At 53.4% G+C, this 55687-nt stretch carries 63 protein-coding genes (2 of these 63 running past the window's edge); 42 read left to right on the top strand and 21 right to left on the bottom strand.

Annotated features, from left to right (window positions below):
* Positions 1 to 497, bottom strand: partial view of a sigma-70 family RNA polymerase sigma factor gene (locus tag C772_RS08520; RefSeq protein ID WP_235046396.1) — the 5' portion only. It extends 46 nt beyond the left edge of the window; the window shows 497 of its 543 coding nt (coding positions 1-497); the start codon lies at positions 495 to 497; its stop codon lies beyond the left edge, outside the window.
* Between the two features lie 168 nt (positions 498 to 665).
* Between C772_RS08520 and C772_RS08515 the strand changes: the two genes are divergently transcribed.
* The 9 genes from C772_RS08515 (at position 666) to glsA (ending at position 8196) form a co-directional block, all read left to right on the top strand.
* The gene (locus C772_RS08515) at positions 666 to 1400 is read left to right on the top strand and encodes a sulfite exporter TauE/SafE family protein (protein WP_008299124.1); all 735 of its coding nucleotides are present in this window, start codon (positions 666 to 668) and stop codon (positions 1398 to 1400) included.
* Between the two features lie 234 nt (positions 1401 to 1634).
* Positions 1635 to 2435, top strand: coding sequence for a hypothetical protein (locus C772_RS08510; RefSeq protein ID WP_008299121.1), 801 nt, complete (start codon positions 1635 to 1637; stop codon positions 2433 to 2435).
* Entirely contained in the window at positions 2436 to 2798 is a 363-nt protein-coding gene (locus tag C772_RS08505) for a GntR family transcriptional regulator (RefSeq protein WP_008299118.1), read from the top strand. It abuts the gene before it with no gap.
* Positions 2795 to 3517 carry an ATP-binding cassette domain-containing protein gene (locus C772_RS08500; RefSeq protein ID WP_008299116.1) on the top strand — a complete coding sequence of 241 codons (723 nt, stop codon included), beginning with the start codon at positions 2795 to 2797 and terminating at the stop codon, positions 3515 to 3517. Before C772_RS08505 ends, C772_RS08500 begins: the two co-directional genes overlap by 4 nt.
* Positions 3501 to 4430: an ABC transporter ATP-binding protein gene (locus C772_RS08495; protein ID WP_008299114.1), complete on the top strand. Its 930-nt coding sequence runs from the start codon at positions 3501 to 3503 to the stop codon at positions 4428 to 4430. The genes C772_RS08500 and C772_RS08495 overlap by 17 nt, the downstream gene beginning before the upstream one ends.
* Positions 4408 to 5385, top strand: coding sequence for an ABC transporter permease (locus tag C772_RS08490; RefSeq protein WP_008299112.1), 978 nt, complete (start codon positions 4408 to 4410; stop codon positions 5383 to 5385). Before C772_RS08495 ends, C772_RS08490 begins: the two co-directional genes overlap by 23 nt.
* A gap of 139 nt (positions 5386 to 5524) precedes the next feature.
* On the top strand, positions 5525 to 6319 hold the full coding sequence (gene murI / locus C772_RS08485) for a glutamate racemase (protein ID WP_008299110.1): 795 nt from the start codon (positions 5525 to 5527) through the stop codon (positions 6317 to 6319).
* 91 nt (positions 6320 to 6410) lie between these two features.
* A complete protein-coding gene (locus tag C772_RS08480; RefSeq protein WP_008299109.1) occupies positions 6411 to 6965 on the top strand; it encodes a M15 family metallopeptidase in 555 nt (184 codons plus the stop codon).
* Positions 6966 to 7266: 301 nt separating this feature from the next.
* Positions 7267 to 8196 (top strand): glutaminase A, encoded by a 930-nt coding sequence (glsA, locus tag C772_RS08475; protein WP_008299105.1) that lies wholly within the window; start codon positions 7267 to 7269, stop codon positions 8194 to 8196.
* 151 nt (positions 8197 to 8347) lie between these two features.
* Here the strand turns inward: glsA and C772_RS08470 are convergent, their stop codons facing one another.
* On the bottom strand, positions 8348 to 9229 hold the full coding sequence (locus tag C772_RS08470) for a helix-turn-helix domain-containing protein (RefSeq protein ID WP_035001849.1): 882 nt from the start codon (positions 9227 to 9229) through the stop codon (positions 8348 to 8350).
* Between the two features lie 139 nt (positions 9230 to 9368).
* On the opposite strand from C772_RS08470, the gene C772_RS08465 reads away from it, so the two are divergent.
* Both C772_RS08465 and C772_RS08460 read left to right on the top strand, forming a co-directional pair.
* The gene (locus C772_RS08465; protein WP_008299101.1) at positions 9369 to 11675 is read left to right on the top strand and encodes a hypothetical protein; all 2307 of its coding nucleotides are present in this window, start codon (positions 9369 to 9371) and stop codon (positions 11673 to 11675) included.
* Positions 11676 to 11688: 13 nt separating this feature from the next.
* A complete protein-coding gene (locus tag C772_RS08460; protein WP_008299099.1) occupies positions 11689 to 12564 on the top strand; it encodes a lantibiotic dehydratase C-terminal domain-containing protein in 876 nt (291 codons plus the stop codon).
* Between the two features lie 249 nt (positions 12565 to 12813).
* Here C772_RS08460 and mscL read toward each other — a convergent pair whose 3' ends face one another.
* The gene (mscL, locus tag C772_RS08455) at positions 12814 to 13203 is read right to left on the bottom strand and encodes a large conductance mechanosensitive channel protein MscL (protein WP_008299097.1); all 390 of its coding nucleotides are present in this window, start codon (positions 13201 to 13203) and stop codon (positions 12814 to 12816) included.
* A 212-nt stretch (positions 13204 to 13415) separates the two neighbouring features.
* Here mscL and C772_RS08450 point away from each other — a divergent pair, with 212 nt between their 5' ends.
* The 4 genes from C772_RS08450 to C772_RS08435 all read left to right on the top strand — a co-directional run bounded on the left by C772_RS08450 (position 13416) and on the right by C772_RS08435 (position 16384).
* The gene (locus C772_RS08450; RefSeq protein ID WP_008299095.1) at positions 13416 to 13637 is read left to right on the top strand and encodes a WYL domain-containing protein; all 222 of its coding nucleotides are present in this window, start codon (positions 13416 to 13418) and stop codon (positions 13635 to 13637) included.
* Between the two features lie 165 nt (positions 13638 to 13802).
* The gene (locus tag C772_RS08445) at positions 13803 to 15149 is read left to right on the top strand and encodes a M20/M25/M40 family metallo-hydrolase (protein WP_008299094.1); all 1347 of its coding nucleotides are present in this window, start codon (positions 13803 to 13805) and stop codon (positions 15147 to 15149) included.
* A gap of 151 nt (positions 15150 to 15300) precedes the next feature.
* A complete protein-coding gene (locus C772_RS08440) occupies positions 15301 to 15648 on the top strand; it encodes a PadR family transcriptional regulator (protein ID WP_008299092.1) in 348 nt (115 codons plus the stop codon).
* Positions 15626 to 16384 carry a DUF1129 family protein gene (locus tag C772_RS08435; RefSeq protein WP_008299090.1) on the top strand — a complete coding sequence of 253 codons (759 nt, stop codon included), beginning with the start codon at positions 15626 to 15628 and terminating at the stop codon, positions 16382 to 16384. The genes C772_RS08440 and C772_RS08435 overlap by 23 nt, the downstream gene beginning before the upstream one ends.
* A 123-nt stretch (positions 16385 to 16507) precedes the next feature.
* Here C772_RS08435 and C772_RS08430 read toward each other — a convergent pair whose 3' ends face one another.
* From C772_RS08430 to C772_RS08415, 4 genes are all read right to left on the bottom strand, one after another.
* Complete coding sequence (locus C772_RS08430; RefSeq protein ID WP_008299088.1) at positions 16508 to 17413, bottom strand: acetamidase/formamidase family protein; 906 nt, start codon at positions 17411 to 17413, stop codon at positions 16508 to 16510.
* A 148-nt stretch (positions 17414 to 17561) separates the two neighbouring features.
* On the bottom strand, positions 17562 to 17897 hold the full coding sequence (locus C772_RS08425; RefSeq protein WP_008299087.1) for an MGMT family protein: 336 nt from the start codon (positions 17895 to 17897) through the stop codon (positions 17562 to 17564).
* Positions 17870 to 19420 carry a PH domain-containing protein gene (locus tag C772_RS08420; protein ID WP_008299085.1) on the bottom strand — a complete coding sequence of 517 codons (1551 nt, stop codon included), beginning with the start codon at positions 19418 to 19420 and terminating at the stop codon, positions 17870 to 17872. The genes C772_RS08425 and C772_RS08420 overlap by 28 nt, the downstream gene beginning before the upstream one ends.
* Positions 19420 to 19917, bottom strand: coding sequence for a PH domain-containing protein (locus C772_RS08415; protein ID WP_008299082.1), 498 nt, complete (start codon positions 19915 to 19917; stop codon positions 19420 to 19422). The genes C772_RS08420 and C772_RS08415 overlap by 1 nt, the downstream gene beginning before the upstream one ends.
* A 124-nt stretch (positions 19918 to 20041) precedes the next feature.
* Between C772_RS08415 and C772_RS08410 the strand changes: the two genes are divergently transcribed.
* Together C772_RS08410 and C772_RS08405 are read left to right on the top strand one after the other, a co-directional pair.
* Positions 20042 to 21691 carry a DUF2207 domain-containing protein gene (locus C772_RS08410; protein WP_008299081.1) on the top strand — a complete coding sequence of 550 codons (1650 nt, stop codon included), beginning with the start codon at positions 20042 to 20044 and terminating at the stop codon, positions 21689 to 21691.
* A 15-nt stretch (positions 21692 to 21706) separates the two neighbouring features.
* Positions 21707 to 21976 (top strand): hypothetical protein, encoded by a 270-nt coding sequence (locus C772_RS08405; RefSeq protein ID WP_008299080.1) that lies wholly within the window; start codon positions 21707 to 21709, stop codon positions 21974 to 21976.
* Between the two features lie 68 nt (positions 21977 to 22044).
* Here C772_RS08405 and C772_RS08400 read toward each other — a convergent pair whose 3' ends face one another.
* Together C772_RS08400 and C772_RS08395 are read right to left on the bottom strand one after the other, a co-directional pair.
* Positions 22045 to 22380: a 2Fe-2S iron-sulfur cluster-binding protein gene (locus C772_RS08400; RefSeq protein WP_008299079.1), complete on the bottom strand. Its 336-nt coding sequence runs from the start codon at positions 22378 to 22380 to the stop codon at positions 22045 to 22047.
* A 126-nt stretch (positions 22381 to 22506) separates the two neighbouring features.
* Complete coding sequence (locus tag C772_RS08395; protein ID WP_008299078.1) at positions 22507 to 23142, bottom strand: spore coat protein; 636 nt, start codon at positions 23140 to 23142, stop codon at positions 22507 to 22509.
* A gap of 106 nt (positions 23143 to 23248) precedes the next feature.
* Here C772_RS08395 and C772_RS08390 point away from each other — a divergent pair, with 106 nt between their 5' ends.
* From C772_RS08390 to C772_RS08365, 6 genes are all read left to right on the top strand, one after another.
* Positions 23249 to 23818 carry a GNAT family N-acetyltransferase gene (locus C772_RS08390; RefSeq protein WP_008299077.1) on the top strand — a complete coding sequence of 190 codons (570 nt, stop codon included), beginning with the start codon at positions 23249 to 23251 and terminating at the stop codon, positions 23816 to 23818.
* A gap of 160 nt (positions 23819 to 23978) precedes the next feature.
* A complete protein-coding gene (locus C772_RS08385) occupies positions 23979 to 25298 on the top strand; it encodes an ABC transporter substrate-binding protein (protein ID WP_008299076.1) in 1320 nt (439 codons plus the stop codon).
* Between the two features lie 80 nt (positions 25299 to 25378).
* Positions 25379 to 26290 carry a carbohydrate ABC transporter permease gene (locus tag C772_RS08380; RefSeq protein ID WP_008299075.1) on the top strand — a complete coding sequence of 304 codons (912 nt, stop codon included), beginning with the start codon at positions 25379 to 25381 and terminating at the stop codon, positions 26288 to 26290.
* Complete coding sequence (locus C772_RS08375; protein ID WP_008299074.1) at positions 26290 to 27186, top strand: carbohydrate ABC transporter permease; 897 nt, start codon at positions 26290 to 26292, stop codon at positions 27184 to 27186. The genes C772_RS08380 and C772_RS08375 overlap by 1 nt, the downstream gene beginning before the upstream one ends.
* A 71-nt stretch (positions 27187 to 27257) precedes the next feature.
* The gene (locus C772_RS08370; RefSeq protein WP_008299072.1) at positions 27258 to 27491 is read left to right on the top strand and encodes a hypothetical protein; all 234 of its coding nucleotides are present in this window, start codon (positions 27258 to 27260) and stop codon (positions 27489 to 27491) included.
* Positions 27451 to 28578: an ABC transporter ATP-binding protein gene (locus C772_RS08365; RefSeq protein ID WP_008299070.1), complete on the top strand. Its 1128-nt coding sequence runs from the start codon at positions 27451 to 27453 to the stop codon at positions 28576 to 28578. The genes C772_RS08370 and C772_RS08365 overlap by 41 nt, the downstream gene beginning before the upstream one ends.
* 65 nt (positions 28579 to 28643) lie before the next feature.
* Here the strand turns inward: C772_RS08365 and C772_RS16665 are convergent, their stop codons facing one another.
* Entirely contained in the window at positions 28644 to 28802 is a 159-nt protein-coding gene (locus C772_RS16665) for a hypothetical protein (RefSeq protein WP_008299069.1), read from the bottom strand.
* Positions 28803 to 28931: 129 nt separating this feature from the next.
* Here C772_RS16665 and C772_RS08360 point away from each other — a divergent pair, with 129 nt between their 5' ends.
* From C772_RS08360 to C772_RS08350, 3 genes are all read left to right on the top strand, one after another.
* On the top strand, positions 28932 to 29786 hold the full coding sequence (locus tag C772_RS08360) for a dimethylarginine dimethylaminohydrolase family protein (RefSeq protein WP_008299067.1): 855 nt from the start codon (positions 28932 to 28934) through the stop codon (positions 29784 to 29786).
* 84 nt (positions 29787 to 29870) lie between these two features.
* Entirely contained in the window at positions 29871 to 30257 is a 387-nt protein-coding gene (locus C772_RS08355) for a DUF302 domain-containing protein (RefSeq protein ID WP_008299065.1), read from the top strand.
* Positions 30258 to 30364: 107 nt separating this feature from the next.
* On the top strand, positions 30365 to 31354 hold the full coding sequence (locus C772_RS08350) for a M23 family metallopeptidase (protein ID WP_008299064.1): 990 nt from the start codon (positions 30365 to 30367) through the stop codon (positions 31352 to 31354).
* A 31-nt stretch (positions 31355 to 31385) separates the two neighbouring features.
* Here C772_RS08350 and C772_RS08345 read toward each other — a convergent pair whose 3' ends face one another.
* The 3 genes from C772_RS08345 to C772_RS08335 all read right to left on the bottom strand — a co-directional run bounded on the left by C772_RS08345 (position 31386) and on the right by C772_RS08335 (position 35075).
* Positions 31386 to 32795 carry a sensor histidine kinase gene (locus C772_RS08345; RefSeq protein WP_008299063.1) on the bottom strand — a complete coding sequence of 470 codons (1410 nt, stop codon included), beginning with the start codon at positions 32793 to 32795 and terminating at the stop codon, positions 31386 to 31388.
* A complete protein-coding gene (locus C772_RS08340) occupies positions 32792 to 33502 on the bottom strand; it encodes a response regulator transcription factor (RefSeq protein WP_008299060.1) in 711 nt (236 codons plus the stop codon). The genes C772_RS08345 and C772_RS08340 overlap by 4 nt, the downstream gene beginning before the upstream one ends.
* 115 nt (positions 33503 to 33617) lie before the next feature.
* Positions 33618 to 35075 (bottom strand): S1C family serine protease, encoded by a 1458-nt coding sequence (locus C772_RS08335; protein WP_008299058.1) that lies wholly within the window; start codon positions 35073 to 35075, stop codon positions 33618 to 33620.
* 148 nt (positions 35076 to 35223) lie between these two features.
* Between C772_RS08335 and C772_RS08330 the strand changes: the two genes are divergently transcribed.
* Together C772_RS08330 and C772_RS08325 are read left to right on the top strand one after the other, a co-directional pair.
* Complete coding sequence (locus C772_RS08330; RefSeq protein WP_008299057.1) at positions 35224 to 35508, top strand: DUF6509 family protein; 285 nt, start codon at positions 35224 to 35226, stop codon at positions 35506 to 35508.
* Positions 35509 to 35707: 199 nt separating this feature from the next.
* Positions 35708 to 35896: a hypothetical protein gene (locus C772_RS08325; protein WP_008299056.1), complete on the top strand. Its 189-nt coding sequence runs from the start codon at positions 35708 to 35710 to the stop codon at positions 35894 to 35896.
* A gap of 58 nt (positions 35897 to 35954) precedes the next feature.
* Here C772_RS08325 and C772_RS08320 read toward each other — a convergent pair whose 3' ends face one another.
* The 4 genes from C772_RS08320 to C772_RS08310 form a co-directional block, all read right to left on the bottom strand.
* On the bottom strand, positions 35955 to 36338 hold the full coding sequence (locus C772_RS08320) for a VOC family protein (protein WP_035001878.1): 384 nt from the start codon (positions 36336 to 36338) through the stop codon (positions 35955 to 35957).
* A 100-nt stretch (positions 36339 to 36438) separates the two neighbouring features.
* Positions 36439 to 36582, bottom strand: coding sequence for an LptM family lipoprotein (locus C772_RS16730; protein ID WP_407637188.1), 144 nt, complete (start codon positions 36580 to 36582; stop codon positions 36439 to 36441).
* Positions 36583 to 36738: 156 nt separating this feature from the next.
* Positions 36739 to 37911 (bottom strand): DNA cytosine methyltransferase, encoded by a 1173-nt coding sequence (locus tag C772_RS08315; protein WP_008299053.1) that lies wholly within the window; start codon positions 37909 to 37911, stop codon positions 36739 to 36741.
* Positions 37912 to 38031: 120 nt separating this feature from the next.
* The gene (locus C772_RS08310) at positions 38032 to 38478 is read right to left on the bottom strand and encodes a very short patch repair endonuclease (RefSeq protein WP_008299052.1); all 447 of its coding nucleotides are present in this window, start codon (positions 38476 to 38478) and stop codon (positions 38032 to 38034) included.
* Positions 38479 to 38575: 97 nt separating this feature from the next.
* Here C772_RS08310 and C772_RS08305 point away from each other — a divergent pair, with 97 nt between their 5' ends.
* From C772_RS08305 to C772_RS16725, 13 genes are all read left to right on the top strand, one after another.
* The gene (locus C772_RS08305; RefSeq protein ID WP_008299051.1) at positions 38576 to 41311 is read left to right on the top strand and encodes a Z1 domain-containing protein; all 2736 of its coding nucleotides are present in this window, start codon (positions 38576 to 38578) and stop codon (positions 41309 to 41311) included.
* Between the two features lie 2 nt (positions 41312 to 41313).
* Positions 41314 to 43344 (top strand): hypothetical protein, encoded by a 2031-nt coding sequence (locus C772_RS08300; protein WP_008299050.1) that lies wholly within the window; start codon positions 41314 to 41316, stop codon positions 43342 to 43344.
* 2 nt (positions 43345 to 43346) lie between these two features.
* A complete protein-coding gene (locus tag C772_RS16105; protein WP_008299049.1) occupies positions 43347 to 44294 on the top strand; it encodes a hypothetical protein in 948 nt (315 codons plus the stop codon).
* 6 nt (positions 44295 to 44300) lie between these two features.
* Entirely contained in the window at positions 44301 to 45014 is a 714-nt protein-coding gene (locus tag C772_RS08290; RefSeq protein ID WP_008299047.1) for a hypothetical protein, read from the top strand.
* Positions 44992 to 46338 carry a DNA cytosine methyltransferase gene (locus tag C772_RS08285; RefSeq protein ID WP_035001843.1) on the top strand — a complete coding sequence of 449 codons (1347 nt, stop codon included), beginning with the start codon at positions 44992 to 44994 and terminating at the stop codon, positions 46336 to 46338. The genes C772_RS08290 and C772_RS08285 overlap by 23 nt, the downstream gene beginning before the upstream one ends.
* Positions 46335 to 47246 (top strand): PD-(D/E)XK motif protein, encoded by a 912-nt coding sequence (locus C772_RS08280; RefSeq protein ID WP_008299044.1) that lies wholly within the window; start codon positions 46335 to 46337, stop codon positions 47244 to 47246. Before C772_RS08285 ends, C772_RS08280 begins: the two co-directional genes overlap by 4 nt.
* Before the next feature lie 87 nt (positions 47247 to 47333).
* Complete coding sequence (locus C772_RS08275; RefSeq protein WP_008299042.1) at positions 47334 to 47786, top strand: hypothetical protein; 453 nt, start codon at positions 47334 to 47336, stop codon at positions 47784 to 47786.
* 31 nt (positions 47787 to 47817) lie between these two features.
* Positions 47818 to 48570: a phosphotransferase family protein gene (locus C772_RS08270; protein ID WP_160162842.1), complete on the top strand. Its 753-nt coding sequence runs from the start codon at positions 47818 to 47820 to the stop codon at positions 48568 to 48570.
* A gap of 12 nt (positions 48571 to 48582) precedes the next feature.
* Complete coding sequence (locus C772_RS08265; protein ID WP_008299038.1) at positions 48583 to 48828, top strand: hypothetical protein; 246 nt, start codon at positions 48583 to 48585, stop codon at positions 48826 to 48828.
* Positions 48800 to 49249 carry an aminoglycoside 6'-N-acetyltransferase gene (gene aac(6') / locus C772_RS08260; RefSeq protein ID WP_008299036.1) on the top strand — a complete coding sequence of 150 codons (450 nt, stop codon included), beginning with the start codon at positions 48800 to 48802 and terminating at the stop codon, positions 49247 to 49249. The genes C772_RS08265 and aac(6') overlap by 29 nt, the downstream gene beginning before the upstream one ends.
* Positions 49249 to 49788: a histidine phosphatase family protein gene (locus C772_RS08255; protein ID WP_008299033.1), complete on the top strand. Its 540-nt coding sequence runs from the start codon at positions 49249 to 49251 to the stop codon at positions 49786 to 49788. Before aac(6') ends, C772_RS08255 begins: the two co-directional genes overlap by 1 nt.
* Positions 49789 to 49886: 98 nt before the next feature.
* Positions 49887 to 51077: a DHH family phosphoesterase gene (locus C772_RS08250; protein ID WP_008299032.1), complete on the top strand. Its 1191-nt coding sequence runs from the start codon at positions 49887 to 49889 to the stop codon at positions 51075 to 51077.
* A gap of 90 nt (positions 51078 to 51167) precedes the next feature.
* On the top strand, positions 51168 to 51329 hold the full coding sequence (locus C772_RS16725) for a hypothetical protein (protein ID WP_008299030.1): 162 nt from the start codon (positions 51168 to 51170) through the stop codon (positions 51327 to 51329).
* Between the two features lie 93 nt (positions 51330 to 51422).
* Here the strand turns inward: C772_RS16725 and C772_RS08245 are convergent, their stop codons facing one another.
* On the bottom strand, positions 51423 to 51974 hold the full coding sequence (locus C772_RS08245) for a GNAT family N-acetyltransferase (protein ID WP_008299028.1): 552 nt from the start codon (positions 51972 to 51974) through the stop codon (positions 51423 to 51425).
* Between the two features lie 101 nt (positions 51975 to 52075).
* On the opposite strand from C772_RS08245, the gene C772_RS08240 reads away from it, so the two are divergent.
* Positions 52076 to 52273, top strand: a complete 198-nt coding sequence (locus C772_RS08240) for a PspC domain-containing protein (protein ID WP_035001839.1) — start codon at positions 52076 to 52078, stop codon at positions 52271 to 52273.
* A 27-nt stretch (positions 52274 to 52300) separates the two neighbouring features.
* Here the strand turns inward: C772_RS08240 and C772_RS08235 are convergent, their stop codons facing one another.
* The 3 genes from C772_RS08235 to ligD all read right to left on the bottom strand — a co-directional run.
* Positions 52301 to 52675: a hypothetical protein gene (locus C772_RS08235; protein ID WP_035001837.1), complete on the bottom strand. Its 375-nt coding sequence runs from the start codon at positions 52673 to 52675 to the stop codon at positions 52301 to 52303.
* Positions 52656 to 53825 (bottom strand): ParM/StbA family protein, encoded by a 1170-nt coding sequence (locus tag C772_RS08230; RefSeq protein ID WP_035001835.1) that lies wholly within the window; start codon positions 53823 to 53825, stop codon positions 52656 to 52658. The genes C772_RS08235 and C772_RS08230 overlap by 20 nt, the downstream gene beginning before the upstream one ends.
* A gap of 600 nt (positions 53826 to 54425) precedes the next feature.
* Positions 54426 to 55687, bottom strand: the 3' portion of a protein-coding gene (ligD, locus tag C772_RS08225) for a DNA ligase D (RefSeq protein ID WP_235046395.1). It continues 580 nt past the right edge of the window; 1262 of the gene's 1842 nt are visible here — the last part of the coding sequence; the start codon falls outside the window, past its right edge; the stop codon is at positions 54426 to 54428.

Genomic DNA, 55687 nt, shown 5'->3' with positions numbered 1-55687 from the left:
GACTCCCGGCCCCGCTGCAGCCGGGTCTTGACGGTGCTGACGTTCAGTTCCAGAACCTCGGCAATCTCTGATACGTCCATGTCCTGATAGTAGTACAGGATGAGGATCTCCTTGTATTTCGCGGGGAGCGCGGAGATCCGGCCAATCATCTCCTGGGAATGGTGCCGGCCCATCAGCTTTTCTTCGGCGGAAGGGCCGGTTTTGAACAGGCCGATGACCGGCTTGTAGACCAGGTTGCGGAAACTCCATTTCCGGTGATGGTCTTTGCACTTGTTGATGGTGATCCGGATCAGCCAGGTTTTATATTCGGACTCTTGCCGGAAGTTCCCCAGGTTCTTGTAGCAGCTGATAAACACTTCCTGGACAATGTCCTCGCACTCTGCACGGTCGTGGACATAGATGTAAGCAATCCGTTTTAGCTCGTCCGCATGCTGACGGACGAGGCTGTCGAACAGTTCACGGTGCCCCGCGCCGGTTTCAGCCTGACTGTGTGCCATGATGTCCAAGCGCTCACCTCCTTTTCAATGATTAGACGGATGCCAAAAGGTGCCGGACTCAAATCATTTGATAAGAGTTACTTATGTTAATGAATAAAAACAATCTAATTTTCTTATGGATAATTTAGTCGTATACTAATATTACCAACTAAAGAGGGAGGTGCGGTGATGGAATACATCGGGCTGTTTTTTATCGGGCTCGTGGCGGTGACGATCGGGACGCTTGCCGGAGGCGGCGGTCTGATCACGCTGCCGGCGATGCTCCTTCTCGGCATACCGGTCCACGCCGCGGTCGGGGCGAGCAAGATATCCAATACGGTCAGTTCGCTTTCGACGTTTTTGACGGTCCTCCTGAAGAAGAAGATCTCCTTTAGGGAATTATATTGGATCATGCCGGTATCTTTATCGGGCGGGCTTGCCGGCGGTTTTATCGCAAACGGGCTGAGCGAGGGGACGATGCTGACGGTCGCGTCGGTGCTGCTGATCGTGGCATTCATCTTCTCTTTCCTCTCAAAAGGGGACTTCAGCGGGGATGCAAAGCTGAAGCCAAGCAGGACCGCTGTTCCGAGCCTGTTCGGGGTAGGTATTTATGATGGCCTGTTCGGGCCGGGCCAGGCGACGATTCTCCTGCAGCTGTTTGGCCACCTGAACATTTCCTATATCCGGGCGATTGGGTTCGTCCGTGTCGCCACGTTCTCCAGTGCATTCGGAGCGGCAATCGGCTACATCACATCGGGCCACATCATCTGGCCGGTTGCCATCGCACTGATGCTCGGCTCGCTGACCGGGGCACGGGTCGGCGTCCATATCGCCGAGAAGATCAACCCGAAGTTCGTGAAGCCGATCCTCCGACTGGTCACGCTCCTGCTCATTGTCGAGATCGCAGCGGAGAACTTTCTATAATGCACATATCAAAAACGCCGGGTCCCCTGAGGGCCTGGCGTTTTTGATGTGGGCTGAATGTTACGCAACACCCTTTGAATGTTAAGCAAGTCCCCCGGAAGCGGAAGGCGTTTTTATTATGGGTAACCAATTTTTCCAAATAAATTCCGCGAATGACTTGCAAATGATTTGAATACCAGTGTACTATGTAACTAATACACCGGTACACAATCCGAGTCAAAGGAGTGGAGTTTTATGAGCCGATGGAAAGGGCTCTTGTGGAAAGAGTGGATTCAGGCGCGTCTGGGAATGGCGTTTCTTGTCCTCGCAGCTGTGCTCAGCATTGGGGTGGTGCCGTTTCTGCTGCAGCGCTATGCCTTCCACGAAGTTCCGGTGATGAATATTGCGTTCATCATCATGGGCTTCTGGGTGCTGGCGCTCAGCTATATGCCGGTGGTCAGCCTGCTTGTCAGCCTGCAGGCGGATATGAAACGGCCGGATATCTGGCTGCATTCCCCCGCACCGTCCTATGTTCTCGTCGGTGTCAAAGCGGTCTTTGCCGTACTGATGACCGTGGCATCCATGCTGTTTCTATTCACGGTCCTGGCCCTGGCCAATGGGCTGATTCACTTGTTCAGCGGAGGATCAGGCCTTCCGGAGGGTGTGCCGATCGGATGGTTCATGGGCTTCTTTGCGGAGGTCGGTACTGTCTCGCTGTTTCTCGGCATCATGCAGATGGTGCTCGGCTTCCTGTTCTGGACCATTTACCAGTGGCTGAAGAAGTTCACTAAAATCGGCGCGGTTATCCTGACAGGCGTGCTGGTCGGGGCAACGTTTTATGCGTTTCAGAAAGTGGCTCGATGGGGCCCTTATGAAAAGCTCGCGGGTTATGGTGAGATCCCGCTGACCTACACCGAACGCCTGAACCGGGTCAATGACTGGTCGCTGGATTTCACGGGGACAATTGCCGCCAGCGGAGTCGGGCTTGCCGTGATCGAGGCAATTCTCCTCGCGATGCTCGCCATCTATATCTTCAACCGGAAGGTGGCGCGATGAATGAGTTTTGATTTCCTGCCGGATAAGCCGATCTACCAGCAGCTGATTGACAGGATCACAGGTGACCTGATCCGGGGCGCCCTGCAGCCGGGCGAGAAGCTGCCTTCGGTAAGAGAATACGCGGTTGAGGCCGGCGTCAATGCCAATACGATGCAACGAGTGTATAAGGAGCTGGAGGGGATGGGCATTACCGAAACCAAGCGGGGCCAGGGTACGTTCGTCACGGAGAACGCCGAACGGCTCGGACAGCTGAGAGAGGAGAAGAAGGCGCAGCTCATCGATGATTTTATCCGGAACATCGAGGCGCTCGGCTTCACGGAAGAAGAAATTGCAGAGTCCATGACGAGGAGGAGACAGCCATGATCGAGATCAGGCAGGTCAGCCGGTCATTTGGCCGGCTCCGGGCGCTGGACGGCGCGACCGCGACCTTCGGGCTGGGGAAGATCATCGGCCTGGCGGGCGAAAACGGAAGCGGAAAATCGACACTGCTCAAAATTATGGCGGGCGTCATGGGGGCGGACTCGGGGGAGGTCCTTCTGAACGGCCATCCGGTCACGCGGACATCCGCCGGCAGCCGAATTGCCTACATGGCGGATGCCGACCTGTATTATCCGTACTTTACGACTGATGAGCTGCTCCGCTTCCAGGAGTCGCAGTATCCGGACTTTTCGATGGAAAAAGCGCTTGAGGCAGCAGAATTTCTGAACGTCGACCGGAAAACCAAGCTGAAAAATCTGTCAAAAGGAAACCGGGGACGGGCCAAGATCGTAGCAACATTAGGAAGGGAAGCGGATGCCTATCTGCTCGACGAACCGTTTTCGGGACTTGACCCGATGGTCCGGGAGTCGATTGTAAAAGGCCTGATCCGGTTCACGGATCCGGAACGGCAGACCGTCATCATGTCGACGCACGAGCTGCACGATGTCGCCCCCCTCCTCGATGAAATCGCCGTACTGAAAAACGGGCGGATCGCCGCCCACGATGCTGTGGAAGACATCCGGATGGCGCAGCCGGGCGGCCTGACCGCATACTTGCGCACACTCTACGAAAAGGGACGTGAACCGGTTGGCAAACCAAGCTGAGCCGATAGTGGAACTAAAGCACCTTTCGAAGACGATCCGCGGCAAGAAGATCCTTGACGACCTGAATCTGCAGCTTTATCCGGGACAGGTCACCGGGTTCCTCGGGCCGAACGGCGCGGGGAAGACGACGACCATCCGCATGATGGCAGGACTGATGAAGCCGACATCCGGAGAGGTGTTCGTCGCAGGCAAGTCCGTCCAAAACGATTTCGAGGCGGCCATGTCCAACATCGGCGTCATCGTCGAGAACCCGGAAATGTACAAATACATGACCGGCTATAAGAACCTCGTCCACTTTGCCCGCATGCACAAGGGCGTCACAAAGGACCGCATCATGGAAGTGGTCCGCCAGGTGGGGCTCGAGAACCGGATCCATGAGAAAGTCGGCACGTATTCACTTGGCATGCGCCAGCGCCTCGGCCTGGCGCAGGCGCTGCTGCACAATCCGAAGTTCCTGATTCTTGATGAACCGACAAACGGCCTCGATCCGGCCGGTATCCGGGAGTTCCGGTCGTATCTCCGGAGCCTTGCGGAAAAAGCGGGCGTATCCATTTTCGTCTCAAGCCACCTGCTGTCAGAGATCGAGCTCATGTGCGACCGGATCGCCGTCATCCAGAACGGCAAGCTGATCGACATCCGGGAGATGAAGGAAGATACCCGGCCGCACCATTACATCGAGGCCCTGCCGGCAAAACAGCTCAGGGCGATCCTTGAGTCAAAAGGCTACGAGCCTGCCGAATCCGGAGCCGGGTTCATTATCGAAGAGGGAGTGCAGCGGATACCGGAACTCGTGAAAAGCGTGATTGCCGGAGGCCTCGACCTTTATGCCGTCCGACCGCACCGGAAGACGCTTGAAGACGAATTCATCGAAATGACGGGAGGCGGACAGATTGCTGAAGCTGTTGCAAAATGAATGGATGAAGCTGTGGAACAAAAAAGCGACATGGGTCATGGCCATCCTTCTCGTCGCCGGCGTGGCCGGCATGATGGGCCTGACCAAATGGATCTCCACAACGGAAGGAAACCGGGCGGAAAGCGGAGGCGTGTCTGTCGAGGGCCAGGCGGATGCGCAGGACTGGCGGATGATGGCGGAAGCGGAGCGTGAGGGAATTGCCGCTCAGCTCGCCGACCCGGATCTCTCTTCCTCCCGTGAGGCGGAGCTGAAAGAAGAGCTCCAGATCGTGGAGTACCGGCTTGCGGAAGATGTCGAGCCGCACGGCAGCTACAGCCGGCAGCAGATGATCAAAGATTCGTCGGGCATCGCCACGTTTGCCATGCTGTTCGCCATCATCGTCGCCGCTGGAATCGTCGCCACGGAATTTTCGGACGGGACGATCAAGATGCTCCTCGCCCGCCCGGTCAGGCGGTGGAAGGTGCTGACCTCGAAGTTCGCGGCGACAGCATTGTTCGGAGCCTTGCTCACAACAGTCGGCTTTGTGGTTTCGATTGTCATGGCGTACATCCTGTTTTCACCTGACGGCGGGACGGAGCTTGCGGTGACAGGCGGGGAAGTGACCGAAATCTCAGCATGGGTTCCGGCAATTTACCACCTGCTTCTCGCGTTCGTGAATATCATCGTCTATACGACGTTTGCCTTCATGATCGGCAGCGTGTTCCGCTCGGGAGCGCTCGCGATCGGGCTGTCGCTGTTCATCTTCTTTACCGGAAGCACGGTGTCGGCACTCTTGAGCCGCTATGAAATTGCCAAGTACCTGTTCTTCTCCCACGATCTCGTGGCAGTGGCACAGGGCATGACGTTCCTCGAGGATGTGACGCTGCCGTTTGCCGCCGCAGTGCTTGGCGCGTATGCCGTCGTATTCCTGATCGTAAGCTATCTCGTCTTCTCGAAGCGGGATGTCACTGCATAACAAATTGCCCTCTCCATGATTAGGAGAGGGCATTTTTGATCTTCGGGGAACCACAATGGCGCCGGATGCGTTACAATGGAAGGATCATTTTATTTTGCTTCCTGTAAGCAGGAAAGCGTCAGTGAGAAGGTTAAATGTTATGAAAAGAATAGCAATTATCGACTCCGGGAGCGGGGGACTGACCGTCGCCAATGTGCTGTTCGGCCAGCTGCCCGATGAGCGGATCATCTATGTGGGCGACCACGGAAACTGCCCTTACGGCAACAAAAGCCCCGAAGAGATAAAAGATTTGGTGTTCGGCGTCATCCGGTATCTGGAGCAGTTTGAGCTCAAGATGCTCATTGTCGCCTGCAACACGGCATCGGCGCTGATGCTGGACGAACTGAAAGAACGGATGGACGTGCCGGTCATCGGGGTCATCGAGCCGGGCGCGAGAACTGCAGCGGCCACGACCCGCAACCGCCGGATCGGCGTCATCGCCACCCAGCGTACGGTGGAGTCCCATATGTACCGGAAAATCATCCGGGAAAACCGGGCCGGACTCGAAGTCCATGAACAGGCCTGCCCGAAACTGGTCTCCTATCTGGAGAACGAGGAAACCCCGGAGGAAGCACTCAGGGAAGTCCTGGAAGAATACCTGGGGCCGCTCCAAAAAGAACAGGTGGACACGCTTGTGATGGGCTGTACCCACTACCCGCTTGCCGAGCAGCAGATCCGCCGTGTATGGGGCGGCGATGTGAACCTGGTCGACCCGGCAAGGGCAACGGTCGCAAAGGCGGCCGAAGTGCTCATGGAAAGCGGTGAGACAGCAGATGCGCCGGAAGGGGAGCACCTATTCTGCACGACGGGTGACGTCCTTGATTTTGAGGAAAAAGTGAAGAAGTGGACACCTGTCAGCCAGCCGGTAGTCCGTTATGTCGAGACCCGGGCATGAGGCCCTGAGGCCATAAAGAAGGGAGGCTTCCGGAATCGGAAAAAAGAACAGGAAAAAACATCCCGCCGCTATCGCCGGCAAGGTAGCCGGCATGGTAATTGCCGGGCTGGTGGCGGCCGGGGTGTGGCTGTTTGTCCAGCGCGAGCTTGATTTCCGCGAAGAACTGGAGACGCGCCCGCTTCCGGAAGGCCTCCATCCGATTGTCGGGCAAAAGGCACAGGAGCTTGCCGGCCTTGCCGCCGAGCGGGGCATCCGCATCGAGATCACGGACGGCTTCCGTTCCCATGAGGAGCAGGACCAGCTATACGAACAGGGGCGCACCGCATACGGCCCCGTTGTCACCCATGCAAAAGGCGGCCAGTCCTATCACAACTTCGGGCTCGCAATCGACTACGCCATCCGGACGACGGACGGCCGTCTGGTCTGGGACACCGGCTACGACGGCAATGGAAACGGGAAGAGCGACTGGTTTGAAGTCGCAGACATCGCCAAGGAACTCGGATTTGAATGGGGCGGCGACTGGAGCGGCTTTAAGGATTACCCGCATCTGCAGATGACGTTCGGCCTCTCGACTGCGGATCTGGACGCCGGCTGGCGGCCGGAGGACACCGACAAGTATGAGGCCCTGGCCGGCGAAACCGAATAGAAAAGGGACTGTTCCGCAAACCGGCGTATGCCGATGCGCGGAACAGTCCCTTTTTAAAGTCAGGATCAGTCGTTGTTGCTGCCCGTGAAAGTCAGGACGAGGCCTGCAATCGTACCGATCGCGATGAATCCGAATAAAATAGCCAGGATGATAACGAACCACATATCAGTCTCCACTCCTTTGCAGGCAATTCAGCTTCATTATACCATCGGTCCGCGGCTCCGGCAACGAGCGGCTGGCTTGTCGGGAGCAGGAATGGGTAAACTGTCGGCAGGATGTCATTTTTAAAGGAGTGAACCATATGGACTGCCGTTCCGACGAAGAGCTGTATCAGCTCGTTCAGGAGTCGAGAGTGCATACAATTGAAGGGATGGTCCCCGACTATATCCCTGCACTGGCCAAAGCGGACCTGAGCTCGCTTTCCGTTGCGATGGCGTTTCCGGACGGAAGCTGCTATTCCGCCGGGGATATCGAAACGAAATCGACCCTCCAGAGTATCTCGAAAGTCCTTGCGCTCGCGCTGGCACTTCTTGATAACGGAGAGGAATACGTCTTTCAGCGCGTCGGCATGGAACCGACGGGGGACCCGTTCAACTCGATCATCAAACTTGAGACAATCGCACCGCACAAGCCGCTCAACCCGATGATCAACGCCGGCGCACTGGCCGTTTCGTCAATGATCAAGGGCGATAGCGTCGAAGAGCGGCTCGGGCGGCTGATTCAGCTGACAGAACTCATCATCGGCGAGGAAGGCATCGGCTACAACGAAGAAGTGGCCCAGTCAGAGCTCGAGACAGCCGACCTGAACCGCTCGATGGCCTATTACCTGAAGCAGCACTGCGTGATCGAGGAGGAAGTGGACGCTGTAATCGAGCTCTACACAAAACAGTGCGCAATCGAGATGAACTGTGTCGACCTGGCCAAAGTCGGGCTGCTTCTTGCGATGGACGGCAAGCATCCGGCCACCGGCGAAATGATCCTGCCGCCGCGGGTCGCCAGCATCTGCAAAACCTTCATGGTCACCTGCGGCATGTATAACGCCTCCGGAGAATTTGCCATCCGCGTCGGCGTCCCGGCCAAGTCCGGGGTCTCCGGCGGCATCATGGCCTCCGTCCCGCAACGCTGCGGCATCGGCATCTTCGGACCTGCGCTCGACGACCGCGGCAACAGCGTCGCCGGCTGGGACCTGATGGAGAAAATGTCCAAAAAATACGACCTCAGCATGTTCTGAGAAACCCAAAAACGGCTGCTCCCGCCCCAAAACAAAGGCGGAAAGCAGCCGTTTTTCCTCGTTTCCGAAAGAAAAACCAAAAAAATCGTCGATATGCGTAAGTGCATATTTCTGTTGCTAAAAACTGTGTAGAGTAGTAGGTAGGAAAGATTCAGACACTCCCGGCCGCCAAGTACTGCATCTTGTACTCCTGCAAGATCTTCTTGTAGTAATCGAGACCCAGAAGGTCAAAGAAGAACAGCGCCTTTTGGTAGTTCTCCGAGATTTCAGAGGCGGAGTGGCCAAGTTTCTCAAGGATCGAACCTTTTTGGTAGTAGAGCTGGCCTAGAGCAGACATTTCACGCTGAGTTATAGAGAGGCGAATACCTTCTTCGGTAATTTCAAAAGCCTTCTCGTATTTTTCTTGTGAATATAGTAATTTTCCGACATTGTACAAAATAGTAATTTTCATTATTTCATATTCATCAGCAGCAACTTGCTCCTGAAGAATTTCTTCAAAGATTTTCATGCTCTCATCAAATTTTTTGTTTTCCGCAAGGATTACGGCAATTGCATTCTTTATGCGTGTCTTAAGCAGTATGTCCATTCCGGTTACATTGACATCAGTGAGTCTATATAACTCTGTAACACAATAACGATAATCCTGCTTTTTAAGATAGTAAAGACTCACATAAAAGTACGATTCTAAGTAAGTTTTTAATTCAGGGTGAAGAAATTTTCCGCTATTTAAAAGGGTCTGCGTGTAATCATATAGACCTTCGTAGTCTTTCTTTGAAGAATAATTCTTCACATCGTTCAACATCTGTTGTTTTTCTTCAAAGTCGTCATGAATAAGTACTTCGAAGAAGTATGAAAGCGGAAGCTTTAATTTCATAGAAATGGCTTGCAGTGTATCAATACTCGGATACGAGTCGCCTTTTTCCAAGCGGCTGATCTCCGATTGATTGCAGATGCCGTCTGCCAGTTGTTTTTGGGTCATCTTGCGGATTTTGCGCCATTTCCGGATTTCCATTCCGAGGCGAACCTGATTCATATTCCATCACCCTTTTGGCAAATGGTCCAGTCGGATACCGGCTGTCCTATCTCTATAGTAACGGAAAATTTCCGCAGTTTGTCAACATTGTACGAAAATATGTTTGCTGTCCAAGCCACGAAGAAAGGATTGAGGAAGCATGAACCTGAAACTGAACCAAACCAAAACTTCCGTCCGCTTATCAGAAGTTGCCATTGCGCAGGTGCATGATCTGCCGGCTTCAGTTATCGATTCCCTCGTCCTGTCCTCTTCGATGAATCTGGTTCAGCGGCTTTCAAGCTATAGGTCCGCAGTTTCAGAAGCGTGGAATTCCGCTGAAGAGGTCCTTCGCCGAGCCGGAATGCAGACTGTTGAAGAACTGGAGCGGAAAATTCCCGAACTGAGCGACAGTGATTGGGAGACAATCCAACTTTGGGTCAAGAGGAAAACGGAAATGGATGATGCCCTGGAGCGGTTCAAGCTGATCTACCGGATGGGCAAGGAACAGGCAGATGCCAAGTTATTCGGCATGACAAGAATTCCCGCTCTTCAACGGAAAGTTGCTTTGAAGTACCCACAGTTGCTTAACACCGATACGGGAATGCGGGAAGAAACTTCAGAAGCTCTCCTGGGGCATCTGCTCCAGTCCACCGTGGAAAACGGAGAGTCGGGTACGACAGAGGTCCGCTTCCGCCTGGGGGAACAGTCCGAAACTGAAGAACTAGCAGAGGTTCTTCCCCAGGTACGCATCCGGCAGTCGCTTGTTTCCCGTTGGACAGATGCAATGGCATACGATGACCGGCTAAACGAAGGCTTTACATTCAAAGTGAACGACGGGCTGGTCATTCAGAATGGAAAAGACGGATTGCTGGTCGCCGATGGCATTGAAGTCGGCGGTACACCAACTGTTCATGAGTATATTTATCCCATTGACGACGGTCAGGCCGCAGGCCATTTGAAAAAAGGCGTCGCCAGAAAAAAGAAAGACTGGATTCGATCACTGCAGGGTGCCGGCGGGAAGGCTAAGTTTCAGGAATTGCTGTCAAAAGAGATCCTGGTACCGGTTTTGCCGGAAAAACAGGCTGAACTATGCCCGCTCCAAGGACTCGCGTCGCTGGTTGCAAGAATCGATTCTCCTAGAGCGAGAAGGCTGCGCAAAAGTTTACTATTCCTCGAAGTGCTGCTTGATCAGATGGAAAGCTGCATCCCCGCTGCTTTGCCGGCACTTCGCGAAAGGGCTGCCCGCTCCGTTGAAAGGATTCACCGGGTCTTGCCGGTACGACTTACAGGACGGTTGGCGGAGGGTGATTGGTTCTCAGAGCATCAGTTCTGCAATGAAAAAACGATCGGTCTACCTGAATCTGTCCGCGAAGACCTGGAGGCCTATGTACAGAAACCCGGCATCACCATTGTCCGGTCTAGCATAGCGGATACGGTAGCCGGGTGGTTTATTGAACTGTATGGCCGCGGAGCCGAGTGCAACGATGTCCTTGGATTCCTCACTCATTGTGCGTCACGGCTGGATGCGGCAGAGGAAGTGAAAATCGTAGAGGCTGACGCCAAACTGGCTGTTTCCGGTGCAGGAATGCGGAAACCGACCGGCCTATCCGAGATGGTTCCGCACGGCACGCTTTCCTTCCGGGTGGCTGCCCGTTCCGAGCAGGCGATGAAGCGGGGCGACTACCAAATCCTTGCCGAGTGCAGACAGGGCGGAGACGTGCCTGAAGAAGAACAGTGGATCCGGGAGTTGCTGCCGGACGCAGAACCCCTCTGGTTTTCTTACGGGTCCGATTGGACTGGTAAGACCAAGAACTTTAGTGGCCGGCAGCTCCTATGGCCGACCGACCGTCAGTTCGCAGGAAGAGGCGGTAAGTTCCTGACGGTGTCTGATCTTAAAATTGCACATGATCCGGAATCGGATACTTTAGTCATCCTCGGTCCTGAGGGGATCCCGGTTGCACCTGTTTATACCGGTAAAATTCCGGTTCACCAACTGCCGGATCGCATCCGGCTTTTCCTGAAGCTGGTCCATCCTTGGGTGTATCTTAAGGACGGCCGGAGCGGCAGGATGAGGCCCGGGTATTCGCCACGGCAGACAGAAGGACGTGTGGTTACCTCACCTGCGGAATGGCGTATTTCAACCGGCGACGTGCCGCTGCAGGAAGTCGGGGAGCCTGAATCAGACTATTATCTCCGTCTCCATGACTGGCGGGTACGAAAAGGGATACCGCAAGAAGCCATGTTTGCAGTTGTCGATTCGAAATTCCCGACGGCTGCCTGCAGCGGCAATGAAGAACGGTATATTCACTTTGGCAGTCCGCGGCTGATCGGGAGGTTTGCCGGGTCCCTTGCAGAGGGCGATATGCTGATTTTGACCGAGGTGTTTCCGGAGCGCGGTGCACATGCCATCGGGCGCTCGGGCCAGCCTTGCGTCACAGAGTTCAAGGTAGCTGTAAAGTGGGTTTGAATGGAGGATGAACATGCAGCGAGAAAAAGAATGGCACACATACAGGTTCTATCCTAAATACGAATATCAGCTGGACGAAGTCGTCCATCAGATTGTGATGCCGCTGGCTTCCGATTTGACGGGCGAGGTCCATTACTACTATTATCTTCGCCGAGAAGATCATCATGGACATCACATCATGGCAGGATTCCGTCTGGCCGATGAGGAGGCGGAGCGCCTGCGGTTCCGGATCCGGCATGACTGCAATCAGCTGCTCCACGCGATGGAGGATGAAAGGCCGAGACTCAGGAGAAGGCAGCTGCCGTCCGAAAATCCGGCCGAGCAGCAGCCTGCAGTCCGGCCATATAAGCGGGAGCCGGTCTTCGGTGAAAATCCGGCCGCAGGCATTGTTTGGCCGGATCTGCTTTTAAAGCGGTCGACTGACCTTGCATTCTTTATCATCGAAAATGAACTCCTGGGAGGAACAGACCGCGCCGCGGCGGTTACGCTCATGATGCATCAGGCGATCCGTTCGGGACTTTGCAGTACCGATGCAGCAGTCCGGTTCCTGGAGAAGTATGCGGCTCATTGCATCCAGACTTCTCTTGATCCCGACCTTTCGGAAAGCCTGGATCGTGCTGTGGCTATGAACGAGCGGGAATTCCGCAGCCAGTGGACGCGGTCGCTTAATAACGTTCACCTTCTCCGGACGATCCGTCCGTTCATTGAAGAACTGGCGTCTGTCCGTCATCAGGTAGAGGACCAGCTGATTCCGTCACCCCCTTTTGAGGAGTTTCTGTTCCACTATCTCCATGACACGAACAATCGGCTTGGCATAAGCCATGAGGAAGAGGCATACATCGCGAAACTGCTACATAAGTCACTTGAGAAAAATTCAAAATATGCATAATTGCATATTTACAATGAATCTTTCATGCTATACTGAACTAAATCACACGGAAGGATGGATGGAAAAATGAAGAAAAAACTCTTCATGACATTTGTGATGGGTGCATGTGCATTTGGCCTGTTCATGGGTGGCGCAATGCCATTAACTGAATTACCATACGAGATAGTAACTAGATAACTTTTAAATGTAAATAAATAACCCGCTCCCCACGGAAACAATCCGTAAAGGGAGCGGGTTTCTTTTGTTTGTTCAGTTCGACTTTTGTTCCTTCAGCAGGTCGCGGATCTCGCGCAGCAGTTCTTCCTGTACGTTGAGTTCTTCTTCCGGTTCTTCCACCACTTCTTCTTCCTTCTCACGTTTCAGCTTCGTGAGGAGGCGCAGGACCATGAAGATGGCGAAGGCGATGATCAGGAAGTCGAAGACGTGCTGCAGGAAGATGCCGTAGGTGACTTCCGCTTTGCCGACGGTCAACTTCAATCCTGTAAAGTCAATGCCGCCGACGAGAATGCCGATCAGCGGGGTGATGATATTCTCAACGAGGGAGGAGACGATCTTGCCGAAGGCGGCGCCGATGACGACGGCGACTGCCAGGTCGAGAACATTGCCCTTGAACGCGAATTCCTTAAAATCTTTCCACATGTTTTTCATTCCTTACGGGTTAAAATACCGGCGTGTAGGCGGCTCGCGCCCCAGTGTAGCCCAACTGGATAAGGAATGGAAGGGGCTAACCGCACAAAAATCCCCAATTTTCGACACGGTAGAAAATACCTGTACACCCAAAGACAATATGGTTGTGCTGCGCGGACTGTTCGCATATAATGGGAACAAACGTTCTTATTGGAGGGGACAGGATGCACGGACTGTTGATGAAATGCATGAAACGGCACCAGCTGGCCGACATGATTTATATTGGATCAGATGGGAGCATTACGAAACGGCGTGTACGCCTGCTGCGCCTCCGCCAGGACAGCGTGACGGCGTATTGTTTCCTCAGGCAGGAGCGGCGCACGTTTAAAATTGACAGGATTTTGTCAGTTCGCCCGGTGTATGGCCAGGAGAAGCAGCCGGGATAATAATAAGCAATAGGACCTTTGGCGCCGGTGTTTTTGGGGCTTCGGACTCCTGCCGGCGAAATTCGCATGTGATTTTGTAACCGTTTTCATTTCGGTTGAAGGAAGTCCGGTCGTCGGGGACGAAACCCTCCGGTGGAACAAGAACCGAAGAGGGGGAATGGATGGATGAAGAAAAGCAGATTTGCGGGGCTGACGCTGTCGGCGGCACTAATGCTCTCGGGTGTGGTGATGATGCCGGCCGACTTCGGAGGGCAGGTCACCGCAGAGGCGGCGAAGCCTGGAAATCCCGCAGCATTTGACCAAAAGGTAATTTCGAGGATCGATGCGGATCGCATATATGCGGACGTGCATCATTTGAGTGAAACAATCGGGCCGCGGGTTGCAGGAACCGCGGAGGAGCGGGAAGCCGCTGCTCTGATCCGCGAGCGGCTTGAGTCGTACGGATATGAGGTCGAGGTCCAGGAATTCAGCATCCCGGACACGATGACCGGTCACCTGGCTACGTCAAACGGGGACGAAGTGGAGGCTTCCTTCCCTTCCGGCTCCGCAGAGACACCGGAGGAAGGGCTGACAGCGCCGCTTTATGATGCCGGCCTTGGCTCGCCTGCCGAATTCACAGCTGAGGCGGAAGGGAAGATCGCACTGATCAGCCGTGGCGGATTCGCGTTCCGTGAGAAGATCGACAATGCCGCAGCGGCTGGTGCTGTCGGAGTCATCATCTATGACAACAGCGAAGCGTCCGGTCCGCCGAACATGAGCATCGGTGAGGATGCGCCGCTTCCGGTTGCCGGCATCAAGAAGGTGTCCGGAGAAGCGCTTCTTGAAGACGTTGTGTCAACGGGCGGAACGGTCACCCTGAAAGTGGATGCCATTACCGGGCAGACTTCACAGAATATTATTGCCACACGTGCGCCGAAGCATGTCAGCAATCCGGACATCGTCCACGTGTCGGCTCACTTCGACAGCGTGCCGCTGGCGCCGGGTGCGAGTGACAATGCGACCGGAACGGCGACCGCGCTTGAAATTGCACGGGTGCTGAAAAGCTACCCGATCGACAAGGAAGTGCGCTTCGCCTTTGTCGGGGCGGAAGAGATCGGCCTGGTCGGTTCCGCCCATTACGTTTCGACGCTGACCGAAGATGAAGTGTCCCGCAGTATCGGAAACTTCAACATGGACATGGTCGGAACTGCATGGGAAAATGCGACAGCCATCTTCATGAACACGCTGGACGGACAGCCGAACGCCGTCACCGAGGCGGCACTTGCCGCCCAGGACAGGATCGGCACGCCGTCCGAGCTGATCCTTTATCAGCGCGGCGCTTCGGACCATGTGAATTTCCATGAGGCGGGCATCCCGGCGGTGAACTTTATCCGCCGCGAACCGGGTACGGCGGCACTTGAGCCGTATTACCACACACCGCAAGACACGATCGAGCATGTCAGCAAGGAACGCCTCAAGGAAGCGGGCGACCTTGTCGGGTCCGCGCTTTACTCGGTCATCCGCAAAAACTGAACAGCTGAATCAGCCGTCCGGCCATTTGCCGGGCGGTTTTTCTTGCTCCGGTATTTTGTTTTACAAGATAGTTGACGTGGAGGTTCCCGGCCGCTACCATGATAAACAAGATAGTGGTAGTTGGTTTAGCAAGATACTGGAGGAGATCGGAATGACGACAAGCCAGATGCTGAAGGGGGTGCTGGAAGGGTGCCTTATGGCCATCATTGGCAGGGGTGAGACGTACGGTTATGAGATGGTCGAGAAATTGGGGGAATACGGGCTGACGATGGTGAGCGAGGGAAGCATTTATCCGGTGCTTCTCCGGATGCAGAAGGAAGGGCTGGTCATGACGGTGATGAGACCGTCGCCAAACGGGCCGAAGCGCAAGTATTACAAGCTGACCCAGGCCGGCGAAGGAGAGCTGGAAGCTTTCAGAGAACGCTGGAATGTGATGGCGGGGGCCGTCGGGAATCTGCTGGAGGGGAGCGGAAAAGATGAAGCTGTCGAAGAGAAGTGAAGAGTTTATCGCGAACGTCCGGATGTACCTGATGACGTCGGGCAAGAACGAACGGGAGATCGATGAAGTAGCCGAGGAGCTGGAGGACCATCTGGCAGAGCTTGAGCGCCGCGGGGAAAGTGTGGACCGGATCACAGGAGGATCGCCGAAGGAATACCTTGAATCGCTGGAACAGGAGATGGACAACGATTATGCCGGGTGGCTTAAATACGTGCCTGCATTTCTGCTGTCCTTTGCGGCTTTTGCCGCCATGGGCCCGGCCATCCGGGGAATGTTTTCGCTGAATCTGCTGCAGCTGGTCGGCTATCCGGTTGTCGCAGCTGTCGTCATCGTGCTTTATCGTGCCATGTTCCGCAAGATGGCCGCCGGACAATGGAGCAACAAAAAGTTGTTTTTCGCGGGTGGCGGACTGTCGATGCTGTCCGTTCTCCTGTTTATAGGTGTTCTTCTGGTAAGCTCCTTCATTCTGGATCCGTTCTACACGGCCGGCCGTACCGGAAACCTGGCGGTGATCCTGCTGTCGGCTGCGGCGTTTGCAGCGGCTGCAGTGATGATGGGCTCATGGTTCCTCATTACGATTCCGGTTGCACTTTTCCTGCCGGAGTGGCTGATTCTTTCCATGCCGCTCCAGGAGGAAGCCAAGATGGTGGCATCGGCCTTCATCCCGTACATCGCCGTCGCCTTGGTCATCGCAGCACACCTGTTTTACGAAAAGCGCAAAGTCGATCATGCATAAAAAACCCGGCAGTCCCTCCGCTCATGCGGCCAGGCTGCCGGGTTTTTGGAATGAAGGACTGAGGAACATGCTCTTTTCAATAAGCAAAAGCCGGCTTCCCATCGGAAACCGGCTTGTCCCATTTTATTCGAACAGGGTGACGCTGTATGCATCCAGCACATATTTCGGTATAAAGAAGCGTGCGGTCATGAGCGGGTCGACAATCTGGCTGATCTGCGACTGTCCGGCCGCGCTCATCATCATGGCCAGGTCTGAGAGATCCAGTTCCGTCCTCGGAAGGAGGAAGTCCGCCATCTCTTCCACGGCCGCTTTTGCCGCCTCATCGAGTGTCGGTTTCGAGACGAGGAACGCGATGCCGTCTTTGTTCTCGAGGAGCGGGTGACGGAGGGCGCCTTCCTTCACGACTTCAAGCGTGACCGTGGCTTTGCCCGGCACCTCAATGCCGGAGACACCGATTTCCCCGTCGCCCATCGCCGCATGGAAATCCCCGAGTGCAAACAGTGCGCCTTCCGCGAATACCGGGAAGTAGAGCGTGGCGCCCTCTGTGATCAGTGTCGTGTCCATGTTGCCGCCGTGCGCACCGGGCGTCCCGCACGGCACGGGTTCGCCTTCAGGAGCGACGCCGATGACACCGATCATCTTGTTGAGCGGAATCTTCAGCTTGTCGTCAAAGACGGCATAATCGCCCTCGATGGGGATGATCTTGGACGCCATTTCTTCCTGGCGGTGGCCCAGCACGCCAAGGTCAGGGCCTGTCGCCATGACGCCCTGGCTACCGATCTCGAGCTTCTCGATCCGCACTTTCAGCACATCGCCCGGCTGTGCGCCTTCCACAAAGATCGGTCCGGTCGCGGGATTGATCCGGTTCCAGTCGATGCCGCCGATCTTCGTCTCGGCCGACTGGACCTGGTTTTCAAAGCAGTCATAGGTTTCAATTTCAATCGTCGTCCCGGATGCCACCCGTTTTACAGGTTCATGGGTTTTATCGAACGCATAAATTACATCATTGCACGCCAACGTTTCTGCCATCACCGATGCCCCCTTGTACACTTGTGTTGCCAATAGTCTATCAATTGGGGCGCTTAAAAACCAGCAGAAGCGCATGCGCCCTGCGGGCAAACTGAGGTGGTGACTCCCGGGGTATGAGGTAGTAACTCAGTAGGTTTGGGGTGGTAGCTCAGTAGGGGGGAGGTGGTAACTCATCGTTTCCAGGCTCCCATCTGTAATGCCCCATGTCCACACGCTTACCCCCGATCACGGGCACCCCTTCTTCGCGCAGGCGCTCTTCCTGTTCAAAGGCGGCCTCCCCGTCCCTGATGACGATCTCGCCCTTTGCATTCACGATGCGGTGCCAAGGGATTCCATGTTTCCGGCTCATGGAGTGGAGGATGCGGGCCACCTGGCGGGCGGCCCTCGGGTTGCCGGCAAGCCGTGCGATCTGGCCATAAGACGCGACCGTTCCCGCCGGCACTTCCTTCAGGAGCTTCACGACTCGCTCTGTAAAGTCTTCCATGGCTCCGCCTCCTTGCCGGCCGGGATGAGTTCCGGGTTCCGTTCCGTGTACCATCGGTCAAACTGTTCTGCGGCTGCTCCCGGCAAGTCTTTCAGTTCTTCGACGTGTACCGGCTTCGCGCGGTTGGTCGTGCCGATTGTGGCGACACCGAACCGCTTCTGCAGCCAAGACTGGGATGCAGAAGCCTCGATGACCTTTTCCCGTCTCGTGAGGAATGTCTCCCTCCACAGGCCGCCTTTCCTGAACTGGACGAGCGGGCCGCGGATGGCGTAGCGGGTGTTGCGGTAGTCAAAGTACCTCAGGAGATAAGTGAAGGAGAAAAGTGCCGCTGCCAGGAACGGCCAGTCCGGGACATACGGAAATTCCGGTCGCCAGAAGTAAAGCGCAATGGTGCCGATCACGGCAATCCACGGGAAGCGGAGCATCCTGACGGTCAGCGCCGCCTTTGGAAGACGCTCCATGCCGTCCAGTAAGCGGACATCCGGAAGCAGTTCGCCGACCAGCTCCACCGCGCGCTGTTTGGGCAGAAACGGATAAAGGGAGCTGATGTCTTCCAGGTTGTCCTCGAAGCTGCCGACGGTCACGAGTTTTGCTTCCGCGAGCCCGAGCAGCCGCTTTATTGGGGTTTCCGTAATCTGGATTGCCTGAACATTCTTTTTCCTGACGGAGAGCGACTGCTCGGTCAGCACGCCCCGCCTGATGTAGATCCGCTCATCATCCGACGAAATAATGTAACGGCCGTACTTCAGGTAGGTCCGGATGATGCCGAACGCGATTGCCGCCAAGGCAAACAGGGCGATCGTGATGCTCATCACGAACCCGGAGCCCGCCAAAAACGACAGAAAGCCTTCAGCACGGCTTTCAATGTCAATAAAGTCATCAATGTTCGAGTATACCGTCGCGAGCACGGGAATGAGCGCGATAAAACTGAACGACAGGAAGGAGGCCTTCAGCACGTCCTTGAGCTGCGCCGTGAAGTGAACAGTACGGGCCTTTTCCGGAAGCGGTTCCTGAATCTCTGAAGCTTCTCCCTCCACACTTTCCGTCCCTGGCACTGCCCGGGCAGCCTCCATCCGCTCCCTGCGGTAGCCGTCCAGCGCCTCTTCGATCCGGGCGGCTTCCGCTTTTGTCACAGCAGGGAATTTCACGCTTGCATCCTCGCCGTCCGCACCGGTCTCAAGCGTGAGTGAGGTGAGGCCGAACAGCCGGAGGACGGCGGGCACCTGCCGGTTGACGTTCTGCACGCGGCGGAACGGAACATTGCGGTGCTTCCGGGAAAAGACGCCGCTGTCGATCTGCACCGAATCCGCCTCCAGCCGGTAGGTCGTGCGCCACCATGACAGGATGATGTTCAGGATGGAAATCGAAATCGCCGCGATGAAGATCCAGCGGCCCGCGACCACCCATCCGGCATCGGAACCTCTCCTGAGGACAAACAGGAAGATAAAAACAATGGCGCTGTTTTTGATGAGTTCATAAAGGGCGAGGATGATCCTCCCCGGATGCATGCGCCGGTTTTCCATCATTCATCCTCCTCCCGGATCTTCGCGAGGCGGGCGATCCTGTTACGGAATTCCTTCGCTTCCTGTTCCGGCAAAGCCGGGATGGAGTGGTTCGAGCCCATCGTGCCGACCGTCAGCGTGTACAGGCCGAATTTGCGCAGGAGCGGGCCCTGTTCGAGTCCGACATATTGGACCTTCGTCATCGGGACCGTCTGGTGCTGGACGGTGATCACGCCGTGCCGCAGCTTTACGAATTCCTCGTCCGCACCGTAGCGCCACGTCCGCTGAAGGATGACCGGCTCGATAAAGACCGAATACACCGCCGACAGTGCCGTCAGCCCGCCGAAAACCCATAGCACCGTCATCGCCCAGTCCCACCATCCGAACCGGCTGCCGGCGATAATCAGGCCCGCGAAAACGAGCAGTGTGATTCCGTGGCCGATCGTGTTCGACAGGCGCCATACCGTCACCGCCTTTTTTGATATTCTTCCTTCCGGTTCCCTGATGTCGAGTTCCATTGTCCAGCACCTCCGAATGATCTTATTTCCTTTACGGAACGATGCGCGAGAAGGTTTCACAGAACCGGCCCAACCGTTCTTCCGTATACGGTATCATGAGAACAGAAAGACGGGAGGTGTCCGGATGAAGCAATGGGTGATGGCGGGGCTGACGGCCCTGATGGTGCTGGCCGGTGCCGTCCCGGCAGCTGCAGCGGAAGTGAAAGTGAGCAGTTCCCAGGTGCGCCTCTGGATTGGGCCGGAGGGTGCGGTAAGGGTCAATGAAATCCATACATATGAGATCCCTGAAGGGACAGGAGAAGTGTTGAGGGACTTTACTTACGGCAACCATGAGAACGTGATCGGCTTCCGTGCCGGAGAGGTGGACGGAGCGGCGCGGGTCGGAGAAGTGGAAGATGATGAGGTACGGCCCGTCGCGGTGCAGGAAAACGGAACCGGCTGGGAACTGCTGCTGGACGGAAGGGGCGGAAAGCGGACGTTTCTTCTCTCGTATCTGCTGGAAGATGCGCTGAAGGTGTACGACGGGTACAGCGATCTCGAGGTGGGCCTGTTTTCCAGCACCAGCTACGAATTTGAGGGGCTCCGGAATCTCGAAGTTTCCGTGATCCTTCCGGGCAATGCCGGCGCCGCTTCAATCCGGCCATATACGAGGAACATGAACGGCTCCGAGGTCGAGCTGAAGGACAATGGCGTCATTTTCCGGGATCCGATCGTCGAGGAACCGCTGGATGCGTCGTACCGCGTATTCTTTCCGTCCGGGGACATGACGGAGGCGGTGAAAAGTGCCGCTCCGGTGCCGCTGGAAGAAGCCGTGAAGGCGGAGGAGGAGCGGTTCACCCATGCCGCCGCCGTGCGGGGGCACCGGGAAACGTTTGAGAAAGCCGGGTTTCCTCTGGCCCTTGCATTTATCCTGGCCGGCCTTGTGAGCCTGGCCGTGCCCCAGCGGCTGCCCATTACGAGAAGAGATGAGGCACTGATCCTTTCCCTGGATCTCGTTTATCTGCACTTTGTCCGATGGGCGGGTCGCTTCACGCCGCGTGCGGCGGACGCCATGCTGTACGGGCTGCTCGAGAAGGGGGCAGTGTCCGTCACCGGCGGGCCGGATGCAAAGGTCTGGGAGGTGAAGGGCAGTACGGACCGGCTTGAACCGCATGAGCAGCTGTTCATCAGGAAGCTGTTCCGGGATACGGTCGGCCGGAGCACCCTCGGACCGCGGGAACTCGAATCGGACAGGGCAGAAAAAGCACTGAGGGAGTGGCACGGGGCTGTCCTTCACATGCTGGAAGAAGCCGGGACGATGAACCTCAGGATTCCGAAGCGCGTGCTGCTGATTTCAGCGCTCGTCCCGACGGCCGCCGCCATCATCGGCGCGGTCGTCGCCGCGATGCCGGCGGGATGGCTTGCGGCATTTTTGGCAGGCATAATCGTCTTCTTGTATGTACATATGAAGAAAATGCACTGGCGCTGGCTTGCCGTTGTATACGGGGTTTACCTGACCTTCGGCGTGGCTGCGGTTGACGTGCCGGGCACCGGGGCGGTGATCCTGCTGTTCGTCATCGGCTATCTTCTCGTGTGGCTCTTTTTCCCGCGTACGCTTCTCGTATCCCGGTTTGCCTACCGGGTGAAGTATGCGATCAACCGGCTGATCTACACCGACGACCGCTTCCGATTGCCGGACGGGACGCCGGAAGAACGCCGGCTGCGCGAGCACCGGGTACACATGCTGGCCCCGAAATTCAGAGGGCTGGCGCGGTTATATAGGGACTGGGTGTAGGAAGGGGTGAATCGGATGGGTGACCTGATTGTTCTGCTGCTCGGATTCCTGGAAACGCGATGGCCGACAAAGAAAAACCGCCTGATCAGCCGGCGGATGAGGCGATTGAAGAAAAGCGGAATCTGGAACGGTCTGAACGTCCGTTACGGCCCCGTCGTGCTGGGCAGCACGGAATTCCGGGAATTTATTCGGGAACAGGAAGTGGAGACGATCCTTGACGACCCCGGGCGTACGGATGAATTTTTGCAGGAGCTTGACGGGTATGTAAAAGAGCGGGGATTGTAGGGGATTGCCATAGTACGAAAATGCTGATCTAAAATCCCGATTCCCATTTTTCGGGGCCCAATCCCGTATTAGTCCGCCGGCCTTGGGCCAACTGGCTTGCCGGTATTCTCCGCCGTCATGATTGGCCGAACCGTAATATCCCCATTAATGATAATCTGGCAAGATAAACGCAAACAATCTTCGAACAGCTGATCGTCGATTCCTATATTCGTGAAGGCGTTCTTTTCCCTGGTGGTGACCTCCAGGTAATCACCTGCCAGAACTTCTACTCTGCAAGTCGTGCATTTGGCATTTCCTCCGCAGCGATGAAGGATATTTACGCCGTTATCTTCAAGTGCCAGCACTAATTTTTTGCCGTTCTGCGCTTCAAAAGTATCTCCGCCAACTACAGTTACATATGGCATCGTCTGATCACCCTCTTAAAATGATTCTACAGTTATTCTCTTCCTTCACCATTTTTAGTACGAACACAATAAAAAGCATGCGGACCGCCAATGGGTCCGCATGCTTTTTCTCCGTTCATGCAGCGGTTACTGCATGCCTCCCTGATTGCCGGCCGGTGAATAGGCGTTCAGGATGGCCTGCATGTCCTGTTCTGCCAGCTGAGGCACCTGGTAGTAATGGTGCTTGTTCTGGTAGATCGACAGCTCGTAGGCCATTTCGATGCAGTTCGGCACCGAGTCGGCGAGCACGCGGCGGACGACCGGGTTTGTCGTCTCCAGTGCTGCGGCCGTGCAGGCTGTCGCGCCGGCTTTGTGGCCCGACAGAAGGAAGCCGGAGATGGCTGCGTCGTTCAGCTCCTGCGGAGATTGCATCGGCTTTTTCGGCTGGGACTGCTTCATGCCGTACACCCAGTCGTTGCCGCCCGCCATCTTGTAGCTCTGCGTCGGCATCTGCGGGTCGGTTCCCGTCTTAAAGCAGTCGACCAGCGTGTTGTAGGACTGCTGCATGAACCGGTACTGGCGGTCGATGATATCGATGAGCTCCGGATCCTGTGCATGCGGGCGCATCAGCGTCGACATGTCCATCGCGCCGATCATCGTCGACAGCACTTCGTGGACATCGAACACTTCGTGTCCGCCGTGGTTCATCTGCTGGCCCACCTGTCCGGTATGCATGTTCGGGTGCGTCATGTTCTGCTGATCCTGGCCGAAGTTTTGCGTCATCTGCATATTCCCTCCATTTTTCATGATGGCCGAACACGGATAGTATCCACTTTCCTTCACCTGTTATGCATCCGCTATAATGGACGGTAACTGGAGGGACAGAACGATGAAAAAATTGGAATTTGAAACGGAGCGGCTCATTCTCCGGCCATACCGGGACGCGGACTATGCCGCATGGCTCGCGGGACTTGAGGGCAGGGGAATATCCAGCGGCCCTTACGACGAAGGCAGGCCCCGAGACCTGTCCGGCGCCACGGAAGAGTGGTTCAGGGAATGGATCCGCGGATTCCATGAGGCGGCGGAAGCGGATGACATGGTCATCCTCGGAATCTTCCGGAAGTCCGACGGGGCGAATATCGGCAAGGTCGAACTGATTACGATTCTCCGGTTCGACTACGACTGGGCCATGATGGGCTACCATATCAACAACCAGTACTTCCGCCAAGGGTACGGCAGGGAAGCCGTATCGGCCGCTGCAAGATTCTTTATGCGCAAGCTCGGGTTCCACCGGATCGAGCTCCATATCCGCCCCGACAATCTTGCTTCCCGGCGGCTGGCGGAAAGCGCAGGGTTCAGGTACGAAGGCACGCGGAAGCAGTTCGCGAAGGAAGGCGGACTCTGGCGTGACTATGACATTTTCACTATGATTAAGCAGGAAAAGGCAGGCTGTCATTAATCGACAAGTCCTGCCTTTTTTCGACAGAAAGACTTTGGAACTATTTGAATTGCGCGTCTAATCTTGTAAGATAGTGAAGAAGGTTTACTTCGCGTGTCGAAGTGGAAAGAGAAGAAAGGTCTGCCCATACATAACTTAAAAAAGAATAGGGGGAAGCGTCATGAAACGATTTAAGTGGGTGCCGGTTCTGCTCATCCTGATGCTTGTTTTGTCCGGATGCAACGGATTTACCAAAGGCGGATCCGGCGCTGAGGAAGTCGAAGCGGAAGGCGACAAGGTCACACTCGATTTCTGGACGTTCTGGGGATCTGAGATCCGCCGTCCGATCATCGAACAGATCATCGAGGACTTCAATAATTCCCAGGACGAGATTGAAGTCAAGCATACTTTTATTCCTTGGGGAGACATCTGGACAAAGGAACTTGCGGCGATCGCGGCGGGCGACCCGCCTGATGTGGTCATCAACGACATCAACGCGACCGCACTCCGCGGAAAGAACCAGCAGGCAGAGAACCTCTCGAAATACCTGGAGGAAGACGACATCTCCGGCGACTTCTATGAGGAACTTTGGAATGCGACCCTCTATGAAGGCGATTCCTATGGCATTCCGTTCAACACGGACACCCGTGTCCTCTTCTACAACAAGGACGCTTTCGAAGAAGCGGGACTCGATCCCGAGCAGCCGCCGAAAACATGGGACGAGCTGCGTGAGTATGCGGACAAGCTTGACGTGAAAAACGGCGACAAGTACGAGCGCATCGGTTTCTATCCGCTGTTCGGTGTCGGGACGGACGTCTGGATGATGAATGCGGACAATGTCAACTTCATCGACGAAAACAGCGAAGTCCAGGTTAATACGCCGGCGAAGCTCCAGACGCTGGAGTGGCTGAAATCATGGCACGACAAGTACGGCGAGAACAACATCAACTCCTGGAAGGCACAGATGGAGAGCCAGCAGGCCAACCCGTTCTTCTCGGGTGATCTCGCGATGCTCGTCCAGCAGCCGACCTTCTATACACAGATCCGTGACTACGCACCTGACCTGAACTTTGGTGTCGCACTTCTTCCTGAGAAGGAGCCGGGCAACGGCCATACGAGCTGGGGCGGCGGCTTTGTCGCCGAAATCCCTTACGGCGCGGAAAATCCGGATGCGTCATGGGAGTTCATCAAGTACCTGACGGGCAAGGAAGCGCAGGAATACTGGGCGGTCAAGAACTTTGATAACGTCGCAAACGTAGAGGCGTCAGAGAGCGCGGCTTCGAGCGATGAGTTCGATGACAACGGCAAGATGGTGTATGAGCTGGCCGTCGAGGCGATGCCACAGACGATGCTGACACCGGTTCCGCTTGCAGCCCCGGACTTCACGACATTGGTCAATCCGGAATTCGACAATGTCTACCTCGGCAAGAAAACGCCGGAGCAGGCGATGAAGGATGCGCAGGCGGCAGTGGAAAAGCTGATTGAGCAAAATGCGAACTAAGCGGTCATAAACAGGGAAGGGGGGCGGAGCCGCCCTCCTTCTTTTCATTACATAAAGTCACGACAAGGAGGCTAGACGGGATGGCCGGAAAGCGCAGATTCAACTACAAGACGAAAGAAGGACTTCAGGGGTATCTCTTTATCCTCCCGTGGATCATCGGATTCATCGTATTCACGGCGGGCCCGCTGCTGTTCTCCTTTGCAGCAAGCTTCACGAACTATAACGTCACCTCACAGATGGACTTTATCGGGCTGAGCAACTATGAAAAGCTGTTCTCGGGTGACCAGCTGTTCTGGACATCGCTTTACAACACCCTTTATTATGTCCTGTTTTCGGTGCCCCTTACGACGGCCGGAGCCATTCTTTTGTCGGCGCTCCTGAACCGGGATATCCCGGGCATGCGGCTGTTCCGTACCATCTACTACCTGCCTGCCGTTCTGTCCGGGGTCGGTGTCTACCTGCTCTGGATGCAGCTGCTTGAGCCGGGGACCGGCATGGTGAACACGGTCCTTGCCTGGTTCGGCATCCAGGGGCCGAACTGGCTGTTTGACCCTGAATGGACCAAGCCGGCACTGATTTTCATGAAGCTGTGGAGCGTCGGGGGCGGGATGCTGCTTTATCTGGCTAGCATGCAGGGCATCTCAAAGAGCCTGTACGAGGCGGCCGAGATCGATGGCGCCAATGCCTGGCAGCAATTTACCCGCATAACGATACCGATGATCACGCCCGTCATCTTCTTTGATATCGTGACGAGCCTCATCGGCGGCTTCCAGATTTTCCAGGAGGCCTATGTCATGTCGAACGGTGAGGGCGGTCCGGTCAACTCGATGCTTTTCTATAACCTTTATATGTGGCAAAAGGCGTTCGAGGCGTTCGACATGGGCTATGCGATGGCGATGTCGTGGATCCTGTTCGTCATAGTTTTTGCACTGACGATCGTCAACCTGAAGCTTGCACCGAAATGGGTGCATTATGAAGGGGGCGGGAAGTAATGGTCAAACAGACAGCCGCCGCACGCCCGAAGCTTTCCAAACCGAAAGTCTCGCATTTTGAAACCATCCAGGGACGCAGGCAGGCACTCAACGTCATCAACTGGGTCCTGCTCGCGGCCGGCAGCATCCTCATGCTGTCCCCGCTCTGGTGGATGCTCGTCACGTCCGTCAAGACAATGCAGGAAGTGATGACCTACCCGCCCACGTTCTGGCCGGAAAGCTGGAACTGGAGCAACTACATGAAAACGTGGGAAGCGGCCCCATTTGACCTGTATACGGTCAACACGCTGACGATCACGATCCTTGTCGTGATCGGAAATGTGTTCGTGAACTCGTTTATCGCCTACGGATTCGCGAAGGTCCCGTTCAAGGGGCGCAATGCGCTGTTCGCGATTGTCCTGTCAACGATGATGATCCCGGGATTCGTCACGCTCATCCCCCAGTATGTGCTGTTTGCGAAGTTGCAATGGCTGAACACGTATTATCCGCTGGTGATCCCGGCGTTTTTCGGGAGCGCGTTCAACATCTTCCTGCTCCGGCAGTTTTACATGACGATTCCGGATGAGCTGATCGAAGCGGCCAAGATGGAAGGGGCGAGCCACTTCTGGATCTGGTGGAAAATCGGCCTCCCGCTCACGAAGCCGGCGCTCGCAACTGTCGCCATCTTCTCGTTTAACGGGGCGTGGAACGATTTCCTCGGACCGCTCCTTTACGTGAATGACGAAAACCTGTACACACTTCAGCTCGGTCTCCAGGTGTTCAAGGGCCAGATGAGCACACAGTGGAACTACCTGATGGCCGGATCGCTTCTTGTCCTGCTGCCGGTGATTATCCTGTTCTTCTTTTTCCAGAAGTACTTTATCCAGGGCATCAACCTGCAGTCCGGAGGGAAGTGACGCCGTGCGGCTGATGAATCCGCCGGCTGCCGCATAAAGTGGGAAGCATGCGGACGAAAGGGGAAATGGACATGCTGAAAATCGAAGTAAAACGCACGGTCAGGGACACGGAAAAGGCGGAGCCGGTCCGGGAATTCAGTTTCCAGGCAAGCACGCTTGTCCTGCTGCTTGCCTTCCTGCCGGTCGCCATCCTGCTTCTCATGCCAAGACCGTTCAACCAGACATTCAACTTCAATCAGGCGATAGGGGAAAAGGAGAAATCACATGGTCAAGATCGAACTCAAGAACATCTCCAAAACGTATGACAAAGACGTCACGGCGGTAAAGGACTTTAACCTCGAGATTGAAGACGGGGACTTTATCGTCCTCGTCGGGCCGTCCGGCTGCGGGAAGTCGACGATGCTCCGCATGATCGCCGGACTTGAAGAAATCACGGACGGCGAGTTCGTGATGGACGGCCGGCTCATGAACGACGTTCCTCCGAAAAACCGGGATATTGCGATGGTGTTCCAGAACTACGCGCTTTACCCGCATATGACCGTCTACGACAATATGGCGTTCGCATTGAAGATGCGGAAATTCAAGAAAGAAGAGATCAAAAAGCGTGTCACCGAAGCCGCGAAGATCCTCGGCCTCGAGGACTATCTGAAGCGGAAGCCCCGTGCCCTCTCGGGAGGGCAGCGCCAGCGCGTCGCACTCGGCCGGGCGATTGTGCGGGATGCCAAGCTGTTCCTAATGGACGAGCCGCTCTCGAACCTGGACGCGAAGCTCCGTTTCCAGATGCGCGCGGAGATCTCCAAGCTCCACAACCGGCTGAAGACAACGACCGTCTATGTCACCCACGACCAGACCGAGGCGATGACGATGGCCACCCGGATCGTCATCATGAAAGACGGCGTCATCCAGCAGGTCGGCGCGCCGAAGGACGTCTACGACTATCCGGAAAACACATTCGTCGGCGGATTCATCGGATCGCCCGCGATGAACTTTTTCAGCGGGGAAGTGCGGGACGGCGAATTCATCACGGCCGACGGCATCCGGCTTCCGCTTCCCGAGACGAAAGCACAGGCGATGAAGGCTGCCGGCTACGGCGAAGGCCCGGTTACGATGGGCATCCGGCCGGAGCATGTCACGCTGGAGCCGCCTGCCGCTGCAGGCCAGTCCCTTGCTGCCGTGGACTCGGAGGTCATCGTTTCCGAGCTGACCGGAGCGGAGACCCTTCTTTATTCGAAACTCGGCAGCCAGGAGCTGATTGCCCGAATCGACTCGGGACTGGACCTCCGAACAGGAGAGACCGTCCGGCTTGCCTATGATATGGAACTCGCCCACTTTTTCGATGCCCGGAGCGGAGACCGCCTGAAGCTCGGGGAAGAAGCGGCAATCTCGGTATGAATGACAAACGCCGTTCCGGAAATTGCCGGAACGGCATTTTTATTGATTTTTGCACATGCTAAATATCATTCAGATTGCTGGTCCTTATTTTGTGTCTCCGCCGCGTCCCGTGCCTCTTTCTTGATGTCATCCAGTTTTTCCTCGGCCTTTTTTGCAGCGTCATTGGCTTTTTCTGACCATTTGCCGTTCTGCTGATTTTTATCGTTTTCTGCGTAGCTCTTCATCAGAATCGCTCCCTTTCTGTTCTTGCTCCTATTATTCCCGGGTGTCCGGGAACGAAACAGCCTGTTTTTCTCCGGCCCGATTGGGGAAAAGTAAACCGATTACGGCTTTGAAGTGGAGGAGAAGAAAAGTTGACACTGCCGAAGGACGAGACATCACAGATTGAAGTCAGCACAGAGTACGGCACACTCCGGCGGGTGATTCTTTGCCCGCCGCGCTATATGGCCATCGAAGAAGCGATCAACGAAGTGCAAAAGCAGTACGAAGATGAAAACATCGACAGGGAGCGGGCGATGGATCAGTACCGCGCATTCCGCGATACACTGTGTGCTCACGGTGCGGAAGTGATCGAACTGGAACCATCCGAGGAATTTCCTGAGCAGGTGTTTACCCGCGACATCGGATTCGCGGTCGGTGACGAGCTGTTCATTTCCCGGATGGCAAGCGAGATCCGCCAGGGCGAGGAGGAAGCGCTGGAAAATCTTCTCCGCGAAAAAGGCATCCGTTACCGGAAACTGGACGGCGGAAGGATTGAAGGCGGGGACGTCATCGTCGACCGGGACATCGTCTATGTCGGAGTCAGCGACCGGACGTCCCGCGATGCGATCCGGATGCTGTCAGAGGAGCTCCCGGAACATGAAATCATACCGGTCGAATTTGACGGGAAATACCTGCACCTCGACTGTGTCTTTAATATCCTGTCGCCGGAGACGGCACTGATCTTCCCGGAAGCGCTGAACCCGGAAACCGTTGAGAAGCTCGGCGGTAAATATAATCTGATTGACGTGAACGCGGACGAGCAGTTCACGATGGGCACGAATGTCCTGTCAATCGGCGCGGGCAAGCTGTTCAGCCTGCCCGTCAATCCTGAAGTCAACCGTGCCATGCGTGAGCACGGCTATGAAGTCATCGAAATCGACTTTACGGAAATCATCAAATCGGGCGGCTCGTTCCGCTGTTGCTCGATGCCGGTGGAGCGAAGCTGACTATTTCCCAGAAATTCGACTCATTTCCCGGGAAATAACGTTATTTCCCGGGGAATCGACAAAACCAAAAGGGGAGGAATCAACATGTTCGACTACACGAAGGAAACGGTGAAATCCAGAGAAGAAGCGATCCATTCCCTTAAAGACGAGTTGGCCGGTGTGAAATTCGGCGTGCTATGGGAACTCGACATGACCGATACGCTGCAGCAGAAAGGGCAGGATTTCGACAAACCGATCACGATCCTCGAAGTGTGCAACCCCGCGGCAGCGGCTGAAGTACTGAAGCAGAATATGAGAATCGGGTATCTGCTTCCGTGCAAGGTTGCGGTCTATGAGGAAGACGGAACCACCCGGATCGGCATGCCGAGGCCGACGGATCTTCTCGGCCTCACCGGAAAGGAAGAGATCCTCCCATTTGCCGGAGAGATCGAAGAGACCCTGAAAGGCGTCATTGACCGGGCGGCGAAATAAAAGTGAGCTTAATGTTAGCTTGATTCAACCTTAATATAACCGCATATTGCCACTCATGAGAATGGGGAGGCCGGCAAGCCTAAGAGGGTGAAGGGAGGTTATGACCCGTGCGCCACGCCATCTGGCTGCCGGCCTATTTGCTATTGCTTTCCGTCCTTTTTGTCACAATCGTCCGGGCAGAAGGTTCCGGGGAGGAAACGGAGCAGTCCATTGCTGAAGAGCGGATGAATCTTTACATGACGTACGAGACGCCTGCCGTCCCGTGGCATACGCTGGCTGCAATCGACCGGTACGAGCGGAACATCCAGCGTGTCCGGAATGATCTGGAGGAGATCGAGGGTCCCATCGCGTTCCGCTTTGAAGATGAATTCTGGGCAGGCGCCCCGAATCCGAAGCAGAAAGAACATGATCCGGCCACCATCGAGTTTTTCGAAGGAGGCGGCCTGGACGGCAACGGTGACGGCAAGGCCGACCCGGAAGATCCGGAGGACATTCTTTATACACTGGCAAACACGATCGGCAACAAAGGCGGAGACGTGCAGGACCGGCGTCTCGCGCTATACGAATTCTTCGGCAGCGAAGAGGCCGTGCGGCAAATTATGACGATAGACGAACTGTTCCGCAGCTTCGGCACCATCGAGCTCGACGCCCATGTGTTTCCTTTGCCCAAGACCCACCACTACACCTACAGGAGCACATGGGGCGCCAGACGCGGCTGGGGCGGCCGACGGATGCATGAGGGGACCGATCTGTTCGCCTCGTACGGTGTTCCGGTCCGTTCCGTTACCTATGGCGTGATCGAGATGAAGGGCTGGAACGAGTTCGGCGGCTGGCGGGTCGGGATCCGCGATGCTCACAACGTATATCATTATTACGCTCATCTCTCGGGCTTTGAAAAAGGAATCGAAGAAGGGCAGGTCGTCGAGCCTGGAACCGTCGTCGGCTATGTCGGCAGTTCCGGCTACGGCAAGGAAGGCACTTCCGGCAAGTTCCCGCCCCATCTCCATTACGGCATGTACAAATTCGACGGTCGCTCCGAGTGGGCGTTCGATCCATACCCGTCGCTGAGCCGGTGGGAACAGGAAGAAAGGAAATAGCGAAAGGGCCTTCCCGATGCGGGAGGCCCTTTTACTCTTGGGGAGGAAAGCGCAGCACAAACCTTGTGCCGGCACCTTTTTGGCTTTCGACATCGACAGTTCCGCCGTGCAGCCTGACAAGCTGCCGCACGATCGACAGGCCCAGGCCGAATTCCCCGAACGGGTTGGACGTCCGGGAGACGCCTGCGCGGTAGAAGCGGTCCCAGATACGCTCGACATCTTCCGGATCGATGCCTTCGCCGGTATCATTGATCTCGATGACTGCTGACCCGCCGTCCATGTACCCCCGCAGCGTGATCGTCCCCTCACGGGTGAACTGGATGCTGTTTTTCGTGATGTTGATCAGGATTTGGGTCAGGCGGTCGTAGTCGGCGAAGACGAGGACGCTGCTGTCCGCTTCCGCACGGATGGCGTTGCCTTTTTCTTCGGCGAGCGGCTCCAGTTGCTCGGCGATCAGCGGCAACAGCTCATCCAGCAGGATCTCCGTTTTCTCGAGCGTGATCTGGCCGGAGCGGATCTTCTCATAGTCCAGGTTTTCATTGACGAGACGGATCAGCCGGCGGGTTTCCTTGCCGGCCAGGGCGAGCGCCCGCTCCCGTTCCTGTTCCTGGATCATGCCGTCCCGGAGGCCGTCAAGCGTCCCGCGGATCGTCGTGAGCGGCGTGCGCATCTCATGGGAAACATCTGCGATAAACTGCCGCCGGCGGTTCTCAAGCCGGTCGATTTCATCCATCGATTCCTCCAGCTGTTCCGCCATCCCGTTAAAGTCCTCGGACAGCTCGCCGATCTCATCCACTTTTGAGGAGGGGACGCGCACCGAATAGTCGCCGGAAGCGACGAGTGATGCCGCGTTACGCAGCCGCTTGAGCCGTTTTACATGGAAGGCGGACAGGCCCCATCCGAGCAGAAGGGAGGCGGCAAGCGCCGCAAGCATCGCCCAGAGCAGGTAGCGGTTCAGCTCGGAAATGATCTCACGCGACCCGGAGATCGGGGAAGTGAGCAGCACGCCTCCGGTGAACTGTCCGCCCCGGATATAGGGCAAAAGGGTGAAGGTGACTGCGACATCCGACCGCTCAAACTCCTGGTTCACGATGATGGCCTGTCCGTTCCGGATCTTGTCCCATTCTTCCTGGCGCAGCTTAATGAGAGACGCGGGCCTGCCCGAAGAGTAGATCACCGCGGAGTCCGAGTCGAACAAACTGAACTGGATGTCCCTGCCTTCCAGTACGCGCCCATATTCGCCGAGGATCCGCCGGGTCTGCCCCGGCTCTTCCGACAGGTCGCCCATCAGATTGCGCCCGTAGGACACGAGCTCATCGGTCTTGTCCTCATAAATCAGCTGCTCGGCGAAGTGGGCGAACAGCAGTGTCAGGATGAGGAAGGCGATCAGGAGGACGCCGATATGGCTGGCGATCAGCTGATAGAGATACCGGAACTTCATCCGTCCGTCTCCTCGAACCGGTAGCCGACGCCCCAAACCGTATGGAAAAACTGCTGCCCGTCCGATTCCGTCTTGGAGCGGAGGCGCTTCACATGCACGTCCACCGTCCGGTCATCGCCGTAGAATCCGTATCCCCATACATTTTCGATCAGCTGCTCACGCGAGAAGACCTGTTTGGGATGACGGGCGAAGTGGGTGAGCAGATCGAACTCCTTCGGTGTGAGGCCGGGCAGCGGCTCGCCGTCAAGACGCACTTCCCGGGTTTTCTCGTTGATCAGGAAATGCCGGGTCCGGATGATGCCTTCTTCCTCCGGCTGCGGCTGTTTCCCGTATCGGCGGGTCACGGCGCGGATCCGGGCCATGAGCGCAGCCGGGCTGAACGGCTTCGTTACGTAATCGTCCGCTCCGGTTTCAAGCCCCGTCACCTGGTCTTCCTCGCCGGTCTTCGCCGTCAGCATGATGACCGGAACATCGAGTCCCGCCTCGCGGACTTTCCGGCAGATCGTCACACCATCCATGCCCGGAAGCATCCAGTCGATGATCAGGCAGTCATACTCGCCCGTCATCGCCTCCCGGTAGCCCGCGTCCCCGTCTGTTATAAATGTACCGTCGATGCCTTCCTTCGAGAAAAACATCCCGATCATCGACGCCACGCTCTCGCTGTCTTCAATGACGAGAATCCTCACTGCCTCCGCCTCCTTTCCCATCAGATCTCACTCCTTTCAGTATAATCAAAGCTTTAACCTGCCTGCAAAAAAGGAAGGTGCCTGGCGCCCGCAATAAAAACCCGCCGGCAACCTGCTCCCGGCGGGCACTGCCCCATCAAGACGGGGAAGAAGCTTTATTCGAGCCGAGCGTGACCGGGACCTCCGTTTTCTTGCCTTCACGGTAAACAGTGAACACGGCCTGGTCGCCGACTTCAAGTTCGGAGTAGAGGTAGCGGCGCAGTGCCTGGCCGTCCTCGATCTCCTCGCCGTCGATGGCGGTAATGACATCGCCTTCCTTGATGCCTCCCTTTGCAGCGGCGCCTTCCGGATCGACACCCGCGATGTAGACACCCTGAGAGATGTCGTTCGGCAGGCCTTCGAGGTAGCCGCGAGGAATCTGGGCAACATCATACATCGAGATGCCGGCGTAAGGCCGCTCGACATGGCCGGATTCCATCATTTCCTCAACGAGCGGCACGACATCATTGGATGGGATGGCGAACCCGAGGCCTTCGACGCCTGAGCCGCCGATTTTCAGGCTGTTGATGCCGATCACTTCGCCGTTCATGTTGACGAGCGCGCCGCCGGAGTTCCCCTGGTTGATGGCGGCATCGGTCTGGATGACGTTCATCTCCCATTCGCCGGCGGACGTGTCAACACTGATCGAACGGTCGGTCGCGCTCACGATCCCTTCCGTCACGGAGCGTGACAGCTCGAGCCCGAGCGGGTTGCCGATCGCGACGACCGAGTCTCCGGCGCGGAGCGCGTCAGAGTCGCCGAATGCAAGCGGTTCGGCATCCACCAGGTTCGCATCGACCCGGACAACGGCAAGGTCGCTCAGGGCGTCCGCGCCGACCAATTCGGCCTCTGCACGTTCACCGTTTTCCAGGGAGACTTCGAGTTTGGATGCCCCTTCAACAACATGGTTGTTCGTCACGATGTAGGCGGACTCATCGTTTTTCTTGATGATGACGCCGGAGCCCGTGCCCGCAGGGATCGATTGGCCGCTGCCGGCGCCGCCGAACGGGTTGCGCTGCTGTTGCTGCTGGTAGTTCACGATGCCGACGATCGAGCCGGAAACCTGCTCGACCATATCGGCAAGCGATCCGTCGGTCGACACCTTCGTTACTTCACCTGTCGACTGCTGCGACTCGGACTGCAGGCCGCTCTCCGCGGGCTCGTTTGTCTCTGCAGGATCTCCGTCAAGGAGCGGAACGGCGATGGCCATTGTCAGGACAGAGCCTGCGACCCCGCCGCCGATCGCCTGCAGCCAGCCTGCGCCGCCGCGCTTTTTCTTTTCGCGGCTGTCTCGCGCCTGCACGGGGGCAGAGGGTTCTTCCGCGGCGCCGGGCATGTCGGACCGGTAGGCTTCCTCGCGTGTTTCTTCCGGGGATTCTTCCGTACTGAAGCGGGCCGGTTCCGTCAGCCGTTCGTCCGGAATCTGGTCGGGCACCCCGTCCTCGCCGTGCTGCCATTCCTGTTCACGGATGTCCGGCTCGGCCGGATTGTGGTTCGGTTCATTTATAGGATCATGCTGATCGCCGGGTTCCCGGCCGTTTTGGTGATTGGTCATCTGCACTTCCTCCTTGCTTCTGTTAACTCCACTTTAAGGGACAGATATGAACAAACTATTAACAATGCTTTTATTGGATTTCCCCGCGTCCCGCGCGTCCCTCTCGGGTATAATATAACCACCATCACGGAACGGAAGGATGTTGCACATGGAAATCACGGGCCACACGGTCGAGCTTCTGAACGACCCGACGGGAATCATCGAAGGGGACCGCTATGAGTTCTTCCTGGATCTCGACCTCGACGAAGAGGACGAGCTGTACACGGAAGGCGGCGTGAAACTCCGCGTCCTGTTTGCTGCCCACGACGGCCGCGAATGGATTGCGAATTACGACTTCATCGAAGCTGCCACCGGCAAGGCAATGGGCTTCGCGCTTGAAGAAGACGAGGAAAAAGAGGTCCTCGATTACTGCCGTACCCATAAGGACGCATGACCCCGCGGACCGGATGCACCGGTCCGCTTTTTCATGGCCGATCTTCAGCACTTATTCTTCCCTTCACCCCAAAAGGCAAACAACAGCAAACTTTAAAGCAACTTTCTTTCTAAAAGGGCGGAATTTTCGTATAATGATAGCAGGAAAGGTTGTCTGTCTCCAAGTCTCTCTGGCTCAGCAAACGTAAGGAGGGATTCATATGGTAAGGCATCCGAACGGCAAGCCGAACCTGACCGGCTCCCAGCCCGGTGATGAAGATGCGGTCCTCAACATGATCGACGAGGGCGGCCCGGTCCATGCAGCCCGCGAGGAGCAGGGCGGGGACTTTAACTTCCGGCGGGAGAACGGCTTCGGCGAAGAAGAACTCAGGAACATCACGTATCAGTAAACAAATGAACAGCGCCCCCCTGCATCATGCGGGAGGGCGCTGTTCGTTGTTAATCGTATTAGTTATTGCAGATCATCAAAACATTGCCGTCCGGGTCCCGAAAGTTAAAATAGGCAAAGTCGCCGATCCGCTCAATCTCTCTTGCGATCGGAATGTCATTTTCCCGAATGAACCGGTAAGCCTCGTCGATATCCCCGGCATAAAAGTTAAACAGCACATGATCAGACGGCTGGAGGCGAAAGCCGGGATCAAACGTGTGATCATCCAGCGTCAATCCGGCCTTCGAGGTAACGGGGATGTTGTAAACAGGCGACTCCACATCACGTTCATCAAACGGCAGACCGAGCAAGCGGCTGTACCAGGCTGCAGATTTCTTGAGGTCGCTGACGTGAACAAACACATTGTTGACCTTCCCGGCAATCGGAGAAACAGTTGAATTCATCATCATCCACCTTTCAGTGAGGGCTAATCTTAGCCTTCTATAAGGCGGGCGGAATTCCTTTAAACTCATCAAAAAAACACCGCCTGGGCGGTGCTCAGCATCAGTCCTCGTTTTGATCCTGCTGCTCAGAAGGCTCCTCTGTCGGATCTGGCTCCTGCTCATCGCCCCCGGTGCCACAACCGAACAGAAGGCCGGCTGACAGCAGGACAGACATCAGGCCGAATAGCTTCTTGTTCAACCCCATCACTCCTTTCTTAGGGTTGGGATTAGGTTGGGTGAAGTTGAGGGGTTTTATTCTTAATGCCTGAGCAGGATGGTTCGCAACAATTTCATCTGATTGAGAATCGAAAATCAATAAGTAAGGCAATGGATAACAGTATCGCTTCCGTCTGCCTATTACTTACAGATTAAACGCCATTTGCTTGTGTTCTGATGAAAGCTCTTCCAAGATAAGCTGTTGTTTTTCTTTTAATGCATCGATGTCAAACGAAGGCTCAACCCAATCATATTGGATTCCCGCAAAGGATTTCAGGATGGCTTCAAACACAATTTGAGCGCCTTTAGGCGGAACCGCCATACCAATCTGCTTCCGTACTGACTCTTTGCTTCCAACAAATACATAATCGTCAGGGAATGTCTGAAGCCGTGCTCTTTCCCTGTTGGTAAGTGCACGCAGTTCACTCCAGTGGTACATATGGGTACCGCCTCCACCGCTTCCGGTGACTGTATAGGAGGGACGGTTCGGATCCAAGCGTTTGTATATGGAGCTTAGTTTCGCCCCTTTTACTTTTAGTCTGAGATGCTCCGGAATACTTGGGTGCCATGCATTCCCGCCCGGGGGAATATGACTAAGCATTTCTGTTACCTTTTTTGTATGCTTTGGCAACTCATTATTAGAAGCATCTTCGGCAATCGGAGGGTTTGTGATTGCGTCATAGGATGTTCTGTATTCTGAAGGTGTTGTAATAGTCGGTGCAGGAACTTTAAAGTGGATGCCTTTGTCTGCGAGGTCATTCCTAATACCGACAATTATGATCCGGTGTCTTGCTTGAGGAACTCCATATTCTTCAAACTTATATAAATGTGGAGTCAATATGTAGCCGCAATCCTTGAGCTCGAGCAATATCTGTATAAATGCTTGTCCTTCATTTGCACTCTGCAATCCGCCTACGTTCTCGGCAACAAAGAACTTTGGCTGATATTGCCTAAGTACTTTTACTCCGTATGAATATAGCGGTCCAAATTTCCCGTCCAATCCATGCTTTTCCCCTACCTGGCTGTAATCATTGCAAGGGAACCCGAATGAAAAACAATCAATATCTCCCAATACGGACTTGTCTCCAATCGGCAGGTTTTCTACGGGTCCACAATGAACGGAGGAGTCGTCCGGTTTATCACATATATTTAGTCTGAAGGTGGAACAAGCATCCGGATCGTAATCATTTGCCCACCTATGCTCAATTCCCCAGTCTTTCAGCTGCTTGCCGGTCTCAGGATCAATAAGCTGTGCCATTTTAGCGCCCAAGCTAAGGCCTCCGGGCCCACTGAAGAGTTCGCCTTTTTTAAATATCATTTTCCTGCTCCTTCTATAAGGTAATGGGAACTTATGTTCTTGCATACCCCTCTAGGATGATTCTACACCTAAACGAGGATGAAATGAAGCAAGCATTAACCAGACTTTCAATCTTGCTGATTACCCTTTGTTGAATGGCCGGTTATTGCTTTTTTGGATTCTTGCATTATTAATAAATTCTACAGCTTTGGAAACAGTGGCTTCGAAGTCTTTCCTGACTTCGTGTTCCCAAAAACGTATTATATTCCAATCATTTTCTTCGTAATAATTAGTGACTTCCTTATCCCTTTCAACATTTCTGCTAATTTTTTTGTCCCAAAACTCCTGATTGCTCTTAGGCCGGGTAAAGTGTAATGGACATTTATGCCAAAAACAAGAATCAATAAAGATAACTACCTTATATTTTTCGATAGAAATATCAGGGGAACCGAATAGCTTTCTCACATTTCTCCGGTAGCGGATTCCTTTTTTCCATAGCGCTTTTGAAAATTGAGTCTCCAGTTTAGATACAGATCGTATAGCGGCCATATTCTTTCGGCGCTGTTCTTTTGTAATTCGGTCAGCCATGGGTATCATCTCCCATTAAAGGATAGGCAAAGGTAATTATCTTTACCCGAATTTATGTTAATATAATTCCAATTACAACAATTGGGGGTTCTTTTCCATGGCCGATTATTCATCTACAAAATTTGATGAAAAAAGGAAAGCAATCAGGAATTTAAAAGATATGGGGAAAGACTGGGAATACATCTCCACATATGGGAAAAAAGATGATCAAGAATTACAACAATTATTGGATATGATTTACGAGACAGGAAACTTTAACTATCATATCAGTGCCTATGAATGGAAAGAGATAGTTAAAGAACAAAAAGAGATTGAGGATAAGGCCCGTGAAGTAGTCATGGTATCCAGTGATGTTGAGCAGGGTTCGTTGGAAGTACCCAAACATGAGAAAAGTTCTTGGCAACTCTATAAGCAAAAATTAAGGAGTCAGAACTTTAGCGCAGAAGCAATTCGTGAGTTGGAAGATTCAACTTTAGCTATTCTCAGGAAGTTAAGTCAGAATACAACGGAAACCGGTCCCAGAAAAGGTCTGATGATCGGGCATGTTCAATCCGGAAAAACTGCCAGTATGGCAGGATTAATGGCAATGGCTGCTGATCATGGATGGAACATGTTTATCGTGCTTTCCGGAATTATTGATAATCTCCGGGTACAGACGGAAAACCGCTTGATCAGTGATCTCACTTACAGACCGGGTAATTTGAGCTGGAGAGCGCTGAATCACCTGTCAAACAGATCGCCGCGTTCTGATCAAACACAATATCTGTCTTTTGAAGAAGGATCGAGAGACCGGTTCTTCACGGTATGTCTAAAGAACAAGACACGACTGGAAAACCTCAGGAAATGGCTTTATAAAGATCTGAATAAAGCAAGCCAGATGAAAATACTGGTGATTGATGATGAAGCGGACCAGGCCGGAATCAATACTGCAAATATCGATAGCAGAGAACGTACAGCAATTAACTCTCAAATCATTAAACTCGTTGAAGGCTCTGAAAAGTCAAAAGCCGGTGCGATGAACTATATCTCTTATACAGCAACCCCCTATGCAAACGTGCTTAATGAGGCAGGACCTGGTACACTATACCCCAAAGATTTCATCGGCCTATTGCCGACTTCCACGGAGTATTTCGGTCCCAAACAGATATTTGGCACTGAAAATACGCAGGGCGGTCTAAATATTATTAGGAAAGTAGACGAAGAAGAGGTATCGGAAATAAATGGAATGCAAAAGGACAGAGAATCCTATCATATGACACCAGGCCTAAGGGATTCAGTGGCATGGTTTCTTTGTGCAGTTTCCATGATGCGTTTCAATGGTTATAAGAAGCCGATCAGTATGCTGATTCATACAAGCCACCTAACGGATGTGCATGGTGAAATGGCGAATATGATTTCCGGATGGCTGGCAGAAAAGACCGATCAGGAAATCTTGGAAATCTGTGAGGAAGTATATGAGCGGGAAAAAAGTGAGTTTACAGTAGATAATTTGTATGATTCATTCGCGGAATACTCCGTCAAAAGAGACAAGATTAACGATTACCCATCTTTTGAAGAGCTTAAATCAGAAATCCTTGAATTAAAAGGGCAGGTCAGCCATATCAAACTCGATGCTGACGATGCTCTTGAGTATCACGAAGGTATTCATCTCTGTATCGATAACTGCAAGTTCAGCAAAGCAGAGGACGATAACTTTATTAGGCTTGCATATCCGGACAAACGGCAACTTCAAAGCTTGGAAAAGGCTCCTGCATTTATGGTTGTCGGCGGCAACACACTGAGCAGAGGGCTGACGCTTGAAGGTCTGGTAAGCACTTATTTCTTAAGGGTCGGCAGACAGGCAGACACGCTTATGCAAATGGGTAGATGGTTTGGCTATCGCCACGGTTATGAACTGTATCCCCGCATTTGGATGACTGAGGACACAAAAGAAAAGTTTGTCTTCTTGGCAACTCTCGAAGAAGAACTGAGAGAAGATCTGAAAACGTACAAAGAAGGCGGTGCTTCCCCTGAAGAGTACGGGCTCAGAATTAAAAACTCGCCTAAAGTATCTTGGATGAGAATCACAAGTGCAAACCGGAGTCAAGGAGCAGTTACTACCGATTGGGATTTCAGCGGAACTTCCACTCAAACTGTAATATTTGATACCGATAAGGACATTTTGAAGAATAATGTTCGAGTAACAGAGGAGCTGCTTAACTCTTTGCCTTCGCCAAAACCAAGTCCTTTGAATAAGTCTTCTTTGGTATGGAAAGGTGTGAGCTTTGGAGTACTCAAAGATAAATTCTTTAGTCGCTATTCAGTTAGCAAAAATGCCAAAGCTCTAAATGACATGGACGTCTTTTGTGAATGGTTTGAAAAAGTTGAAGACGAAATTGGGTTTACTGACTGGAATGTTATTGTTGGAGGGACCAAAGACGGACAGGCATGGGAAGTTGCGGGTGTATCTGTCGGAAAAATACTGCGTAAAGAAAGAGATGATTCTGGGGATAGTGACTCATTTAGAATTGGGGTTCTCAGAGCCCCTTCAGATCTGTATGCCGACTTTACAGAAGAGGACTTGGAAGAGACGGGTATCACAACATCTAACATCGAAATCTCCAATAGCTCTGTAAATTCCTATAGAGAGATGGTCGGATTGGGTAAGACTCCGTTGCTGATTATTTACAGAATCGATAAAGATAACCCAAAAATCAAGGCCAGGTTAGCAGAGGATCCAATTGGCATCAGTATAGTAGTTCCTGGGGCCAAGACGGGCAAAAGTTTCGCGAAGCGACTGACAATTGACCTGGAAAGATTCGTTGACAGCATGGCAACTGATGTGGAGGAATAAAGATGAAAATTGAGATAGCCAAGCACGAGAGGATGTCTGAAAGCGGCAGCTCTCTATTGCGACTGATTCAGAATGAGGATATGCCTTTACTTGACCTGCTGATCAGGGAGGCTGTACAGAACAGTCTTGACGCAGGCAAAGCTGATGCAGGCCATGTCAATGTAGATATTGGCGTTAAGGAATTTAACGTCAGGGATCTTGCCGTTGAGATGGAAGGAGTCAAAGAGACTCTGACACGCCGTTACACGGAAGAGATATATAGCTGTCTCTATGTTGAAGATTCAAACACCTCGGGCCTCACCGGGCCGCTTTCGGTAAAAGACGTCAGAGATAATGATTTCGGGAACTTTCAGAAGCTGGTCTATGAAATTAGTAAGCCGCAACGCCAGGAAGGGGCCGGAGGCTCTTGGGGTCTTGGAAAAACTATCTATTTCAGATTGGGAATCGGACTCGTATTTTACTATACCCGAATCCGGAAAGATGATGGATATGAGGACCGGCTTGCAGCGACCATGGTAGAGAATGAAGAAGCGGCTGATTCCATTATTCCGTCCGACAGTGACCTGCCCAAACGGGGAATTGCCTGGTGGGGAGCCGATGCAGGCGACGGAACAACCATTCCTATCACAGACCGGGACGAGATTAATAAAGTGCTCAGCATCTTCAATATTGACATGTTCTCAGGGGATCAGACGGGCACCAAAATAATAATTCCTTTTATTGATGAAAAACAGCTTCTTGAAAAGACAGTTGTTGAAGGCGAACCTTCCTATTGGTGGAATGGATCAGCGGAAGATTATCTGAACATAGCCTTTCAACGATGGTATTTCCCGAGGATGGATAACGGTCAATATAAATACGGCAATTATTTGAAAGCAAGTGTGAATGGCCGTGAAATTTCAAGGGACAGAATGGCATTTGTATTCAGAGCATTGCAGGATTTGTACAACACTGCAGCCGGAAAGGAAACTCAAAATAGTTCTTATCGGGAAAAGATAAAGGTTGAGCGCATACAAATCAGGAAGGATTTTGTCGACACGGATGCGGGATCAGTAGCTTTCGTTAAACTGACAAATGATGAACTGGGCATGTTGCCTCCAAATAATAACCCAAGTCCCTATGCATTCCTGAACATCCACGATAAAGCGGAAGCCGGTAATTATCCGGTTGTTTGCTATACGAGAAAGCCAGGCATGATTGTTAACTATGAAACAAGCGGGCAGTGGCTGATCAATGTGGAAAACACTGGAGGCAACGAATACCTGCTTGCTATCTATGTGCCAAACTCGGAACTCAAGATGAAGAATGATTCTGAAGTGCAAGATCTCGAAGCATATTTGAGAAAAGGTGAAAAAGCAGACCATACTGCCTGGTTTGACATCCAACTCAGCGGTCAGCGGACCAATATTGTTGACCGGATCAGAAAAGGTGTATCAAAAAGAATTGCAGAAGGATCAAATGAGGCTGATAAGAAGACAGTCAGTAAAAAATCGAGACTTGGTTCAATCTTAGGTCGACAACTGATGCCGCCAGCGAATTTTGGCAAAAAGGCTTCCGGCAAGGGGGGCACCGGCGGCGGAGGTACTGGTGGTGGAGGAGGCAGGAGAAAGACCGGATTTTCTCTTTCACCCGACGTAGTCTATGAAAATGACCAGGTAATCCTTTCTTTTGAATTGTTCATGAGGAACCCTGTCAAAGAATGTGCAGTAGAGCTCAATGTAAGTTCCGAAACCGGACTGATTAAGGGAAAGGCTTGGGAACAGGAAGTTATTCAGAAGAAGTTTCCGTTTGAAATCTTACAAGTTTCAGAGGTCACTGTAGATAAAGAAAAGGAAATGGTTATCGGAGGAAAAGGCGGGGGAGAAGAAAGTGTAATTTCAAGTATTATTCGAACCCCGGGCTACAATACCCCGGTCGGCTTTACGGTTTCTAAGGGAGAAAAAGAAGCAATAAGCATTTCCGGGGAAATCAGAATCAGGAAGCAGGAGGAAGGGCTTGAACTGGCCATTACTCCGCACTTCACGGAGGCGTGAGCATGCAAAATACCATACAGCTTTATCGTTCCCTTAATGATAAAATTCTTGAACGCATCGGGTTTCAGGAAGACCTGGTATCCTTCTACCATCTTACGGATGAAGGAGAGGAAAGAGAATTTACATTGGCAGAAGAGGAAGACAGCAAACCCAACGTTTTTCTTATGAATGACAAAGAGGGCATTTGGGATCCCAATACGCACAATCTTACGCTTAGACAGACGGTAAGTATTGAGAACCCGTTATTTCTTTTCGGTAACTCAGGTGTTGCAGCTAAAGATTCAAGGCTGGGCATAGCTTTAAGCTGGCAATCCCGAACCAGTGCGCGCAGGGGGATCAAGCCGATTTTGAGCTTTGACGGAAGTATGCCGGCGCCTCTGAATGCAGAACTTGAAATTAGTTTTGCCCCAAATCTGCTGAGAGGATCGGTAGAGATTGATACTGTTATTTTCCTGCAACGACCTGGTGAAGAAACAGGACCAGGATATGCAACTAAGCCCGGAACAATCCTCGGTACTTTGGACACCAAGACGTTATTCATTGATGGAGAAGGCTCAGAATTTCCAATCGTTGAAGTTGAAGATCCTTCTAAACCCCTCTGGTGGGTCGAATGTAATTGGACAGACCCGCTTACTGAACCTTTCAGTCAGGAATATGTTCGTATTTACCTTAATCTCAAACACAGATTTAACAAAGAGCTTAATATCAAGAAGGGAATCGGTCAGTCACCGTTACTGCTGGAGATTTTATCCTCCTCATTCCAAATCATCATTGAGCGGCTTAAACTGGGAGACGACTGGACTGACATCATGAGCGGCCAAAATTTTGAAAAGGGTTCTATTGGTGAAGCTATCTATTACTTCGTCAATACATTTAATTGGGACGTTACAAGTCCCGAGAAGCTTGCCGGGTCCATTAGGGAAGACATATATGGCAGATTTGGAGGGTAAGCGGTTATGCTTGGAAGATTGACAAGAAATGAAGCAGAAGATGTTTTCAAAAAGTGGACAAATGACGGCAAGGTCAGGCTGCCGAGGCTTTCCGATGCCGATAAGCTTCATAGGGAAAGCTTGGTTACTGCTGAAAGCAAGGCACTTGAAGAGCTGGAGAGCCGGGGTCTCTCAAGAAATAAGAACTATTATCTGTTCGACCTGCTATTTGCTTTGAATCTCTATGAATATCTGACGATAAAAAACAGTGTCAATGAACGCGAAGCTTCTGATGATGACTTTTGGAGATATATCTCAATTAAGCTGATTCCTGATGTGGTTGAGCGCCGATGGGAAGGCCTCAAAGCGTCACGCTTCTACCAGGAGTCCAGAAGAATTTGGGTGAAAGCTCTTTGGTGGTATATCCATCTTTCATGGCAGGGGAGCATACAATCAACCTATGATATACTCAAGGACAACACCACGGACACTGTGGTACAGCTTGTTGAGCGCCCGGGTTCGGGCGGTTATCGTGTTTCGCTAACCAGGAATCTAATGAGGTACTATGGTGTAATTGCGGATGAGTACCCGGACAAACACTCAACTGAGATGTTCAGAAAGATTATGCGGCTGAACACTGCACGTACGAAGGTAATCGAACCTGCCTTGGTGGACGGCGGTGAACAGGCATATGTAAAGGAGCTTTTTGAATACTTCGATGCAAAAGACAAAGCGATTTAGCATTGTTGATTTATTTTCCGGTTGTGGCGGATTGGCTTTAGGCTTTCAGAAAGCAGGCTTTTCGGTCTCTGGAGGATTGGAAATGGACCGCTCCGCAGCCTCAACGGCTTCCTATAATCTTTATTGGAAGAATGGGATCGACCATGAACACATTTGCGGTGATATTACAGAGAGTACTCCGGAAACACTAGAGATCAATCCCGGCACTTCTCCTATTGTAATTGGAGGCCCGCCATGTCAGGCGTATTCAAGAGCCGGCCGTGCCAAGCTGAATTCATTGGGAGAACACAGATCCTTTCACCTGGATACCAGGGGGAAGTTATATCAGGACTTTTTAAGATTTGCTCTGGAACTTGATGCCCCGGCTGTCGTCATGGAGAACGTTCCGGAATCTGTAAATTATAATGGAGAAAATATCCCTCATATTGTTTGCGGAATATTAGAAGATAATGGTTACGAAGCGGTATGGACAATCTTAAATTCTGCTGATTATGGAGTACCGCAAATCAGAGAAAGAGTCATTGTAATGGCTGTGAAAAAAGGATTTGGTGAAATTATCAGCCTGCCAATTCCTACGCATAACAGACATAGTGATTACAGGACTCAGTATGAAGCGCGCTTTCCGGGATTTGCGGAGTCAAAGTTCTTCCATAAACCCAACTTGCCGGCAACAGACGCACCAAGATGGGTAACCGTAGGTGATGCATTGTCAGATCTCCCTTCTCTATTTACTGATCCGGATCAGCCATATGCCCAAACTAAACTCAACCTTCGTCTGCCCTACAAGCATGACCCCAAAAATGAATATCAGAAAGCTATGCGGTCTGGATCTGAAAAGGTGAGCGGACATGCATTCAGAAGGACGCTGAGAGACTTTAGGATTTTTAACGATATGGCTCCAGGGGACAATTACTTGAATGCATTGGAAATCGCCAATGTACATTTTAAGAAAGCCCTTAAGGAACGGAGAGTTAACGAGAAGGACCAGCCGGAGGAGTATAAGAAGATCAAGAAAGAATTTGTACCCCCTTACTCAGCGGATAAGTTCATCGGAAAGTGGAGGCGGCTCGATCCGTTAAAGCCCTCTCATACAGTAGTTGCACATTTGGGGACAGATACATACAGTCATATACATCCATGGGAGCCACGGGGAATTTCCGTCAGGGAGGCAGCCCGGCTTCAATCCTTTCCGGATGATTTTGTATTTAACTGTTCCATGAGTGATGCCTTTAAACAGATTGGAAATGCTGTGCCCCCACTTATGTCTGAAGCAATTGGAAAAGCAATGCTGGTAAATCTGAATATGGCGGAGGTAGTGAAATGAAACTGGTCCAGGAAATCAGAACCGGATTTGCTTCGCTTGGGAATGGGAAAGCCTTGCCCTTAGAGGAAGTAGGGGATTACCCCGCCTATGTGATCAGGATGGGCAAGAGCTACGGAGTAGCGCTTGAAATATCACCAGGCATCAAGATTAATGAGCGTTTTTCCAATGCCAGATACGCTACAACTGATTATGAAATTGGAGGCAAGACAGGTAATTACCTGTTCCTATCCAGTGAAGTTGAAGAGCTTAGGAATGAGTTTGCGAATATCTGTGCCGCATTCGCAGATCCCGGCGAAAATGGTGAGGAAAGAAGCAAAATAGAAGCAAACCCTCTCGAATGGTGGGAGCAGATGAGGGAGCTCCTGGGCAATAGAAGTGTAGATTCTTCTCCTCATAATGTCCTCGGAGAGCTGATAACCTATTATTATTTGGTCAGTCAGGGAGAACAGGTTGAGTGGACTGGTCCTAAAAACAGCACGGTCGATTTTGAGGGAGCTAAAGGCGACTGCGAAGTTAAGTCCACAACAATGCGTTACGATTCACTGATACAAATAAGCAGCCAATTTCAGCTGCAGCGCGAAAAAGGTATGAAGATATACTTCCTGCGCTTTGAAGAATCGAATTCGGGTAAGTCTATTGATGATCTTGCAGGCCTCCTGGTCAGGAAAGGCATTCCCGAGCATGTCATTGAGGATTCTTTGTCGAGAGGCGGATATGAAAAGTATTCTTCGGGAAGGGTCCGGAAATATAGACTCCACGAAATGAGAGAATACATAGTGGACGAAAACTTTCCGTTGATTAATCAGGACTCCTTCAAGGATCAAAACCTATTGGAACGGATTATAAAGGTCAATTATACTGTCGACCTAAGCGGACTCTCTTACAAGCAAATAAACGTAGACTTATAAGTGTTTCAAACCGGCATGGGAGGCTTCCATGCCGGTTTGGTTTAAGAACTGTTTATCTCAAAGGCTGAATATGAGGGGGAACATCCATTGACCAAAGTAAAATTGTCCTTAATGGAGGCCTATATGGTCGAATCACTCCGCAGCAAAGGGATGTCAAACGAAGAAATCATCACTCTTGTCGAGCAGGAAAATGCCGGACGGCTAAAAGAGCTTGAACCGCGGTTTGATTACAGCGAGCTGGTGAAGGCTGCACGAGAGGATCTTGCGACGTTCCGGTCGGCTCTCTTTGACGGCTATGAAGTGAAGTTTGTGACGTTCAACGGGTTAAAGAACCTGTTGCGGATGCGTTTCGGCAAAGAAGAGGAACGGGATTATTCGCTGATGGAGACGGGGATTTGGGGACTCCGGCTCTCCCCGCAAGATCTGCAGCAGTTAAACAAGATGCTGTCCTCAAACTGGCTGGTGACAAGTGACGGTTCCGGAGCGGTTAAGGTGGAGCTGAACATGCCGGCCGAGGTCACTCCATCCACAGGTGGATAACATGCCAATCCATCGCGAAGATATCCCCACGTTGATAACCAACTTGGTTCCCGGCACCATCCACAGTGTGGACAGTTTGCCTGAGGGCGGGACGTCGGAAGTGGCCCTGTTGACAACGGATACGGGGAAATTCGTACTGAAGCGCTCGAAACAGCCGCCGTTTGGTGAGTGGCTCAAGCGGGAGGCTGAGGTGTTGAATCATCTGTCGGGAACCGGTTTGCCGGTGCCCCGGCTGATTGCCTTTCTGGAAGAGCCGGCCTGCAGCTGGGCTTTGATGTCGTTTATTGAGGGAGAGACAGTGCGCAGTGCGTTAAGACGGACAACTGATCCCGGCGGACGCCTGCAGATTATCCAGGCATTTGCAGAGGCACTCAGAATGATTCATCAGACGCCAGTGCCAGCTGATCTTAAGCAGGGCCGTCCATGGATTGAGCGCATGCTGGAAGAGGCGGAGGACAACCTTCATCGTTATGAGACGGCCGGCTCGCCTGAGCTGATGGAGCGCTTAAAGAAAGGGCGTCCTGCGATCACGGGGGAGTGCCTGATTCATGGTGACTGCACGGTCGATAACGTTATGGTGAAAGACAACCGGCTGACCGGCATCATCGACTGGAGCGGAGGCACATCGGGGGACCCGGATTACGATATTGCGCTGGCTGTCCGGCCGAAGCCGGGAATCTTCAGCTGGCCCGGGGACCGTGATCTCTTTTTCGCTGCTTATGGAAAAAGCATTTCTTCGGAAACTTACCGGTATTATGCAGAAGGGCTATACGAATTCTACTGACGGGGGATGAAAATGGGGATCACGTTTTGGCTAAAGCTGTTCGGCAGCGCGATGGTCGTTGTCGGCATCATTGCCGGGATCGGAACGGCTGATGCAGGTGCGGGGCCTGAGGGCGGGCTGCTTAATCTGATGGTCGCCTTGAGTGTGCTCGTGATCATCGTCTCGATTGGTATTCTGATGCACGGCATGGCTGAAGTACTTGAACGTTTGGATGAAAAGGGGGAAGCACATGAACGTTCGGCAGGCGACACAGAATGATGCCCGGGTAACCGGGGAACTGGCCCTGCTTCTTTGGCCGGACCATGCGGCAGAAGAGCTGGCAGGGGAGTTCTCGGAGCTGATCGGAAATCCGGAAGCGGCTGTTTTTCTCGCGTTTGACGAAGAGGAGCCGGTCGGGTTCTCGCAGGTCCAGCTTCGCCACGACTATGTCGAAGGCACATCGACCAGCCCGGTCGGTTACCTGGAAGGGCTGTTTGTCAAAGAGGCCTACAGACAGGAAGGCCTCGCCCGTGAGCTCGTCGTGCGTGCCGAACAGTGGGCGAGGGATAAAGGCTGCAATGAATTTGCGAGTGATTGTGAGCTGGATAATGAAATCAGCCTGCAGGTCCATCTCGCCCTCGGCTTTACCGAGGTCAATCGGATCATCTGTTTTACGAAGCCGATCGGAGAAGCCCGCTGATGGCAAAGCTGGTTTATGTCATCCGGCATTGCGCCGCGGTAGGGCAGGAGCCGGAGGCCGCGTTGACTCCCGCAGGGCATGAACAGGCCAAGCAGCTTGCAGAACACTTGATGAATCTTGGAATCGAATCGGTGATTTCAAGTCCGTTTGTACGCGCCAGGCAGTCGATCCAGCCTTTTCTGGATCGGAGCGGGCTTACTTTGACGGCTGATGAACGGCTTGCGGAAAGGGTGCTGAGCACCACTCCAATCGATGACTGGATGGAGAAGCTGAAGAGTTCTTTTGCCGATCCGGACATTTCATACAATGGAGGAGAATCCGGAAGGGAAGCCGCCATGAGAGCGCGCTCTGTGATCGATGGGCTCCCCGAAGGTTCCTGCACGGCTCTTGTCACCCATGGGAACCTGATGTCGTTATTGATTGGGGAATACGATCGGCAGTTTGGCTTTGAGCAATGGAAAGTCCTCACAAATCCCGATGTATTCAAAATTTCAATCGGAACAAAAGTGCATATTCAGCGGACCTGGCTGGAGGAATGACGAATTTTCGGCTTCCTCCTTTTTACTTTTACAAGAAAAGCGGAAGCAAAACGGGTATACTGTTTAGAGCATGAAAAGCATTTATCTGAGGTGATTCGGTGTATAAATTATTGTCCCACAACGACCTGGACGGTATCGGCTGCGGCATCGTGGCGAAGCTGGCGTTCGGGGACGATGTGAACGTGCGATACAATTCCGTACAGATGCTGGACCGCGAAGTGGAGCGGTTCCTGGGAGAAGGAAATACCGGCACGGAACTGATCATTACCGACTTGTCGGTGGATGAGGAAAACGAAACCCGGATCGAGGAATTCATCAAAAAAGGCGGCAAAGTGACACTGATCGATCATCACAAGACGGCGCTTCATCTGAACGAATACGAATGGGGCAATGTCACGGTCGAGCAGGAAGACGGCAAGCTGACATCGGCCACATCGCTCCTCTATGCCTGGCTGATCGACAAGGGCTTCCTGGAGCCCACGCGTGCCGCGGATGAGTTCGTGGAGCTTGTGAGGCAGTACGATACGTGGGAATGGGAGAAAAACGGCAACGACAAGGCGCGCCGGCTGAACGCGCTGTTCTTTATGGGGTCGTTTGACGAGTTCGAGTCGAAGATGCTGGAGCGGCTGCAGTCAGATAGCCCGTTCCAGTTTGATCCGTTTGAGAAGCAGCTGCTCGACATGGAAGACGATAAGATGGCGCGCTACATCCGCAAAAAGCGCCGCGAAATGGTTCAGCTCGAGCACGAAGGCCTATACGCCGGTGTCGTGCATGCTGAGTCGTATCACTCTGAGCTGGGCAACGAGCTCGGCAAGGAGAACCCGCATCTCGACTACATTGTGATCCTGAACATGGGCGGCCGCAAAGTCTCGTTCCGCACCGTGCATGACGATGTCGATGTGTCGCAAGTGGCCGGCACGTTCGGCGGCGGCGGGCATGCCAAGGCGAGCGGCGCCTCGATGTCGAAAGAGGCATTTGCTTCTTACGTGGAAGCGGCGTTCCAGAAAGAACCGCTCCGCGAAGACGCCCGCCACACCCGCTACAACCTCAAGGAATCCCCGTTCGGCACGATCTACCGCGCACCGGAAGGCGACCTGTACTTTGTCCATCCGATCGAAGACGGCCGCTGGGGAATCGAGCGCAACGGCCGGACACAGGACGAGACCTTTGCGACGTTCTTTGATGCTGAGAAGTTCCTGAAGCGCGAGAGAAGCGTCTGGCTGCTGAATGACGACCAGTTCGTCAAGTTCCTGCTGGACAGGCTCCAGAAGGCCGAGAAGGGCGAATAAGGATGCATGAAAGGTGACGGTCACGAAAAGGGCCGTCGCCTTTTTTGCCTGTCCGTTCTTCTGTATACTCGGGGAAAAGGGGGGACCTTCATGCGGGAACTGGTGGGCACATGCGAGTCATGCGGCAAGGATGTCTTCTGCCTTGACGGCTTTCTGAATGGCGTATCGGAAGCAGGAAGGCTGGAATGCTTTGAATGCGCGGACGGGGAAAAGGGGACTGTCCATCCACAGGATAAGGGAAAATCTGAATAAGTCTGTGGATAGGAACAAAATTGAAGAGTTATCAACAAGTGGATAAAATAAAACAAACAGAAACCCGCCGGGATTGGCGGGTTTTGTGCATAACTATTGGCGGTTCGGGTTGAGGATGCCGTAAAGCAGAAGGTCCTCGTACCGGCCTTCTTTGCGGATATGTTCTTTCTGCGTGCCTTCATGCATCATTCCGATCTTCTCCATGACCTTGCCTGAAGGGGGATTGGAGGCGAAGAACCGGGCGTAGACCCGGTGGTAGCCCTTTTCGTTGAAGGCGAAATCCAGCACGGCTCTGGCGGCTTCGGTGGCATAACCTTGGCCCCAGTATTCTTCCCCGATCCAATAGCCGATTTCTCCGTGGCGGTGCACCTGCTGGTGGGAGAGTCCGACAGCTCCGTAGAGCGTGCCGCTTTCCTTGTCCGTGATGGCGAACTCATACATCCGTCCGGAGGTGTAGCTTTCTTCGTGCGTGGCAATCCACTCCAGCGCGCTTTCAACTGGGTAGGGGTGCGGCAGGTTCAGCGTGCTTTTATACAGGTTATAGTTGTCACACAGCCGGCTGACTTCCGGGGCATCGGCTTCTGTGAAGCGGCGGAGTAGCAGGCGCTCTGTTTGGATTTTGGGACTTGTGGCTGACTGGTTCATCGGATTCTTCCCTCCCTGTGGATGGTAGAATTATCTTATTGGACATGGCCAGTGTTTTTTCCTGCCGGCCGGTGAAACAGCGGGGATTCAGATCAAGGGGGATGGTAGTGTTGAAAAAGCTCAGAAAGTCATTGGACGACCGCGCAATTGTTGGGGTATGTGGGGGAATAGCGGAGTTCTTCGGGATTTCGTCGTTTGTCGTCAGGCTGATTTTTCTCCTGACGGCCTCGGTCTCTCTTTGGGTGTATCTTGTTCTGTCATGGGCTTTGGATGAGTCCTATCTGCTCAGGCAGAAATAAAAAACCCGCCAAATCGGCGGGTTTTTCTTATGCGAACGGGTCGTCGAAGTCGTCCAGGGCGCCCCAGGCGGGAGCTGGCTCCTTCGGCGGTTCCGGTTCGGGTTCCGGTTCCAGTTCCACTATCGGTTTTTCTGCGCGGACGGGTGCCGGCGGGGCGGCCTCCGGGATGAAAAGATCCCGGTCTTCCGCGCCGGCAAGTTCGAAGTTGATCTTTCTCGGCATGACTTCGGCGACATCGACGAAGCCCGTCTTCCGGTACAGCTGCTGAGCGGCGTACAGGAAGAAGTTCGACAGGTCGGACTGGGCGTTGATCCAGTCGATGAACTCCGGCGTGAGATCGCGGCTCAAGTAGATATTGATCCGCTCTCCCTGCTGATAGGTTTTACTTCGATTCCGCGCCACTTGCGACCACACCTAATTCCTTTTCTTTCTGCTGCTCATAGCGAGGCGAGCAGGTGTAGACGAGGAGGCCGCGCGCGTTGACGAACATCGGGTCTTGGAGGAACGTGACATTGGTCGTGCGTTCCTTCGCATTCAGGATCTGCTGGAGATAGTCTTTCAGGATGGCCGCTCCGCCGCCGTAGATGAAGACGTACGGATCGTCCTTCAGGTCGTCGATCTTGTTGATGATCGGACGGCTGATTCGCTGTGCCAGCTGCATGAGGCCGGTCTGGGACTCCGCCTTCAGCTCATTGTGGCGCGGGTGTTCCGGGTCAAAGTAGATCTCGTTGAACTCAGCCATGGAATCGATCGACTTGACCGGGTGGTTGCGGTTCCAGCGCTTGAGGATCTCGCTGATTGCCGATTTTACGCCGAAATTCAGGCCTTCCGACAGTTTCGGGTTAAAACGGACACCTTCCGTCACGACAATCTCCGTTGTGCCGGAGCCGATATCAAAGTGAAGAAGCGTCTTGTCGCTGAAGTCGACCTTCATGATCTTGTCGCCGACTTCGACTTTGCGCTCGGACAGCTTGCCGCCCTCATCAAAGACGACACCCCATGCGGCTGCAGCTCCTTCAGGCAGGCATTTGCAGTATTCGATTTTGATCGTCACGGTCACATTGCGTCCGGACGGATGGTGGAAGATGACTTCGTGCGTGCCCATATAGCGAGCGGCGTTGTTTCTTGCCGCTTCCTGTGTAATCATGCCGACCGGCAGCGCCACGGACAGGTCATACGTGACCGTGATCTTGTTTTTCTTGTATTCGCGGCGCATCGCATCCACTGCAAGGCCAGCCAGTGTCACAAGAACCGGAATCTCATCAGAAGATTTGTCCGAGCGCTTTTCGAGCTCGATTCCCGGAAGCGTATCGTTCAGCACCTTTTCTCCGATTACATAGCGCTGGCCGTTGATGGATAGCGCCTTGGAGTTGATTGTAACGTCAATATTCTCAAGAAGGGCATCCTTCGGGATATCTTCCATATCCATCAGTTCCGTTGTCTCTCCCATATACAGCGAGTAGACCGTCGGAATCAGAATTGGTTCATGATCTTTCACCCATAATTTTAATGCGTTGTTACCGGCATCGGCGCCGGCTTTGAATACTGCCATTCCCATTCACTCCCTCTAGGTTTCTATCAATGATTATACATCGCTCTCCTCATGATAGAAATAGAGAATATGTAGGATATGCGCACAAAAATCTTACAGAAATCGCCGAAAAGCGCCTTTTGGGAGGATAAACTGTTTCAAGTCTGCGCACAAAATGCGTATGAAAATGTGAGTATATTGTATTTCTTTTGTGCGCACAATAGAAATACAATGTGTGAAAGTTAATAAAAGTAAAAAATGGTACTTCGAGAAGAGTGAAACTCGTTTTTACTCCCTCATTCATTTCATATTTCGACATAAAATATGAGGATGTTCTCTATAAAAAAGTTTGTCGACGGATGTTCGTTCACTTCATTTTGTTTCTTCCTCACTCATTCATCGCCTGTGTTTCCCAATCATACTTTTACTGATCAAACCACTTTAATTGCGGGCTGTGTTTTTGCCCCTCAGCCGATTAACACCAGGCAATTAACAAATCCACAGGATTAGCGGAAATCCTGTGGATAAAATACACACACTCGAAATATATTCAAATTCTGTTTCGTTTGTGTGGATAATATGCGTATAAAGTGCGTTTGTGCACAGGTGGATAATCTGTTCTTACTCCATCATTTCCTTTAGTTTCTCCAGCACATCACCAAACGGTTGCGCGGCTCTTGCTTCCTCCATCAGCCGGAAAGGATCGCCTTTCGTCTGCAGCCGTTCGGTCACCGTGTGAACCGTGAAGCTTTCCGGCCGGAGATCGTCCGTTAGTTCCTGCCATTCAAGCGGCGTCGCGACCGGTGCATGTCCCGCGCCCCGGGTGGAATAAGGGGCGATGATGGTTTTTCCCCTGGCATGCTGGACATAATCCACGTAAAGCCGGCCTCCCCGTTTTTTCTTCATCCTCTCCGTCGTGAACCGGTCCGGTGCCTGCTCACAAAGGTAACCCGCGGCAAATGAAGTGAAGAGCCGGGTCTCTTCGTAGGTAAACGCCTTGGGCGGGATCGGGATATACAGCTGCATCCCCTTGCCGCCGGAAGTCTTCACGAACGTCCGGAGGCCAAATCCCTCAAACACTGCCTTCAATCGGAGCGCGGCATCTACTGCAAGCTGAAATTTTGTTGCATCCGGCGGATCCAGGTCAAATACAATCTCGTCCGGATACGGCGATTCTTCTCCATCCCTCAATCGGCCGAACGGGACATGCAGCTCCAAGGCGGCCTGGTTGCCGAGCCAGAGAAGTGCCTCCAAACTGTTGCATAACAGAAGCTCGCCTTCTTCGTCCGGTGCGGTTTGGACAAATGGAGGGACGGAATCCGGGGCATGCTTCTGATAGAACCGTTCGGCATCCTCCGTTCCATGCGGATACCGGATGACGGTAAGGGGGCGGTCTTTAAGCCAGGGCAAAAGATGGGGCGCGGCATGCTGCAGGTAAAGGAGATAGCTGTCCTTATCGATCCCGGCTTCCGGGAAAAGTGGCTTGTCGGGATTGGTCACAGTGACACCGGGCGGAATCGGCTCCAGCGCCCGACGGTACCGCTGCAGGGTAACGGTCTCCGGGTCTTCCTCTAAGAGAAAACGGGAAAAGCGAGGTTCGCGAAGCTTGCCGCCTGACTCGCCGATCGTCAATACCTCTGCAACGACGGCAGGTGCCAACGCAAAGACACCGGACGGTCCTTCTGTCCCGTTTGCGCGAAACAGCGAAATGAGTGTTTTCGATTCTTCATCGGAAAATCCGTGACGCAAGGTCACGACTTCCCGCCAATCTCCTCCGTCTAAAATCCGGCCGGAAAAGTTGCTGTTTTCCGTCTCAAAACCGGTGAGGACAACGGGGACGGTCTGCCAGTTTTTGACCTTGACCCAGTCGGTGGAGCGGATGC

The organism is Bhargavaea cecembensis DSE10 (genome assembly GCF_000348905.1).
In the GTDB taxonomy this organism is placed as follows: domain Bacteria; phylum Bacillota; class Bacilli; order Bacillales_A; family Planococcaceae; genus Bhargavaea; species Bhargavaea cecembensis.
The sequence above is the reverse complement of the archived record's forward strand: the minus strand, read 5'-3'. Positions and strand labels throughout refer to the sequence as shown.

Bases quoted from the DNA above. Each gene is read 5' to 3' on its own strand.
- C772_RS08515 (WP_008299124.1), top strand. From the start codon at position 666: ATGGAATACATCGGGCTGTTTTTTATCGGGCTCGTGGCGGTGACGATC.
- C772_RS08510 (WP_008299121.1), top strand. From the start codon at position 1,635: ATGAGCCGATGGAAAGGGCTCTTGTGGAAAGAGTGGATTCAGGCGCGT.
- C772_RS08505 (WP_008299118.1), top strand. From the start codon at position 2,436: ATGAGTTTTGATTTCCTGCCGGATAAGCCGATCTACCAGCAGCTGATT.
- C772_RS08500 (WP_008299116.1), top strand. From the start codon at position 2,795: ATGATCGAGATCAGGCAGGTCAGCCGGTCATTTGGCCGGCTCCGGGCG.
- murI (WP_008299110.1), top strand. From the start codon at position 5,525: ATGAAAAGAATAGCAATTATCGACTCCGGGAGCGGGGGACTGACCGTC.
- C772_RS08480 (WP_008299109.1), top strand. From the start codon at position 6,411: ATGGTAATTGCCGGGCTGGTGGCGGCCGGGGTGTGGCTGTTTGTCCAG.
- glsA (WP_008299105.1), top strand. From the start codon at position 7,267: ATGGACTGCCGTTCCGACGAAGAGCTGTATCAGCTCGTTCAGGAGTCG.
- C772_RS08470 (WP_035001849.1), bottom strand. From the start codon at position 9,229: ATGAATCAGGTTCGCCTCGGAATGGAAATCCGGAAATGGCGCAAAATC.
- C772_RS08465 (WP_008299101.1), top strand. From the start codon at position 9,369: ATGAACCTGAAACTGAACCAAACCAAAACTTCCGTCCGCTTATCAGAA.
- C772_RS08460 (WP_008299099.1), top strand. From the start codon at position 11,689: ATGCAGCGAGAAAAAGAATGGCACACATACAGGTTCTATCCTAAATAC.
- mscL (WP_008299097.1), bottom strand. From the start codon at position 13,203: ATGTGGAAAGATTTTAAGGAATTCGCGTTCAAGGGCAATGTTCTCGAC.
- C772_RS08450 (WP_008299095.1), top strand. From the start codon at position 13,416: ATGCACGGACTGTTGATGAAATGCATGAAACGGCACCAGCTGGCCGAC.
- C772_RS08445 (WP_008299094.1), top strand. From the start codon at position 13,803: ATGAAGAAAAGCAGATTTGCGGGGCTGACGCTGTCGGCGGCACTAATG.
- C772_RS08440 (WP_008299092.1), top strand. From the start codon at position 15,301: ATGACGACAAGCCAGATGCTGAAGGGGGTGCTGGAAGGGTGCCTTATG.
- C772_RS08435 (WP_008299090.1), top strand. From the start codon at position 15,626: ATGAAGCTGTCGAAGAGAAGTGAAGAGTTTATCGCGAACGTCCGGATG.
- C772_RS08430 (WP_008299088.1), bottom strand. From the start codon at position 17,413: ATGGCAGAAACGTTGGCGTGCAATGATGTAATTTATGCGTTCGATAAA.
- C772_RS08425 (WP_008299087.1), bottom strand. From the start codon at position 17,897: ATGGAAGACTTTACAGAGCGAGTCGTGAAGCTCCTGAAGGAAGTGCCG.
- C772_RS08420 (WP_008299085.1), bottom strand. From the start codon at position 19,420: ATGGAAAACCGGCGCATGCATCCGGGGAGGATCATCCTCGCCCTTTAT.
- C772_RS08415 (WP_008299082.1), bottom strand. From the start codon at position 19,917: ATGGAACTCGACATCAGGGAACCGGAAGGAAGAATATCAAAAAAGGCG.
- C772_RS08410 (WP_008299081.1), top strand. From the start codon at position 20,042: ATGAAGCAATGGGTGATGGCGGGGCTGACGGCCCTGATGGTGCTGGCC.
- C772_RS08405 (WP_008299080.1), top strand. From the start codon at position 21,707: ATGGGTGACCTGATTGTTCTGCTGCTCGGATTCCTGGAAACGCGATGG.
- C772_RS08400 (WP_008299079.1), bottom strand. From the start codon at position 22,380: ATGCCATATGTAACTGTAGTTGGCGGAGATACTTTTGAAGCGCAGAAC.
- C772_RS08395 (WP_008299078.1), bottom strand. From the start codon at position 23,142: ATGACGCAAAACTTCGGCCAGGATCAGCAGAACATGACGCACCCGAAC.
- C772_RS08390 (WP_008299077.1), top strand. From the start codon at position 23,249: ATGAAAAAATTGGAATTTGAAACGGAGCGGCTCATTCTCCGGCCATAC.
- C772_RS08385 (WP_008299076.1), top strand. From the start codon at position 23,979: ATGAAACGATTTAAGTGGGTGCCGGTTCTGCTCATCCTGATGCTTGTT.
- C772_RS08380 (WP_008299075.1), top strand. From the start codon at position 25,379: ATGGCCGGAAAGCGCAGATTCAACTACAAGACGAAAGAAGGACTTCAG.
- C772_RS08375 (WP_008299074.1), top strand. From the start codon at position 26,290: ATGGTCAAACAGACAGCCGCCGCACGCCCGAAGCTTTCCAAACCGAAA.
- C772_RS08370 (WP_008299072.1), top strand. From the start codon at position 27,258: ATGCTGAAAATCGAAGTAAAACGCACGGTCAGGGACACGGAAAAGGCG.
- C772_RS08365 (WP_008299070.1), top strand. From the start codon at position 27,451: ATGGTCAAGATCGAACTCAAGAACATCTCCAAAACGTATGACAAAGAC.
- C772_RS16665 (WP_008299069.1), bottom strand. From the start codon at position 28,802: ATGAAGAGCTACGCAGAAAACGATAAAAATCAGCAGAACGGCAAATGG.
- C772_RS08355 (WP_008299065.1), top strand. From the start codon at position 29,871: ATGTTCGACTACACGAAGGAAACGGTGAAATCCAGAGAAGAAGCGATC.
- C772_RS08345 (WP_008299063.1), bottom strand. From the start codon at position 32,795: ATGAAGTTCCGGTATCTCTATCAGCTGATCGCCAGCCATATCGGCGTC.
- C772_RS08340 (WP_008299060.1), bottom strand. From the start codon at position 33,502: ATGGGAAAGGAGGCGGAGGCAGTGAGGATTCTCGTCATTGAAGACAGC.
- C772_RS08335 (WP_008299058.1), bottom strand. From the start codon at position 35,075: ATGACCAATCACCAAAACGGCCGGGAACCCGGCGATCAGCATGATCCT.
- C772_RS08330 (WP_008299057.1), top strand. From the start codon at position 35,224: ATGGAAATCACGGGCCACACGGTCGAGCTTCTGAACGACCCGACGGGA.
- C772_RS08325 (WP_008299056.1), top strand. From the start codon at position 35,708: ATGGTAAGGCATCCGAACGGCAAGCCGAACCTGACCGGCTCCCAGCCC.
- C772_RS08320 (WP_035001878.1), bottom strand. From the start codon at position 36,338: ATGAATTCAACTGTTTCTCCGATTGCCGGGAAGGTCAACAATGTGTTT.
- C772_RS16730 (WP_407637188.1), bottom strand. From the start codon at position 36,582: ATGGGGTTGAACAAGAAGCTATTCGGCCTGATGTCTGTCCTGCTGTCA.
- C772_RS08315 (WP_008299053.1), bottom strand. From the start codon at position 37,911: ATGATATTTAAAAAAGGCGAACTCTTCAGTGGGCCCGGAGGCCTTAGC.
- C772_RS08310 (WP_008299052.1), bottom strand. From the start codon at position 38,478: ATGGCTGACCGAATTACAAAAGAACAGCGCCGAAAGAATATGGCCGCT.
- C772_RS08305 (WP_008299051.1), top strand. From the start codon at position 38,576: ATGGCCGATTATTCATCTACAAAATTTGATGAAAAAAGGAAAGCAATC.
- C772_RS08300 (WP_008299050.1), top strand. From the start codon at position 41,314: ATGAAAATTGAGATAGCCAAGCACGAGAGGATGTCTGAAAGCGGCAGC.
- C772_RS16105 (WP_008299049.1), top strand. From the start codon at position 43,347: ATGCAAAATACCATACAGCTTTATCGTTCCCTTAATGATAAAATTCTT.
- C772_RS08290 (WP_008299047.1), top strand. From the start codon at position 44,301: ATGCTTGGAAGATTGACAAGAAATGAAGCAGAAGATGTTTTCAAAAAG.
- C772_RS08285 (WP_035001843.1), top strand. From the start codon at position 44,992: ATGCAAAAGACAAAGCGATTTAGCATTGTTGATTTATTTTCCGGTTGT.
- C772_RS08280 (WP_008299044.1), top strand. From the start codon at position 46,335: ATGAAACTGGTCCAGGAAATCAGAACCGGATTTGCTTCGCTTGGGAAT.
- C772_RS08265 (WP_008299038.1), top strand. From the start codon at position 48,583: ATGGGGATCACGTTTTGGCTAAAGCTGTTCGGCAGCGCGATGGTCGTT.
- C772_RS08255 (WP_008299033.1), top strand. From the start codon at position 49,249: ATGGCAAAGCTGGTTTATGTCATCCGGCATTGCGCCGCGGTAGGGCAG.
- C772_RS16725 (WP_008299030.1), top strand. From the start codon at position 51,168: ATGCGGGAACTGGTGGGCACATGCGAGTCATGCGGCAAGGATGTCTTC.
- C772_RS08245 (WP_008299028.1), bottom strand. From the start codon at position 51,974: ATGAACCAGTCAGCCACAAGTCCCAAAATCCAAACAGAGCGCCTGCTA.
- C772_RS08240 (WP_035001839.1), top strand. From the start codon at position 52,076: ATGGTAGTGTTGAAAAAGCTCAGAAAGTCATTGGACGACCGCGCAATT.
- C772_RS08230 (WP_035001835.1), bottom strand. From the start codon at position 53,825: ATGGCAGTATTCAAAGCCGGCGCCGATGCCGGTAACAACGCATTAAAA.